General features: G+C 41.7%; 55 protein-coding genes, 1 tRNA gene and 1 pseudogene (1 of these 57 only partly in view). 34 read left to right on the top strand and 23 right to left on the bottom strand.

Annotated features, from left to right (window positions below; translation table 11 throughout):
- Positions 1-117 precede the first annotated feature (117 nt).
- Complete coding sequence (gene clpB, locus HWQ43_RS01705) at positions 118-2,736, top strand: ATP-dependent chaperone ClpB (RefSeq protein WP_292729349.1); 2,619 nt, start codon at positions 118-120, stop codon at positions 2,734-2,736.
- A 99-nt stretch (positions 2,737-2,835) separates the two neighbouring features.
- Here the strand turns inward: clpB and HWQ43_RS01700 are convergent, their stop codons facing one another.
- A complete protein-coding gene (locus HWQ43_RS01700) occupies positions 2,836-3,402 on the bottom strand; it encodes an SRPBCC family protein (RefSeq protein ID WP_292729346.1) in 567 nt (188 codons plus the stop codon).
- Positions 3,403-3,824: 422 nt separating this feature from the next.
- On the opposite strand from HWQ43_RS01700, the gene HWQ43_RS01695 reads away from it, so the two are divergent.
- The 6 genes from HWQ43_RS01695 to HWQ43_RS01670 all read left to right on the top strand — a co-directional run bounded on the left by HWQ43_RS01695 (position 3,825) and on the right by HWQ43_RS01670 (position 8,672).
- Positions 3,825-4,019, top strand: coding sequence for a hypothetical protein (locus HWQ43_RS01695; protein ID WP_292729343.1), 195 nt, complete (start codon positions 3,825-3,827; stop codon positions 4,017-4,019).
- A 139-nt stretch (positions 4,020-4,158) separates the two neighbouring features.
- Positions 4,159-4,323, top strand: a complete 165-nt coding sequence (gene rd, locus HWQ43_RS01690; protein ID WP_292729340.1) for a rubredoxin — start codon at positions 4,159-4,161, stop codon at positions 4,321-4,323.
- Between the two features lie 51 nt (positions 4,324-4,374).
- Entirely contained in the window at positions 4,375-5,616 is a 1,242-nt protein-coding gene (locus HWQ43_RS01685) for an NAD(P)/FAD-dependent oxidoreductase (RefSeq protein ID WP_292729653.1), read from the top strand.
- A 266-nt stretch (positions 5,617-5,882) separates the two neighbouring features.
- Positions 5,883-6,074: a hypothetical protein gene (locus HWQ43_RS01680; RefSeq protein ID WP_292729337.1), complete on the top strand. Its 192-nt coding sequence runs from the start codon at positions 5,883-5,885 to the stop codon at positions 6,072-6,074.
- Positions 6,075-6,207: 133 nt separating this feature from the next.
- Positions 6,208-7,260, top strand: coding sequence for a UDP-3-O-(3-hydroxymyristoyl)glucosamine N-acyltransferase (gene lpxD / locus HWQ43_RS01675; protein ID WP_292729334.1), 1,053 nt, complete (start codon positions 6,208-6,210; stop codon positions 7,258-7,260).
- Positions 7,261-7,940: 680 nt separating this feature from the next.
- A complete protein-coding gene (locus HWQ43_RS01670; RefSeq protein WP_292729331.1) occupies positions 7,941-8,672 on the top strand; it encodes an iron-containing redox enzyme family protein in 732 nt (243 codons plus the stop codon).
- 169 nt (positions 8,673-8,841) lie between these two features.
- Here the strand turns inward: HWQ43_RS01670 and HWQ43_RS01665 are convergent, their stop codons facing one another.
- Positions 8,842-9,747 (bottom strand): CoB--CoM heterodisulfide reductase iron-sulfur subunit B family protein, encoded by a 906-nt coding sequence (locus tag HWQ43_RS01665; RefSeq protein WP_292729328.1) that lies wholly within the window; start codon positions 9,745-9,747, stop codon positions 8,842-8,844.
- A 419-nt stretch (positions 9,748-10,166) separates the two neighbouring features.
- Between HWQ43_RS01665 and acpP the strand changes: the two genes are divergently transcribed.
- The 6 genes from acpP to HWQ43_RS01635 all read left to right on the top strand — a co-directional run bounded on the left by acpP (position 10,167) and on the right by HWQ43_RS01635 (position 16,601).
- Positions 10,167-10,421, top strand: a complete 255-nt coding sequence (gene acpP / locus HWQ43_RS01660; RefSeq protein WP_292729325.1) for an acyl carrier protein — start codon at positions 10,167-10,169, stop codon at positions 10,419-10,421.
- A gap of 235 nt (positions 10,422-10,656) precedes the next feature.
- Positions 10,657-11,907 carry a beta-ketoacyl-ACP synthase II gene (gene fabF / locus HWQ43_RS01655; protein WP_292729322.1) on the top strand — a complete coding sequence of 417 codons (1,251 nt, stop codon included), beginning with the start codon at positions 10,657-10,659 and terminating at the stop codon, positions 11,905-11,907.
- A gap of 355 nt (positions 11,908-12,262) precedes the next feature.
- The gene (tkt, locus tag HWQ43_RS01650; protein WP_292729320.1) at positions 12,263-14,290 is read left to right on the top strand and encodes a transketolase; all 2,028 of its coding nucleotides are present in this window, start codon (positions 12,263-12,265) and stop codon (positions 14,288-14,290) included.
- Between the two features lie 130 nt (positions 14,291-14,420).
- Positions 14,421-14,714 (top strand): hypothetical protein, encoded by a 294-nt coding sequence (locus HWQ43_RS01645; protein WP_292729318.1) that lies wholly within the window; start codon positions 14,421-14,423, stop codon positions 14,712-14,714.
- A gap of 5 nt (positions 14,715-14,719) precedes the next feature.
- The gene (locus HWQ43_RS01640; RefSeq protein WP_292729315.1) at positions 14,720-15,136 is read left to right on the top strand and encodes a type II toxin-antitoxin system VapC family toxin; all 417 of its coding nucleotides are present in this window, start codon (positions 14,720-14,722) and stop codon (positions 15,134-15,136) included.
- Between the two features lie 100 nt (positions 15,137-15,236).
- Entirely contained in the window at positions 15,237-16,601 is a 1,365-nt protein-coding gene (locus HWQ43_RS01635) for a hypothetical protein (protein WP_292729312.1), read from the top strand.
- 433 nt (positions 16,602-17,034) lie between these two features.
- Here HWQ43_RS01635 and HWQ43_RS01630 read toward each other — a convergent pair whose 3' ends face one another.
- Together HWQ43_RS01630 and HWQ43_RS01625 are read right to left on the bottom strand one after the other, a co-directional pair.
- On the bottom strand, positions 17,035-18,114 hold the full coding sequence (locus HWQ43_RS01630) for a hypothetical protein (protein WP_292729309.1): 1,080 nt from the start codon (positions 18,112-18,114) through the stop codon (positions 17,035-17,037).
- A 53-nt stretch (positions 18,115-18,167) separates the two neighbouring features.
- Positions 18,168-19,151 (bottom strand): hypothetical protein, encoded by a 984-nt coding sequence (locus tag HWQ43_RS01625; protein ID WP_292729286.1) that lies wholly within the window; start codon positions 19,149-19,151, stop codon positions 18,168-18,170.
- Between the two features lie 512 nt (positions 19,152-19,663).
- On the opposite strand from HWQ43_RS01625, the gene HWQ43_RS01620 reads away from it, so the two are divergent.
- The 5 genes from HWQ43_RS01620 to HWQ43_RS01600 all read left to right on the top strand — a co-directional run bounded on the left by HWQ43_RS01620 (position 19,664) and on the right by HWQ43_RS01600 (position 25,377).
- Entirely contained in the window at positions 19,664-20,416 is a 753-nt protein-coding gene (locus tag HWQ43_RS01620) for a response regulator transcription factor (protein WP_094349166.1), read from the top strand.
- A gap of 53 nt (positions 20,417-20,469) precedes the next feature.
- Positions 20,470-21,789: an ATP-binding protein gene (locus tag HWQ43_RS01615; RefSeq protein WP_292729281.1), complete on the top strand. Its 1,320-nt coding sequence runs from the start codon at positions 20,470-20,472 to the stop codon at positions 21,787-21,789.
- A gap of 28 nt (positions 21,790-21,817) precedes the next feature.
- On the top strand, positions 21,818-22,486 hold the full coding sequence (gene phoU, locus HWQ43_RS01610) for a phosphate signaling complex protein PhoU (protein ID WP_292729278.1): 669 nt from the start codon (positions 21,818-21,820) through the stop codon (positions 22,484-22,486).
- Between the two features lie 445 nt (positions 22,487-22,931).
- Positions 22,932-23,549, top strand: coding sequence for a Crp/Fnr family transcriptional regulator (locus HWQ43_RS01605; protein ID WP_292729275.1), 618 nt, complete (start codon positions 22,932-22,934; stop codon positions 23,547-23,549).
- Between the two features lie 148 nt (positions 23,550-23,697).
- Positions 23,698-25,377, top strand: coding sequence for an iron uptake porin (locus tag HWQ43_RS01600; RefSeq protein ID WP_292729273.1), 1,680 nt, complete (start codon positions 23,698-23,700; stop codon positions 25,375-25,377).
- An 82-nt stretch (positions 25,378-25,459) separates the two neighbouring features.
- Here the strand turns inward: HWQ43_RS01600 and HWQ43_RS01595 are convergent, their stop codons facing one another.
- The gene (locus tag HWQ43_RS01595; RefSeq protein WP_292729270.1) at positions 25,460-25,720 is read right to left on the bottom strand and encodes a hypothetical protein; all 261 of its coding nucleotides are present in this window, start codon (positions 25,718-25,720) and stop codon (positions 25,460-25,462) included.
- A gap of 235 nt (positions 25,721-25,955) precedes the next feature.
- Between HWQ43_RS01595 and HWQ43_RS01590 the strand changes: the two genes are divergently transcribed.
- A complete protein-coding gene (locus HWQ43_RS01590; protein ID WP_292729268.1) occupies positions 25,956-26,561 on the top strand; it encodes a DUF3318 domain-containing protein in 606 nt (201 codons plus the stop codon).
- Between the two features lie 233 nt (positions 26,562-26,794).
- Entirely contained in the window at positions 26,795-26,986 is a 192-nt protein-coding gene (locus tag HWQ43_RS01585; RefSeq protein WP_292729265.1) for a hypothetical protein, read from the top strand.
- A gap of 187 nt (positions 26,987-27,173) precedes the next feature.
- Here HWQ43_RS01585 and HWQ43_RS01580 read toward each other — a convergent pair whose 3' ends face one another.
- The 6 genes from HWQ43_RS01580 to HWQ43_RS01555 all read right to left on the bottom strand — a co-directional run bounded on the left by HWQ43_RS01580 (position 27,174) and on the right by HWQ43_RS01555 (position 31,402).
- Positions 27,174-27,578 carry a hypothetical protein gene (locus tag HWQ43_RS01580; RefSeq protein WP_292729263.1) on the bottom strand — a complete coding sequence of 135 codons (405 nt, stop codon included), beginning with the start codon at positions 27,576-27,578 and terminating at the stop codon, positions 27,174-27,176.
- 441 nt (positions 27,579-28,019) lie between these two features.
- The gene (gene hisA / locus HWQ43_RS01575) at positions 28,020-28,793 is read right to left on the bottom strand and encodes a 1-(5-phosphoribosyl)-5-[(5-phosphoribosylamino)methylideneamino]imidazole-4-carboxamide isomerase (RefSeq protein WP_292729261.1); all 774 of its coding nucleotides are present in this window, start codon (positions 28,791-28,793) and stop codon (positions 28,020-28,022) included.
- A gap of 47 nt (positions 28,794-28,840) precedes the next feature.
- Positions 28,841-29,140 (bottom strand): DUF3593 domain-containing protein, encoded by a 300-nt coding sequence (locus HWQ43_RS01570; protein WP_292729259.1) that lies wholly within the window; start codon positions 29,138-29,140, stop codon positions 28,841-28,843.
- Positions 29,137-29,472 (bottom strand): DUF2499 domain-containing protein, encoded by a 336-nt coding sequence (locus tag HWQ43_RS01565; protein WP_292729256.1) that lies wholly within the window; start codon positions 29,470-29,472, stop codon positions 29,137-29,139. The genes HWQ43_RS01570 and HWQ43_RS01565 overlap by 4 nt, the downstream gene beginning before the upstream one ends.
- A gap of 119 nt (positions 29,473-29,591) precedes the next feature.
- Positions 29,592-30,590, bottom strand: a complete 999-nt coding sequence (locus tag HWQ43_RS01560; protein ID WP_292729253.1) for a glycosyltransferase family 2 protein — start codon at positions 30,588-30,590, stop codon at positions 29,592-29,594.
- A 113-nt stretch (positions 30,591-30,703) separates the two neighbouring features.
- Positions 30,704-31,402, bottom strand: a complete 699-nt coding sequence (locus HWQ43_RS01555; RefSeq protein ID WP_292729250.1) for a TVP38/TMEM64 family protein — start codon at positions 31,400-31,402, stop codon at positions 30,704-30,706.
- Positions 31,403-31,825: 423 nt separating this feature from the next.
- Between HWQ43_RS01555 and csaB the strand changes: the two genes are divergently transcribed.
- Positions 31,826-32,872, top strand: a complete 1,047-nt coding sequence (csaB, locus tag HWQ43_RS01550; RefSeq protein WP_292729247.1) for a polysaccharide pyruvyl transferase CsaB — start codon at positions 31,826-31,828, stop codon at positions 32,870-32,872.
- A gap of 22 nt (positions 32,873-32,894) precedes the next feature.
- Positions 32,895-33,224 (top strand): retroviral-like aspartic protease family protein, encoded by a 330-nt coding sequence (locus HWQ43_RS01545; protein ID WP_292729244.1) that lies wholly within the window; start codon positions 32,895-32,897, stop codon positions 33,222-33,224.
- A 126-nt stretch (positions 33,225-33,350) separates the two neighbouring features.
- On the opposite strand, the gene pgeF is transcribed toward HWQ43_RS01545, so the two are convergent.
- Positions 33,351-34,136, bottom strand: coding sequence for a peptidoglycan editing factor PgeF (pgeF, locus tag HWQ43_RS01540; protein ID WP_292729241.1), 786 nt, complete (start codon positions 34,134-34,136; stop codon positions 33,351-33,353).
- Positions 34,137-34,213: 77 nt separating this feature from the next.
- On the opposite strand from pgeF, the gene HWQ43_RS01535 reads away from it, so the two are divergent.
- The gene (locus HWQ43_RS01535; protein ID WP_292729238.1) at positions 34,214-35,032 is read left to right on the top strand and encodes a biotin--[acetyl-CoA-carboxylase] ligase; all 819 of its coding nucleotides are present in this window, start codon (positions 34,214-34,216) and stop codon (positions 35,030-35,032) included.
- A gap of 90 nt (positions 35,033-35,122) precedes the next feature.
- Positions 35,123-36,691 (top strand): M23 family metallopeptidase, encoded by a 1,569-nt coding sequence (locus HWQ43_RS01530; protein WP_292729235.1) that lies wholly within the window; start codon positions 35,123-35,125, stop codon positions 36,689-36,691.
- Between the two features lie 69 nt (positions 36,692-36,760).
- On the opposite strand, the gene HWQ43_RS01525 is transcribed toward HWQ43_RS01530, so the two are convergent.
- Positions 36,761-37,441 (bottom strand): riboflavin synthase, encoded by a 681-nt coding sequence (locus tag HWQ43_RS01525; protein ID WP_292729231.1) that lies wholly within the window; start codon positions 37,439-37,441, stop codon positions 36,761-36,763.
- 340 nt (positions 37,442-37,781) lie between these two features.
- Here HWQ43_RS01525 and HWQ43_RS01520 point away from each other — a divergent pair, with 340 nt between their 5' ends.
- The 6 genes from HWQ43_RS01520 (at position 37,782) to HWQ43_RS01495 (ending at position 44,358) form a co-directional block, all read left to right on the top strand.
- Complete coding sequence (locus HWQ43_RS01520) at positions 37,782-38,279, top strand: bifunctional nuclease family protein (protein WP_094349146.1); 498 nt, start codon at positions 37,782-37,784, stop codon at positions 38,277-38,279.
- A gap of 195 nt (positions 38,280-38,474) precedes the next feature.
- Positions 38,475-39,605, top strand: coding sequence for an aldo/keto reductase (locus HWQ43_RS01515; RefSeq protein ID WP_292729228.1), 1,131 nt, complete (start codon positions 38,475-38,477; stop codon positions 39,603-39,605).
- Between the two features lie 236 nt (positions 39,606-39,841).
- The gene (locus HWQ43_RS01510; RefSeq protein ID WP_292729650.1) at positions 39,842-41,650 is read left to right on the top strand and encodes an ABC transporter ATP-binding protein; all 1,809 of its coding nucleotides are present in this window, start codon (positions 39,842-39,844) and stop codon (positions 41,648-41,650) included.
- 168 nt (positions 41,651-41,818) lie between these two features.
- Complete coding sequence (locus HWQ43_RS01505; RefSeq protein ID WP_292729226.1) at positions 41,819-42,436, top strand: Uma2 family endonuclease; 618 nt, start codon at positions 41,819-41,821, stop codon at positions 42,434-42,436.
- A 126-nt stretch (positions 42,437-42,562) separates the two neighbouring features.
- Positions 42,563-43,705: an ATP-binding protein gene (locus tag HWQ43_RS01500; RefSeq protein WP_292729224.1), complete on the top strand. Its 1,143-nt coding sequence runs from the start codon at positions 42,563-42,565 to the stop codon at positions 43,703-43,705.
- 2 nt (positions 43,706-43,707) lie between these two features.
- A complete protein-coding gene (locus HWQ43_RS01495; RefSeq protein WP_292729222.1) occupies positions 43,708-44,358 on the top strand; it encodes a DUF3226 domain-containing protein in 651 nt (216 codons plus the stop codon).
- Positions 44,359-44,424: 66 nt separating this feature from the next.
- Here HWQ43_RS01495 and HWQ43_RS01490 read toward each other — a convergent pair.
- Positions 44,425-44,655: pseudogene (locus HWQ43_RS01490) on the bottom strand (type II toxin-antitoxin system HicB family antitoxin).
- A 163-nt stretch (positions 44,656-44,818) separates the two neighbouring features.
- Entirely contained in the window at positions 44,819-45,700 is an 882-nt protein-coding gene (locus HWQ43_RS01485; RefSeq protein ID WP_292729219.1) for a LysR family transcriptional regulator, read from the bottom strand.
- A gap of 661 nt (positions 45,701-46,361) precedes the next feature.
- Between HWQ43_RS01485 and HWQ43_RS01480 the strand changes: the two genes are divergently transcribed.
- Together HWQ43_RS01480 and HWQ43_RS01475 are read left to right on the top strand one after the other, a co-directional pair.
- Positions 46,362-46,919 (top strand): hypothetical protein, encoded by a 558-nt coding sequence (locus HWQ43_RS01480; RefSeq protein WP_292729217.1) that lies wholly within the window; start codon positions 46,362-46,364, stop codon positions 46,917-46,919.
- 77 nt (positions 46,920-46,996) lie between these two features.
- Complete coding sequence (locus HWQ43_RS01475) at positions 46,997-47,641, top strand: DUF3318 domain-containing protein (RefSeq protein WP_292729213.1); 645 nt, start codon at positions 46,997-46,999, stop codon at positions 47,639-47,641.
- Between the two features lie 504 nt (positions 47,642-48,145).
- On the opposite strand, the gene HWQ43_RS01470 is transcribed toward HWQ43_RS01475, so the two are convergent.
- The gene (locus HWQ43_RS01470; protein ID WP_292729210.1) at positions 48,146-48,943 is read right to left on the bottom strand and encodes a 7-carboxy-7-deazaguanine synthase QueE; all 798 of its coding nucleotides are present in this window, start codon (positions 48,941-48,943) and stop codon (positions 48,146-48,148) included.
- Between the two features lie 198 nt (positions 48,944-49,141).
- Here HWQ43_RS01470 and HWQ43_RS01465 point away from each other — a divergent pair, with 198 nt between their 5' ends.
- Positions 49,142-50,191, top strand: a complete 1,050-nt coding sequence (locus HWQ43_RS01465; RefSeq protein WP_292729207.1) for a sugar transferase — start codon at positions 49,142-49,144, stop codon at positions 50,189-50,191.
- A 303-nt stretch (positions 50,192-50,494) separates the two neighbouring features.
- Here the strand turns inward: HWQ43_RS01465 and HWQ43_RS01460 are convergent, their stop codons facing one another.
- The 6 genes from HWQ43_RS01460 to HWQ43_RS01435 all read right to left on the bottom strand — a co-directional run bounded on the left by HWQ43_RS01460 (position 50,495) and on the right by HWQ43_RS01435 (position 56,056).
- Positions 50,495-51,946, bottom strand: coding sequence for a YcjF family protein (locus HWQ43_RS01460; protein WP_292729205.1), 1,452 nt, complete (start codon positions 51,944-51,946; stop codon positions 50,495-50,497).
- A gap of 103 nt (positions 51,947-52,049) precedes the next feature.
- Positions 52,050-52,126, bottom strand: a tRNA-Met gene (locus HWQ43_RS01455).
- Between the two features lie 46 nt (positions 52,127-52,172).
- Entirely contained in the window at positions 52,173-53,126 is a 954-nt protein-coding gene (locus HWQ43_RS01450) for an asparaginase (RefSeq protein WP_292729647.1), read from the bottom strand.
- A gap of 95 nt (positions 53,127-53,221) precedes the next feature.
- Complete coding sequence (locus tag HWQ43_RS01445; RefSeq protein ID WP_292729202.1) at positions 53,222-53,722, bottom strand: CGLD27 family protein; 501 nt, start codon at positions 53,720-53,722, stop codon at positions 53,222-53,224.
- On the bottom strand, positions 53,719-54,177 hold the full coding sequence (rsfS, locus tag HWQ43_RS01440; RefSeq protein WP_094349127.1) for a ribosome silencing factor: 459 nt from the start codon (positions 54,175-54,177) through the stop codon (positions 53,719-53,721). The genes HWQ43_RS01445 and rsfS overlap by 4 nt, the downstream gene beginning before the upstream one ends.
- A gap of 604 nt (positions 54,178-54,781) precedes the next feature.
- Positions 54,782-56,056 (bottom strand): glycosyltransferase family 4 protein, encoded by a 1,275-nt coding sequence (locus HWQ43_RS01435; protein ID WP_292729198.1) that lies wholly within the window; start codon positions 56,054-56,056, stop codon positions 54,782-54,784.
- Positions 56,057-56,435: 379 nt separating this feature from the next.
- Between HWQ43_RS01435 and HWQ43_RS01430 the strand changes: the two genes are divergently transcribed.
- Complete coding sequence (locus HWQ43_RS01430) at positions 56,436-57,629, top strand: DNA cytosine methyltransferase (RefSeq protein ID WP_292729195.1); 1,194 nt, start codon at positions 56,436-56,438, stop codon at positions 57,627-57,629.
- A gap of 11 nt (positions 57,630-57,640) precedes the next feature.
- Here the strand turns inward: HWQ43_RS01430 and HWQ43_RS01425 are convergent, their stop codons facing one another.
- Positions 57,641-57,671, bottom strand: partial view of a Cfr10I/Bse634I family restriction endonuclease gene (locus HWQ43_RS01425; protein WP_292729191.1) — the end only. 353 nt of this gene lie beyond the right edge of the window; the window shows 31 of its 384 coding nt (coding positions 354-384); the start codon falls outside the window, past its right edge — the gene reads right to left on this strand; it ends in the stop codon at positions 57,641-57,643.

Genomic DNA, 57,671 nt, shown 5'->3' with positions numbered 1-57,671 from the left:
ATCCTGTTCATACAATATCTATATATCTATTGAGATGAGAGCAGAAATTTTCTTTACTTGGTGTTCTGGTGGTAGCCTGCGACAAGCCACTACACCTTTACGTTCCTGAAAAAGCCTATGCAACCTACTAATCCTAACCAATTTACAGAAAAAGCCTGGGAAGCGATCGCCCACACCCCGGATATTGTTAAACAATATCAACAACAGCAAATTGAAAGCGAACACCTGATGAAAGCGCTGCTAGAACAAGATGGTCTAGCAACAGGGATTCTCACAAAAGCGGGTGTTAACCTCCAAAAACTGGGCGATTACACTGAACAATTTTTCCAACGTCAACCGAAAGTATCAGGTAATAGTACCTCAGTATACTTAGGACGCAGCTTAGATACACTTCTAGATCGAGCAGACGGATATCGCAAAGAGTTTCAAGATGAATATATTTCAATTGAACACTTATTGCTGGCTTACGCTAAAGATGACCGCTTTGGCAAAGCTTTATTCCAAGAGTTTCGTTTAGACGAAGGCAAACTCAAAAATATTATTAAACAAGTTCGTGGGAGCCAAAAAGTGACCGATCAAAATCCAGAAGGCAAATACGAAGCACTGGAAAAATACGGGCGTGACCTCACCGAAGCCGCGCGTAAAGGTCAACTCGATCCAGTAATTGGGCGAGATGATGAGATTCGTCGCACTGTGCAAATTCTGTCTCGCCGCACCAAAAATAATCCTGTGCTAATTGGTGAACCAGGTGTTGGTAAAACTGCGATCGCTGAAGGATTAGCACAGCGCATTATCGCAGGTGATGTACCTCAATCCCTCAAAGACCGTAAGCTAATTGCTTTAGATATGGGTGCTTTGATTGCAGGGGCAAAATTCCGGGGTGAATTTGAAGAACGCCTGAAAGCAGTATTAAAGGAAGTTACTGAATCTGGCGGCAATATTGTTTTATTTATTGATGAAATTCACACCGTTGTCGGCGCTGGTGCAACCCAAGGCGCGATGGATGCGGGTAACTTATTAAAACCGATGTTGGCGCGGGGAGAATTGCGTTGTATTGGGGCAACAACCCTGGATGAATACCGCAAATATATCGAAAAAGATGCTGCATTAGAAAGACGTTTCCAGCAGGTTTATGTCGATCAGCCTAGTGTAGAAGATAGTATTTCGATTTTACGCGGGTTGAGAGAACGTTATGAAAACCACCACGGGGTGAAGATTTCTGATAGTGCTTTAGTTGCAGCAGCCGTATTGTCGAGTCGATATATTAGCGATCGCTTCTTACCAGATAAGGCAATTGACTTGGTAGATGAAGCCGCCGCGAGATTGAAAATGGAGATTACCTCCAAACCAGAAGAACTCGACGAAATCGATCGCAAGATTCTGCAATTGGAAATGGAGAAGCTATCGCTGCAAAAGGAAAGCGATGCTGCTTCTCGCGAACGTCTAGGAAGACTGGAAAAAGAAATTGCCGATCTCAAAGAAGAACAAAAAACTCTGAATACTCAATGGCAGTCTGAAAAAGATATCATTGACAAAATTCAGTCTGTTAAAAAAGAGATTGAACGGGTTAACTTAGAGATTCAGCAAGCAGAACGCGACTACGATCTTAACCGCGCTGCGGAATTGAAATACGGTAATTTAACCAGTTTGCATCGTCAATTGGAAGGAGTAGAAGCTGAATTGGCCAGCACTCAAAGAAGTGGGAAATCACTATTACGCGAAGAAGTCACAGAAGCTGATATTGCCGAAATTATTTCTAAATGGACAGGAATTCCGATCAGTAAGTTGGTGGAATCGGAGAAAGAAAAACTGCTGCATTTAGAAGATGAACTGCATCGTCGCGTAGTTGGACAAGAAGAAGCAGTCACAGCAGTAGCTGATGCAATTCAGCGATCGCGGGCTGGATTAGCCGATCCTAATCGTCCCATCGCTAGCTTTATTTTCCTTGGGCCGACAGGTGTGGGTAAAACCGAGTTGGCGAAAGCGCTGGCGGCGTATATGTTCGATAGCGAAGATGCGCTGGTGCGAATCGATATGTCTGAGTACATGGAGAAACACGCCGTCTCTCGCTTAATTGGTGCGCCTCCAGGATACGTGGGTTACGAAGAAGGCGGACAACTTACAGAAGCGATTCGTCGCCGTCCTTACTCAGTGATTCTCTTCGACGAAATCGAGAAAGCACACCCTGATGTCTTCAATATCTTCTTGCAAATTCTTGATGATGGTCGCGTCACTGATGCCCAAGGTCATAAGGTGGACTTCAAAAACGCTATTATCATCATGACTAGCAACATCGGTTCGCAGTACATTCTTGATATCGCTGGGGACAACAGCCACTACGATGAAATGCGCCGTCGCGTCATGGAAGCAATGCGAAATAGCTTCCGTCCAGAGTTCCTGAACCGGATTGATGAAATCATCATTTTCCACGGTTTAGATAAGAAGGAATTGCGGCATATTGTGCTACTGCAAGTGGAAAGATTACGTCAAAGATTGAGCGATCGCAAAATATCTCTCAAACTATCGGATTCTGCACTTGACTTTTTAGCAGAAGTAGGATATGACCCAGTGTATGGGGCGCGTCCACTGAAGCGGGCGATTCAGCGAGAGTTAGAAACTCAAATTGCTAAATCCATCTTGCGCGGCGAATTCAACGACGGCAACACCATCTTTGTAGATGTGCAAAATGAAAGGTTGTCGTTTAGCCGTTTACCAGTTGAAGTTTTTACCGGATAATTACACCTGATAAATCACACACAAAAACCCGTTTTCTGACAGAGAGCGGGTTTTTGAATTATCTATAGGTAAAGTGAGTGAAAATCCAATCAGTAATGCCTAAACTTTTGATTGAGTCTTACACATAACTTGTCGCATTTTACGCATATTTGCAGGCAACTCTAAATTCATCGCTTGTTGAATAAAAATAGATGGAATCGGAATTAGAGGTGTCGCTTGCACAGTATAAGCAAGTATTGTGCCATTACCACAATCTTGTAATTCTAAATTGGCGTCAAAGTCCTCAAAAGTCCCATTTACCATGCGAAATTGGATTTGCTGCCCTAGCACTTCTACAACATTGAGGTAAATTTCCACTTGAGCCGTGAAAAAGAAGAAGGCTTTTTGTGCTGCTTGATACAGACGTTTAACTTCACCTTTATGTATTACCTCACTCTTGGTGATATCGGGAAAATATTGCACCCAGCGGGGATAATCAGTTAATTGCTGCCAAACGTGCGATCGCACCATCGGCAAATACATCCAGGCTGTCACCGCGCCACCCGATAGCTTGTGCGATCGCGTTTCTACTAAAATTTCACCCTGTACCAGTAACTTTTGCTTGTCTTGACTCCAAGCCATATCTGAACCTGCAATAATTGAATCTGATATATAAGACGCAGACATAATGATTAAGTTACTCCTCAACTCATCCACCTAAATAAAGTTGCAACTACAAGCCATAAAACTTGATTTAGATCCAACCCATTATTAAATTAGTTCCAGTTTAATACTTATCTTTTCCGGAAAGGATGATTTTTTGCTCATCATTTCAGTTACTTTACTGGAAAAACTGTGTTTCTTATCACAATTAACATAATTAATATTTCAGTGAGTTTTGTCAAAGTAATACTTGTAGATGAAAAACTGCGTTGTTAACAGCTAGAATGGCACAAACACGATTTAACATCAAGTACCTTACCCTAACGTTTGGATAGTATCTCTCGGTTTTTACGTGTTATTTCTGATGAAACTATAACTTCATCGTAACTTCATATTTTAATTATCAATATCAAGTGTAATGTCTGTTGAGTTGAGAGGAAAATTAGGTGAATCAATCTTCTTTAAATCGTAGATTAATCCAGATTTTTGGTACACTTCTCGGCATTAGCGTTGCCGTCTGGGTACTGAGAGGTATTGGTATTCTCACTTTTATCCCAGGTGGAATTATTTGGCTACTGCTACTTGGGGCGATCGCGATCGGAATTATCAGTTACGCCCAAAGGACATGGTGGCGTTTTTAGTCATTTGACTAATGACTTTGCGAAGCGGTTTGATTTTCATGCCGTAGTCTCGTTTAAGAATTGTAGCTTGCCTATTTTGACCACTGCCAAAAGTATTTAATAGGGAAGCAATGCCAAGAATTTACGAGGGTAAAGGAACATGGGAAAGTATAAATGTACTGTTTGCGGGTATATATATGACCCAGAACAAGGCGATCCAGATAGCGACATAGCACCGGGAACAGCCTTTGAAGATATACCAGAAGATTGGTCATGTCAAACTTGTGGTGCGACAAAAGCCGACTTTGAACCTGATGAAGAGTGAAAATAACAGCTAGCCTAGAAAGTAGGTGCTGTAAAAGAGACATTTTTGAAATTGTTACCGTTACAAATTGTAGTTATTGGGGGTGGGGCAGCAGGATTTTTTGGCGCGATCGCTTGTGCTAAAGCCAATCCTGATGCCCAAGTTACTTTACTCGAAGCCAGTCGTCAACCCCTAGCAAAAGTGCTAATTTCTGGTGGCGGACGCTGCAACGTCACTCACGCTTGTTTTGAACCGGAAGAGTTAGTGCAAAATTACCCCAGAGGTGCAAAAGCTTTGCGGGGTGCTTTGACTCGGTTTGGGCCTCAAGATACAGTAGCTTGGTTTGCTGCTGGTGGAGTCTATCTCAAAACGGAAGCTGATGGCCGGATGTTTCCTGTCACCAACACTTCAGAAACCATTGTGGAATGTCTAATTAAATCGGTAGCGAAAGCTGGGGTAAAACTCCGTATCGGTACACACGTAACTTCGGTGAGAACCGCAGCAGACGGGGGTTTTGATATTCTTCTGAAGTCGGGAGAGACAATTAAATGCGATCGCCTACTTTTAGCGACCGGCAGTAGCCTTGCAGGTTATAAAATTGTTCGAGAGTTAGGTCATCAAATTGAACCGCCAGTACCCTCGTTATTTACTTTTAATATTCTCGATCCTAAGCTGCGGGAATTAGCTGGAGTTAGCGTTAATCCTGCTCAATTGCGCTTATCTGCGGGCGGAAAATCCCAATTGCAACAAACTGGGCCATTGCTAATTACCCACTGGGGTTTGAGTGGCCCCGCTGTTTTGAAGCTTTCTGCTTGGGGTGCGAGAGTTCTGCACGAAAGCCGCTATCAAGCCACATTATTGATTAATTGGCTGCCTAATTTGCACCAAGAACAAGTGCGAGAAAAAGTTTTAGCCGTTAAAGATGAATGGGGAAAGAAAGCGATCGCATTGCATCGTGGAGTCGATCTACCCCATCGTCTCTGGCAATATATCATTGCCCGTGCAGGTATTACCACAGAAGACCGTTGGGCAGAAATATCTAGTAAAACCTTAAATCAACTGGTGCAAGAACTTAGTCAGGGACAATACTTAATCAACGGCAAAGGAGCCTTCAAAGAAGAATTTGTTACCTGTGGCGGTGTCAAGCTCAAAGAAGTCAACTTCAAGACAATGGAAAGTCGGTTAGTTCCTGGTCTTTATTTTGCCGGAGAAATCTTAGATATTGATGGCGTTACCGGTGGGTTTAACTTCCAAAGTGCTTGGACAACCGGGTATTTAGCAGGGGTAGCAATGGCGACTAGCCAGCCGATCTAAAATTGATGGATTTGGAGTGACACAAAGACGCGGAGATTTTTCTCCGTGTTAACCCGAACCCATTTACCAGTTCTTTAGGAACAAGCGATCGCTACTTAATGGGACTTAGACAAAAAGTAACTACAAAAAACCCTCAAATGTATATACAGAGAGATTTTGACATCGTTTTGCGTAATTTATTGATATATCTGGGTTTCAAGCATTTTTGAGTGTTTGGTGTATTTTCCTTGCCCTGCATGGGTTTGAGGCTTGTTTATGGCTCAAAAATGTTTAAGTCCCGCTATGGCTGCTTGATTTGCGGCAAACAAAACCGTTATTGCCAGCTTTTTCAACTTCATCACTATGGTGAAACGATCGCCACGGAAGATAATCAACGCCTTAAGACGCTATTGAGAGAAGATTCAGTGAAAGTAGACTCATCTTTACAACCAGAGACATCAACAGAACAATGTCGATGAAGTAATCCAAACTGAAGCGAAGCTAGGAAGGGTCTGATTGTTTCATCACTACGCGTCTACAAAATTATTGTATTGGAGCATAAAGAGGGAAAATTATCTTGCGATTGTAGATCAATTTTGAACACACCCAACAATGAAATTCAGCGAAATTCTCCGTCAATTTGGTGACGCGGCCACCAATCATAGCCTGACTAGCAACCCAGACCAAGATCCAGAAATTACAGGGGTAGCAGCCATTGATGAAGCTACCATCGGTACCATCGGTTACGTAGAAAGTGCAAAATTTAAATCTTTTGTCGGCAATACCAATGCTAGTGCTTTAATTTTGCCCCAGGACGAAAAATTACAGGCGCTTGCACAAGAGAGGGGTATTGTCTGGCTAGCGACCCCAGATCCGCGATTATTGTTTGCCAAAGCGATCGCACTTTTTTATCAACCATATCGCCCTACCCCAGAAATTCATCCCACTGCTGTGATTCACTCTACCGCAAAAGTTGGTAGTGATGTTTATATTGGTCCCCATGCAGTGATTCAACAAGGGGTAGAAATTGGTAATGGTGCAATCATTCATCCTAATGTAGTGATTTATCCAGATGCTAAAATAGGCGATCGCACCACCTTACACGCCAACTGTACTATCCACGAACGCACCCGCATCGGTGCAGATTGCGTCATTCACAGTGGTGCTGTCATTGGTGCAGAAGGCTTTGGTTTTGTTCCCACCCGGACTGGTTGGTTCAAAATGGAACAATCAGGCTATACAGTCTTAGAAGATGGCGTGGAAGTTGGCTGTAACACTGGCATTGACCGCCCAGCAGTCGGAGAAACACGAGTAGGTCGAAATACAGTAATTGATAGCTTAGTGCAAATAGGTCATGGTTGCCAAATCGGTTCTGGTTGTGCGATCGCAGGTCAGGTTGGCATGGCGGGAGGGGTTAAACTGGGAAATCGCGTTATTTTAGCTGGACAAACAGGAATAGTCAATCAAGTGAAGATGGGAGATGGGTCGATGACATCTGCTCAAACTGGGATTCACAGCGATGTTGCACCAGGAGAAATTGTCTGCGGAACTCCAGCCCTTCCTTACAAACTATATCTCAAGGTATGTGCTGTTTATGGTCGCCTACCAGATATGTATCAATCGCTAAAACAATTGCAACGTCAATTCAAAAATAGCAATGATTAAGCTGAAAGTTATCTAAATTACATAACCAAATTCAAAATAACTCTTGTGGGGCGTGAATCTTGCACGTCCCATTCTGTATTCATGTTTAAGCGTATTTTCTTTTTATTTCTATTGATAGATGACAGAAAAGCTATTTAATGATAAATAAGCAACTTTAGAAAGTTGTAGAAAAAAGTAAAGATTTAGTTAATGATTCTTTTTTCTTTGCGTATAAAAAAATAAAGGGCTAAAATCTTTATTAGGACAAAGCACGAACTTGTACGGAATTTTTTAACCAAAGAGAGTAACAAATTAGTTAAAACAACTGTGCATACAGTTCAGTTAACCAAAGACAAAAAATTTTGGAAAGCATTCTAGTTAAAGTTTAGACTCAATGGTTGAAGATAATGTCAATTTTCAAGCTTATCCGAACCGAAATAAGCATTTGCAAATAACTTGTAAAGTATGGTTACAAAGGGTATGTAAACGACCTGAGTAATTTTCCATTATTTGCATCTAATCAGTCAATAAAGTAACTGAAGTGAATTCACTTCGTTAATAAGCATTTGCAAACATACTCTGAAGCATAGGTACAAAGGGTATGTATTTTTTGCTATGCAACCTGCGTGAATAATTGTCCAGACATTCACGCCCAATTAGACAATTAAGCACTAATAAAAATCCACTTATCCCCTAGAATAATGACTGCAATTCTTTCTTTGGATACTAAGATTTCCAACCAATTACAACAAGTTTTGTTAGAACTCACAACAGCACAGGATTTGTCTATACATCCCTTTGTTCAACGCTTTGCTAATGGAGAATTTTCACAAGATGCAATCCGCCAGTTTGCTATAAAAATGCTCCCTGGTTCAAACAGATTCAATATGGCTTTTCTGAAAGTTGCATCCAAAATGGATAGTTACCATGCTAGAACGATTATGCTAGAAAATGCATTTACAGAGCATGGAGAACTCAACTCAGACCTTGCTCATGTAGCATTATTTATGCGTTTTATGAAAGGTATTGATTGCCCTCAGATTGATATCAATGCCGACGATGGAGCGTTTGTCATTCCAGCATTACGCTTTAAGAAATTTGAAATTTGTGATGATGAACCTATAGTACGCTCTTTAGGAAGATTTGCAGCAATTGAGCAAGTTTTACCTGGAATTTTCATCAAATATATCGAAGGACTTCGTAAGATATTTGAAGGGATTGATGACCATACCATCGAATATTTTCATCTCCACTGCCACTTAGATCCAGAACATACAGATGAATTGATTCAAGTAGCCCAAATTTATACCAAGTCTGAGAAAGATGTTGAACTCTTCCGTGAAGGAGTTGAAGATATGGTTAAATCAATTGGCGATATGTTTTCTTGGATGGATGAAAATATCGAAAAAGAAGCGTTAACTTTACGAAGCTAATATCAAAGGAATTCTCAAAATTAGAGTTTAATTAAAGTTATCCAAAATTACCAGTCTTATATATTGTAAGTTGGTTAATTTTGGAAATTTTTTTATCAAAACAATTATTACTGTCCAAAGTCCAATCAATTAACCAGACAAGGGACTTAAGCCCCTTGTACTCCATAAACTAAAATCCTAATTTTTCCAACACTGACTTTGTGGAAACAACGTGACGGTCTAAACCCAATTCTTTTGGACTAACCCCAAGTGCCAAAGCAATCAACTGGGGTAAATGTAACACTGGTAAACCTAGCTTTTGTTCAATCACTTTTTCTACCTCTGGCTGACGGGAATCTAAATTTAAGTGGCACAGAGGACAAGGTGTAACTATACAGTCAGCCCCAGATGCTAAAGCGTCCTGAATATGCATCCCCGCCATCTTAAAAGATTGGGTAGTGGCATAACTAGAAAGCGGCCAACCACAACATTGTGTCCGCCCTCGATAATAAATTGGTGTTGCGCCCACCGCCCGAAACATATTTTCCATCGCTTCCGGTTGGAAAGGGTCATCATAAGGCATAGATTTTTGGGCGCGGAGGAGATAACAGCCATAAAAAGCCGCACATTTTAATCCAGTTAACTTTCGGGTGACACGTTTGGTAATTTCCTCTAAACCGTAATCTGTTACTAAAGCGTAAAGAAGATGTTTAACGTCAGTACTGCCGCGATAAGGCGAACAGCCTTCTTTATGTAGCAAGCCATTAACCTGTTCAATATAAACAGGGTTAGAAGTCTTACATTCTTTCAGGTGTTCGTTGACGTGACCGATAACACCTTGACAAGTGCTGCAATGGGTAAGTAAGGGTAGATTTAATTCTTCTGCTAGGGCAATATTTCTGGCGTTGACTGTATCTTCTAGCAGTTGCGAATCTTCTTTAAATGTGCCGGAACCGCAGCAAGCAGCTTTTTTAAGTTCAACTAGTTCAATACCCAGTGCTTGGGTAAGCGCTTGAGTTGACTGGTAAAGTTCCCGACAGGCTCCTTGAGCAACACAACCGGGGAAGTAAGCGTATTTCAGTGTCTGAGGTAGCATAGAAGTATGTTTGGGTTAGAGCGATCGCTCTAAACAATAACTGTTTTATCATTCCCTTGTTAGCACCATTCTGATGTTTGACGTTTAGCGACCCTTTAACCTAAACAGTTAGGGGTTGCGGCATCTAGATATTCTTAACTGCTAGCAAGGCTGTAAATACTGATCGAGACATTGTAAAAAATTTTAGCAATAATTGGAAAACCGAAGCATTTACACGGTATCGGCGATGGCGTAGCACGCTCCACTGCTCAAGTGTTTTCAGAAAACTTACCCTATTTATTTTAAAAATGGCAGATGTTTTCTAGCAGAAAAACCCTTGGAAGTATGCGGGCGATCGCGCTTGACGATAAGATGTATATGCTCAAAACAATGTCTCCTCTAAAGAGCAGATCGTAGCAAGTGGTTAAGGACTTTTATTTATGAGCCAAGCGGAACTTTTTGAAAAGGTCAAGAAAATCGTTGTCGAACAACTGAGTGTTGATCCCCCAGATAAAGTCACACCACAAGCCAAGTTTATGGAAGACCTGGGAGCAGATTCTCTCGATACCGTTGAGTTGGTGATGGCTTTGGAAGAAGAATTTGATATCGAAATTCCCGATGAAGCTGCGGAGCAGATTACATCCGTTCAAGACGCAGTAGATTATATCAATAACAAAGTTACCGCCTCAGCTTAACTGAGGATTGGAATTGGGGATTGGGATTGGGGAGATTTTTCTCTAATATCTAGCCACTCTTCGCCTGACGCTGCTAATGTCACTAATGCTGACGTTAACGACAGTCACTTGAAGTCAGCAAATCCGATGCCAGTCGCTCGTAAAGGAAATCTTTAAGACCGCGCTGGCTCACCAGTACCTAGTCGCTAACCTCAAATTTTTTGCCTGCTGCTTTTTCGCCATTTTTAACTGAATCATGACAGATCATACACGTAAACGCGTTGTTGTAACTGGTGTTGGCGCGATTACACCTATAGGTAACACAGCAACAGAATATTGGAATGGATTATTGAGTGGACGTAATGGCATTGACTACATCACATTATTTGATGCGTCTCGCCATGATTGCCGGATTGCTGGTGAGGTGAAAAACTTCGATCCACATGATTACTTGGAGCGCAAAGAGGCCAAGCGCATGGATCGATTTTCCCAATTTGGGGTTGCGGCAGCAAAACAGGCTCTAGCTAACTCGGAGTTAGCGATCAATGACCTGAATGCAGAACAGGTAGGTGTGATGATCGGTTCTGGCGTTGGTGGGATTAAGGTATTAGAAGACCAGCAAACTATCTACCTCAACCGTGGCCCCGATCGCTGTAGTCCATTCATGATCCCAATGATGATCGCCAATATGGCCGCAGGATTAACGGCAATTCATACGGGTGCTAAAGGTCCAAACTCTTGTCCTGTAACTGCCTGTGCCGCTGGCTCTAACGCTGTAGGCGATGCTTTTCGCTTAATTCAAGGGGGATATGCCCAAGCGATGATTTGCGGGGGAACAGAATCAGCTGTCACACCATTGTCGATAGCTGGGTTCGCCGCCTGCAAAGCACTCTCTTTTAGCAATGATGACCCGGCTCATGCTTGCCGTCCCTTTGACCGCGATCGCAACGGATTTGTCTTGGGTGAAGGTGCGGGAATTTTAATTCTCGAAGAACTGCAACACGCCCTAAGTCGCGGCGCTCACATTTATGCCGAAATGATCGGCTATGGCATGACCTGTGATGCCTACCATATCACCTCCCCCGTACCCGGTGGACTCGGAGCCGCTAGAGCGATAGAACTAGCTCTTAAAGATGCTGGCATAACTCCCGAACAAATTAGCTATATTAATGCCCACGGCACTAGTACCCCAGCTAATGATTCAACTGAAACCTCAGCAATCAAAAAAGCCTTGGGAGAACATGCTTATAAGGTGGCAATTAGCTCCACCAAATCAATGACAGGTCATTTATTGGGCGGTTCTGGAGGTATTGAAGCAGTCGCAACAGTACTAGCGATCGCAAATGACCAAATTCCACCAACAATCAATCTGGAAAATCCCGATCCAGAATGTGACCTAGATTACGTGCCTAACTCTAGCCGCGCTCAAAAAGTCGACGTGGCAATATCCAATTCTTTTGGGTTTGGCGGTCATAATGTCACACTGGCCTTTAAGAAATACGTTTAAAAGAAGTCAGGAGGCAGGAGGGAGGAGGCAGAAGGCAGGAGGCAGGAGTCAGGAGTAAGAATTTAGAATTCAGTAGTTTAATCCAACTCTGCTCGTTTGCCCCATGCCCCATGCCTTATGCCCCATGCCCCATGCCCCATGCCCAATGCCCAAAGTATCAGAAATATCATTCCGATATAACTTAAGCGTTCAGCATGACCCAATTATCTGCTTGATTTATCACCAGAAACTCAGGAGATCCCGCTTGTCCATCGACAAGCGGGAGTGGGATGATGAGGATACTGTGGGGAATCTAAAATAACCCCAGCAAAAGAAGCTACGAAGAGTGCTAACCCGTCGTTAAAAACAAGAGATTATGACTGTTGCAACCCAATCCGCCAAAGAATTGTCCGTCGAAGAACTGGCTATTAACTCGATCCGCTTCTTGGCTATTGATGCCGTAGAAAAGGCAAAATCGGGACACCCAGGACTACCAATGGGCGCGGCTCCGATGGCTTTTGTCCTCTGGGATCGCTTTTTGAAGTTTAATCCCAAGAATCCCAAATGGTTTAACCGCGATCGCTTTGTCTTGTCAGCCGGTCATGGCTCGATGTTGCAGTACGCCCTGCTGTACCTGACAGGCTACGATAGCGTCACCATTGAAGATATCAAACAATTCCGTCAATGGGAATCCAAAACCCCTGGACACCCCGAAAACTTCATGACCCCAGGCGTGGAAGTTACCACTGGCCCCTTGGGTCAAGGAATTGCCAATGGAGTTGGTTTAGCGATCGCCGAAGCGCACCTTGCCGCAAAATTTAACAAACCCGATACCAAGATTGTTGACCATTACACCTACGTAATTGTAGGTGACGGTTGCAACATGGAAGGAATTTCTGGTGAAGCTTGTTCTTTTGCAGGACACTTGGGATTAGGCAAACTCATCGCTCTGTATGACGACAACCACATTTCCATCGACGGTTCCACAGATGTGGCATTCACCGAAGATGTTTCCAAGCGGTTTGAAGCTTACGGTTGGCACGTCCAACACGTCGAAGATGGCAATACCGATTTAGAAGCGATCGCCAAAGCAATTGAAGCAGCCAAAGCTGTTACCGATAAGCCTTCTTTCATCAAAGTAACAACCATTATTGGTTACGGTTCCCCCAATAAAGCAAACACTGCTGGCGTTCACGGCGCTGCCCTTGGTGGAGATGAAATAGCATTGACTCGGAAAAATTTGGGTTGGGAATACGAGCCTTTCGTAATACCCGAAGAAGCCCTCAACCACACACGCAAAGCAGTTGAGCGCGGTGCAGGCTACGAAACCGAATGGAACAAAACCTTTGCGGACTACAAAGCTAAGTATGCCCAAGAAGCGGCTGAATTTGAACGTTACCTAAGCGGCAAGCTACCCGACGGTTGGGATAAGGTACTACCCACCTACACCCCCGAAGACAAAGGACTACCCACCCGTAAACACTCAGAAACCTGCCTCAACAAACTAGCGGCGGTATTACCTGAATTGATTGGTGGTTCGGCTGACTTAACCCACTCCAACCTGACCGAAATCAAGGGCAAGAGCGACTTCCAAAAAGGGCACTACGAAAACCCCAACATCCACTTTGGTGTGCGGGAACATGCTATGGGCGCAATCTGTAATGGTATAGCGCTGCACACTTCGGGATTAATTCCCTACGGTGCTACCTTCTTAATCTTCACAGATTATATGCGTGCTGCCATCCGCTTATCCGCCCTTTCCCAAGCTGGCGTGATTTGGGTGATGACTCACGATTCCATTGGACAAGGTGAAGATGGCCCGACACACCAACCCATTGAAACTCTAGCTTCCTTGCGAGCTATTCCTAATTTATTAGTGTTTCGTCCCGCAGACGGTAACGAAACCTCTGGCGCTTATAAAATAGCGATTGAAAAAGCGAAGCAAAACGCTCCATCTCTATTGGCGTTCACCCGTCAAAACGTTCCCAACTTGGCTGGTACATCGGTTGAGGGCGTAGCAAAGGGTGGATACACCGTGGTAGATAGCGAAGGTACACCTGATATCATCCTGATTGGTACTGGTTCAGAATTGAGCCTCGCCGTTGGCGCAGCCGAAAAACTTAAGGCTGAAGGCAAGAAAGTTCGTGTTGTTTCGCTACCTTCATGGGAACTATTTGAAGCACAGGATGCGGCTTATAAAGAGTCCATTCTGCCAAAAGCTGTTACCAAGCGTTTGTCTGTAGAAGCTGCCGCTAGTTTCGGTTGGCACAAATACGTGGGTACTGAAGGCGATACTGTTAGTATCGATCGCTTTGGTGCTTCGGCTCCAGGTGGTGTTTGTTTAGAGAAGTTTGGTTTTAGCGTTGATAATGTATTAGCTAAGGCTAAACAATTGTTGGGTTAATAGCAACAGAATATTCTCAAAATAGTGTGAGGTGGGCTGAAAGGCCCGCCTTTTTTTTACATAGAGGAGCGTTGAGGGAGATTGTTTATAATTACGGGATACGGGAATTATTTGATTAATGGAGGGAATTATGGCAGAAGTTGCTAATTATCATCAAGAACTGAGTAACCGCATATCACCAATCGTTGAAAAGCTCATTAAAGGTAATAGCTTATATCAAGTTAAGTTAAACCAACAGGAAATGATAGAAATGTTGGTAGAACTCTTTGGGCAGTTGTCACAAAAAGAAATAAGAGTTATTACCGAGCATGAATTGACACGCAGAATTGATAAGATTCTTGTGTTAGAGGCTGTTTCTGGTACGTTCAATGATTTGACCCCAGAGCAAATCAAAATGTACGATGAAGCAGTAAAACGAAAATAGATTAAGTGACTTATTTATTAGATACAAATATTGTTAGTTACATTTTGAGGAGAAATGCAACTGTTGGCAGAAAACTACGGGATGCTAATCGTTCGGGACAAGAAGTGTTTATCAGTTGCATAACTTATTATGAAGTTAAAAGAGGGCTTTTATATGCAAATGCTATGAGGCAGCTAGCAGAATTTAATCAATTTTCTCAAAAATATGAAGTTTTATTCTTGGATGATATAGAAATTCTTGAGAGAGCCTGCGAAATCCATGTGGATTTACAACGTAGGGGTTTGACGATACAAGAACAAGATATATTGATAGCGGCTACAGCAATTACACGCGGTTTAATTCTCGTTTCCAATGATTCTGATTTGCTGAGAGTGAGAGTGCAGGGAATTAATTTAGAAAATTGGGCAAGAACAGAACCTTGAGTTTGAAGCGATATCACCCTGGCAATAACTGGCTTAACTGACTTAGTATATTTAAGGATGCAACAGTAAAAATTTATTCAATATACTAACCAGACTCTCAATGGAATCTTTGGAATCGCTTTTTAAACAATATCCTCCTGCACTTATACCAATTTACTTGACTGGAGAACCTAATCAACCTATCCAACTTTATCAAGGTTCCTTAAAAATTACTCAAGAAGGAACTGTATATGAAGGATATGGTACTGTTTCCTTTGAATGGCTGCCATCTCCCGATCTTAAGTTCCTGTTTTCAAAATCTAATAATGAATCCCTTTTTCAATTGGAGCTTGGTAAAGGTAATCTAAACCTTTTAGAAATCCAAGCTTATGCTGAAGTTTGGATTTCTAGTATTCTTCCTATCTACTTTGAGCATCAAGATGGAGATATTTCAGGTAACTTAAATAAACCTGTAATATTCAGTTCAGAACATAATTTATCATATATAATCTTTCACCTAACCAACTTTCATCAATTTAGCGGAATGGCTATATCAACATCAAGAGGAATGTGGCGAGGTAGACTTATATTAGAAGCTGAGAGTTGGTATATTTCTATTGACCGCTTGGAAAATTTCGGAAATATTATGAAGTCTCTCAAATCAAAAGGAGGCTACGCCATAACTCATGTGGGGACACTCGAACGTTCCGATAAAAAGCCTTTTACCACAGAGGAAGCTGATGATGTATTGGAAGATTTGCATTGGTTTCTCTCTTTTTCTAGAGGCTTCAGAACCTCTCCTATTCTATTAGTCGGTTATGACAACAGCGGGGAAAAGGTTTGGGAAAAATGTACTTCTTATACAACATCACCCTGGCGAAGTGTGCATTCGTGGTTTGCAGATTCGCAAGAATCTTGCAGTCTCAGTAAACTTTTTCCAGGTTTCCTTAATCGCTGGCGAAGTACTATTTGGAATCAGCCGATAAGGTTTGCAATCCATTGGTATTTGGAAAGTATTGCTCAAGCCGGAGCAATACAAGGTTCCATTGTTTTGATGCAAGCTGCTTTTGAAATCCTTGCTTGGACTCTTCTAGTGGAAGAAAAAGCTATCATCAGTCAACAAGAATTTAAAAAACTTCCAGCAGCTGAACAACTAAGACGCCTCCTTTCACAGTGTGGTGTCCCACTGAAAGTCCCTGACAGCTTAACTGACTTGCTCAAAGCCTCAAAAGAAAAAGAATTAAATTGGGTTGATGGCGCACAGGCTTTAACAGAGATACGTAATGCAATCGTTCATCCTAATCCAAAAAAGCGTCAAAAATATCTTAACCAACGCTTTCCAGAACAAATAGATGCTTATAAACTTGGATTATGGTATCTAGAACTCATTCTGTTACATCTTTTTGAGTACAAAGGCAAATACTTCAACCGTATAGCAAATAAGGAATTTTATCGGGAAAATATCGAAGTTGTTCCTTGGGTTTAAAAATAAACTTTAATGATTGCAAGAACCTCACCCCCGCAACCAACTATAAAAAATGCCATTACCAACTCTTGTCGAGACGTAGCACTGCTACGTCTCTTTTGCACCAGATGCCTTTATCCCCTTAAAAGTGAAGGTTCCTACAGGGGTAACATTATTTACTAACTTTTTTAGTTAAACTTAAATTCTCTGTGATATACCTATGTAATCTAAAATACCAGTAATACAAATATTAAAACTTAGTATTATGTCTAGTCAAGAACAAAATTCTAACAAAGCATTAAAGCAAACGCAGGCTAGCGCAACAAAGAAGAAGAAAGTACAACCTCCCCCAGACCTCAAAAAACCAAAGAAAACCGAATAAAAAGCATTAGAGTTACTTGTAGAGACTTAAATTCAATTAAGTCTCTGCAATTTTTATGAAAAATAAATCAGCTTATTTATTTTTCGCTTGAGTCTTTGCCTGTTCTAAAGCTATTTCTTTGATTGCCTGATATGAATTAACATTTGAAGTACCTTCAATAGCTTTAACTGCCAAATCCTGAACTTGTTTGAGAGCGGATTCAAGTTGTTTAGAAAGATTTTGAATTCGCGTCTCTTGATTAGTTATAGTTTGTTCTAGAGATTGCAGTCTTTGTTCATAAAAACGCTTTTGCCCTTCCACTTCCTTATAATATAAATCTGATTTGACTTTAGCTTGGTAGTGGGCGATACCTTTACCTTCTTCTGTAGCTTTTTTTATGGCTGCTTCTTTATCTTTCGGAAAAGCCTCTACCTTGGCTTTTAACTCTTCAAATTGTTTCTCTCTCTCAGAAATTGCTTTCTCCCGTTCAGCCCACTGCTTTTCTGTTTCTTGTAGTAATTCTTCTAATTGCTTATATAGCGCTTTCTGCTCTTGCTCGTATTCGTCATTTTGCAGTTGCCGCTGGAGTTCTAAATTATACTTATACTCTCCTGCATCGCGTTGCCGAGTTTTATTCAAGTTTTCATTCCGTTCTTTTATCGCCCGTTGCTGTTCCTCTTGTTCTTTTCCCCAAGCATTTCTTTGCTCTAGTATTTCTTGGAATAACACTTCAGAACGTTGGCTATATTCTTCCTGATAAGCTTTAGTATTATCTTCATAGGCTTGGATGAGAGTATCCAAGATATCATCAGAAACTTCTAAATTATGCAGTTGTGTTAATTGTTGAATTTCTTCTTCTAAAGTTCGCCTAATTTCTTCCAATTTAGAGGCTTTTGTGGTTAGCTGTTCCGATAATTCATTAGCAGCACTGCCAAAACCTAATTGAATCTTTGCCAAGCTTTCAATTGTATTGTTCATCTTCTGTTGGACACTAGAAAGCTGATTCATAGCTGTTGTTTGTTCTAATTTAGGCTGTTCTTTAGTTCCAGACTGGTTTTCTTGGGCAACTTTATCGAGTTCTGATTTCAGTGCTGCTTTTTCTTTTGCCAACTCCTCATACGCCTGAAGAATTTCTACTTTAGTATTCTTATCAGTCGGTTTTTTCCCCACCACAACAAACCTCCTCTTCAGGAATTCAAAATTATTAAGATGCTACGAACTCACAACTATTTAGGGTTAGAACTACCGAAAGCCCTCATAGCTAAATCTTGTGCTTGTTTTAATGCAGTTTGCAATTGAGCAGAAATCCCTTCTATTTGCTCAGATTGTTTCTTAATTGTTTCTTCTAGAGATTGAATTTTTTGTTCATAGCTCTGTTTGTTAGATTCCCATTCTCTTTCAAATAAATCAGCCTCGATTTTAGCTTTTTGGCTTGTTTCTTTAATTGCTTCTTCTCTAGCCTTCTTAACGGCTTCTTCAAGTTCGCTGGGAAATGTAGTTACTTTTTGTTCATAATCTGCAAAGAGTGGTTGGCGTTCAGCGAAGATTTTTTCTCGTTCTGCCCAATCTTTCCCTTTCTTTTGAGAATTTTCTTGTATTTCCCTTTGTTGTTGGCGCTTTATCCCTTCGTAGCTGTCTGTATTGAGTTTACGAGTAGTTTCTAACTTATACTGAAATTCTTCTTGTTCTTGCTGGCGATCTTTGGCTAATAAATCATTGTATACTTTGAGTTTTTCTTCATACTCTGCTTGCTCTTTTTGCCATTCTTTCCGCCTGATTGTAATTTCTTTCTCTAGTGCTTCCTTTTTGCTAATAGTATCTTGTTCGAGAATTTTTAATTTTTCTTGGTGTTCTTGACTTAAAACGTCTAGAGTATCCGCTACAACTCTAATTTGTTGCAGTTCTTGTAGACGTTGGGTTTCAATTTCTATAGCTCGGTTCAATTCATCTAACTTGGAATTTTCCTGAGCTAGTTTTTCAGATAATCCGTTGAGAATACTGCCAAACTCCAATTGTAAATCAGCTAAACCTTTGACAATACTATCAACTGTATATACAGAAGCTGCTTGCAGAATTTCTTGACTTTTTGCCTTTTCTGCTTCCTCTTGTTTGGTTGCTATTTTAGATTCAAGTTTTTTTCTTTGGATAATAATTTGTTGAAATGCTTGCATTAGTTGTTGTTTGCTGTCTTTGACTCCAACTGTAGTCATCTTCCAACTCCCTTCAATAGGCAAATGATTTATTGGGTAGCAAGCCATACCAATGACTACCCTATGCAGACATCAGAGTAGCCTTTGAATCAACATTTTTAACGCAGTGTAAATACTGAAATGATCCACATCTGACACTTAGTGGGTACGAATTTTCCACATATATGTCCTTCTGTTTTTCAGTTATAGTTTTCCCTTTGAGGCTTAATAGTATTTTTGTACTAAGATAAATATACCTAACCTAATCTCCCCTGTCAAGATAATCCTTTATGCAATAATGCCTTTCCATCTTGTGAAGACAGAATTGAAAATTCAAAGTCCTTAATTAAAAAACTATTAGAAGCTTGCAGCCACAGTGATTTATGATTTAGAAGACTGCTGTGGTGTATGTTACTTTTTGTAAAGAAAATCTAAAAGAATTAAGCCTAGTAGAAGCGCGGTTGCAGTAAGGCGAGATAATAGACTCATCATCCTAATTGATACAAGCACAGTCGTAGACTTTTGTGATATCAATGTATACCAGTGAATCGACCAAATATTCTGCCAGAACGGATATTGGACAAACCAGCCGTATTCTAGTAGTAGAAGATGAAGAATTAATCCAGGAAATGCTAGCTGTAGCTCTGGAAGAAGAAGGTTACGGGGTGATAACTGCTCCCGATGGGCGGTCTGCTATAGAGTATCTCAAAAGTTTTGAAACCAATTCAGGGGAACTTCCCTTCGATCTGGTCATTCTTGATTTGATGCTACCGCAAATCAATGGGCTAGATATTTGCCGTTTGCTGCGTCATCAAGGCAACCCAGTACCGATTTTAATGCTCAGTGCTAAGGGTAGTGAAACTGACCGTGTTTTGGGGTTGGAAGTGGGTGCAGATGACTACCTGACCAAACCCTTTAGTATGCGTGAGTTAGTGGCTCGTTGTCGCGCTTTACTCCGCCGCCAACGCCTAAGTAATTTACCACCAATACCAGTATTAAAATTTAAGGATGTCTCCTTAAATCCCCAAGAATGTCGCGTGCTAGTTCGCGGTCAAGAAGTGAGTCTTTCTCCCAAAGAGTTCCGCTTGCTGGAACTGTTTATGAGTTACGCCCGCCGGGTATGGTCACGGGAACAATTGCTCGATCAGGTTTGGGGTCCGGATTTTGTCGGCGATAGTAAAACTGTAGATGTTCACATTCGGTGGTTGCGCGAAAAATTAGAGCAAGACCCCAGTCATCCCGAATATATTGTGACTGTAAGAGGTTTTGGCTATAGGTTTGGATAATTAGTTGGGATAGTTGTTAGTTTTTAGTAGTCACCAAAAAACTAACAACTCAAATGCTTTTATTGGGATTTTTTCTGGGTTTAGCGGTAGGCATTGGGTTTTGGATTTGGCAACAGGTTCAACTTAACCGCTACCTGGGGCGCTTACTTCGACCGTTAACCTTGCCTTCTGACAAGATAGGACTGCTGCTGATTCCTGGGTTGCGGCAAGAAATAGCGATGGTGAAGCAGCAGCGACAAGATTTGCAGCAGTCGTTGCAAACTTACCAAGACCTACTAGATTTTGCCCCAGTAGGATATTTGCAGGTGGATGAGGAAAATCAACTGCTGTGGTGTAATCGGCAGGCGCAGGAAATTTTGTATCTGCAAAGGTGGCAACCAGACCAGGTGCGTTTGTTATTGGAGTTGGTCAGGTCTTATGAACTCGACCATTTAATTGAGCAAACTCGCGATCGCCAAAAACCACAGAGGCGAGAATGGGTATTTCATCCATCTTGTGATGATGCGGCAGAGATGGGAACAATCAAATCTCTGGCTTTGCGGGCTTCTAGCTTGCCTTTACCCAATGGACAAGTAGGAGTATTTTTAGAAAATCGTCAACCCCTATTAGATATAAATCAAATACGCGATCGCTCTTTTTCCGATCTAGCACACGAACTCAGAACGCCGCTAACTTCGATTCGCTTAGTTGTAGAAACTTTACAAAATCGCTTGGAACCACCTTTAAATCGCTGGGTTAACCGCCTCATGCAAGAAGTTGACCGACTGATCAACTTAGTGCAAAGCTGGTTAGAACTTACCCAAATGGAAGCAAACCCAAATATGCAATTGCAAGCTAAAGCTGTAGAATTGCGATCGCTAATTACATCTGTTTGGGAAACACTAGAACCCTTAGCACAGCGCCAACATCTGTCTTTTTCTTATTCTGGACCAGAAAATCTGTGGATTAAGGCAGATAAAGCCAGGATTTACCAGGTTTTTCTCAACTTGCTAGACAACAGCATTAAGTACAGTCCTCCTTGCACAAGTATTCATGTTGAAGCGAAAATCTTATCCACAAAGGATAATGAACCTGTTTCTTCAATCCTGGAAATAAATCTTATTGATTCTGGAGTCGGCTTTTCTGAGGCAGATTTACCCCACGTTTTTGAGCGATTTTATCGAGGAGATAAAGCCCGAACTCATTCCCCCCAAGATAGTAACTCCATAGGAGCGATCGTTGGCAATGGATTAGGATTAGCGATCGTTGAGCAAATTTTAATTGCCCACGGTGGTTCAATCAAAGCGATGAACCATCCAGAAACTGGTGGTGCGTGGATGCAACTCCAATTTCCTGAAGTTATGGCAAACTCCCTAAGCCAAGACTATAGTTAGTAATATCTTCACCTTTGAGACAACAAGTGTGAAAGCCGTCGATTATACTCCCAATCCTCAAAGACCACAACTCGCACGCGCCATTAGGCGCTTAGAACGGGACGTATTACGCATGGGTGCCTTGGTAGAACAATCATTTCGCCTCAGCCACCAAGCGTTATTTGCTCGTAACTTAACAGCAGCTGAGGAACTCCCTCGATTAGATAAAAAGATCGATCGCTTTTATAGACAAATCGAATCAGAATGTACGGCGATTATGACGCTACAAGCGCCTACAGCTCCCGATTTGCGCTGCTTGAGTGCCTTTATGCAGCTGGTGCGAGATTTAGAGCGCATTGGCGATTATGCTGAGGATTTAGCTGAAATTGCGATTAAAATTTTTCCTTACGCGCCTCATACGTCAATGCCCGACATTGAAGCTATGTCCCTTCACGCGCAGGCGATGCTAGCAACTAGCTTAAAGGCTTTGGGAGATTTCGATGAAGCTAGTGGACGCCGTTTAAAACATCTGGATGATACTGTAGACGATGCCTACGATCACGTTTATCAGACTTTAGCCCAACAACGAAATGTACCTGGTGTAGTCGAGCCAATTATACTGCTGGCACTGGCAATTCGTTGTCTGGAACGTATGGCAGATCATGCTACGAATATTGGTCAGAGAGTATCATATATTGTCACAGGTCAACGCTCCTAATTGATATGCTGCCCAGATCCCCGACTTCTACCCTTCGGAAAGCCACCCTACTGGTATCTGCAAGAAGCCGGGGATCTAAATCCAGCGATTTAGTAAAGCCATTACACCCTACTCTCTTAATAATTGTTTGCGCCTACATACTTACTTAGTCTTCAGAAAATACCAAATAATTAAAAATAACTTAACTAAATATTTTACTAAAAGTTTACCTATTCTTAAACTTACACAATTAAAGTAACGGATAAACAACAAAAAATTTTGGCTCTATCTCACTGATAGATATCTTAAGCAAAAGTTGTTACCATCAGAAGATTTTGAGTTAGTCTCTATCTCTAATTGTGAAGAATAGACTTTCCGATATACAGATAAATTTTGATGCAAATTATTAGAGTTTCTTAATCATTGTAAATAGCGAGATTCCTTGATAATTGCGTAATTACGGTTAATGATGTATTCCCCAAGTCCTACTTCAAACTCTTCTGCCGTGTCAAATAGCTGTGCTTTCAGCAGACAATTACCCCAGCAGATATTTACCCGTCGGGAGGTAATTCCACCTCAAAATGATGTACTTTGGCGCATTGAATACGGTGCAGTTCGTACCTTAACATGGAGTGAAGATGGAACATTCATCACTCTCGGTTATTGGGGACTAGGGGATTTGATCGGCTATCCTTTGTCTAGAGTCAAGCCCTACCAGATTGAATGTCTCACGGGCGTGGAAGTAAGCATTGTGCCACCTCATTTGTGGCATCAGGATATTAATGCTTTGTTGTCTCATATTCAACAAGCAGAGGATCTACTAAGCATTGTGCATCAAAAACCAATTTCGCTACGCTTATGGCAGTTTTTAGTATGGTTAAGTGAAAAATTTGGCCGTGACGTAGATAAGGGAAAGCTAATTGATTTAAATGTTACCCATCAAGATATTGCTGAAGTCTTAAATACTACGCGAGTAACAGTTACTCGGCTCTTACAGCAGCTAGAGGAAGAAGGAACACTTTTACGTCACAAACGCTGCATTATTTTGCGCCTACCAAATAAATTAATTAAAAACTATATATAGTTCAGCAGCATGTTAACTGAATTGCTTGTAATAATCACAGGATAAAGGTATAATAGTCGCTGTGATTGTGTGTAAAATCCACGAAAGAGAAGTGTTTAAAGCATTTTGTCATGACTGGATTATTGTAGGTGTGAGTGAAAATAAAAACATGACAAAACGATTCTGGAATCTTTTTAAGGTTAGTCCGGTTGTATTAGCTGCTACATTTTTGGTTGCCAATAGTGCCTTAGCTGCTGAAGTCAACGAACAGGTAACAAATGTTGGACAGTTATCTGAAGCTCAAGAGTCTAACGACATGAGTCAGGTAACATCAGTTTCTCAGTTTTCGGATGTGCAGCCTACAGATTGGGCGTTCCAAGCTTTACAATCTCTAGTTGAGCGCTACGGCTGTATTGCAGGTTATCCTAACAGTACCTATCGTGGGAACCGTGCTTTAACCCGTTACGAATTTGCCGCAGGTTTGAATGCCTGTTTAGATCGAGTTAACGAACTGATTGCTACAGCTACCGCTGATTTGGTCAGCAAACAAGATTTAGCTACTTTGCAGCGCTTACAAGAAGAATATTCTGCTGAACTAGCAACTCTGCGTGGTCGTGTTGATGGACTAGAAGCCCGCACTTCTGAGTTGGAAGCTAATCAGTTCTCCACTACCACCAAGTTGGTTGGAGAAGCAATTTTCGCTGTGTCTGATGTTTTTGGTGACACTAGAGCAGTTCCTGGTGGTACTCCTACTCAAGACTTGAATTCTAACACCACTTTTTCTGACCGGGTGCGTTTGAACTTGTACAGCAGTTTTACTGGTACAGACCAGTTACAAATCCGTTTGAATGCTAACAATACCATTTCTAATGTTGGTAGCGTTGTTGGTGGTGTTGCAACCGGCACTGGTACTAACATGAGCCGCTTGGGTTTTGATGGAGATAACGGCAACTCGGTTGTGATTGATAAAATCAACTATGCTTTCAACTTTTCTGACGCGGCGCGTGTCAAAGTTGACGCTAGTGGTGGTGAATTATACGAAAACGTAAACACCTTTAACCCTGATTTTGCAAGCTCTGGTAGAGGTGCGCTCTCTCGCTATGGACGTTTTAGCCCCATTTACCGTCAAGGTCAAAATTCTGCTGCTTTGACTGTTACTGTCAATCCTAATAAAGCTATCAGCTTGACTGGTGCTTATTTAGCACCTTCAAGTGGTGCTGCTAATATCTTTGGTGCTAATAATCCCGGTCTTAATAATGGGCTGTTCGATGGTGATAACACCATCTTCGGTCAATTAACTTTCAAACCCAACAAAGCCTTCAATATTGGTCTAACCTACGCCCGTAGTTACTTCGCTGGCAATGCAGCTAACAGTCTCTTCCAAGGTACAGGTAGCGCTTTTGCCAATAATCCCTTTGGGGCTGGTACTCGCACTGAATCCAATAACTACGGTATAGAAGCTACCTTCCAACTCGGCTCTACATTGGCTATTAGTGGTTGGGGGGGTTATACAACAGCTGATGCTCTTACTGGTGCTAATGCGGGTGCAGACGCAGATGTTTGGTACTGGGCTGGATCGCTTGCTTTGAAAGACTTTGGTGGAGAAGGCAATGTCTTAGGTGTGATCTTTGGTCAACCACCCAAAGTTACTGGTGGTAGCATCAAAACAGCCGCCGGTAATACTACCTTCGACGACAGTACTTCTTATCACTTAGAGGGTCTTTACAAATACAAGGTTTCCGATAATATTCAGGTAACACCTGGCTTGTTGGTAATCTTCAATCCAGAGCACAACGACGCTAACGACACTGAATATGTAGGTACTCTACGTACTACTTTCACCTTCTAAAATTGGTGATGCAATATAAAGCTCAGAATTAGATAAACAAAACCCCACTTTTAAGTGGGGTTTTGTTTAGAAAGAAAATTAGTTATGTAGGATTGTAATCTGGCTGATTGGATATATCTTTTGGGGGGCGATCGCTACTCCAAGCCCACCACACAGAACCACAGTGACAGTAATAAAACTCTTGCCATTTGCGACGACGGTCTTCTGTAAGTACAGGCGATCGCCGATTTAGCCAAACTTTTTCAGCTTCTAGGCTACTTGAGTGACATTTAGGACAGCAAAAATCATAAGCGTGTATTGCCTTATTCGTCCATTCAGGTGGGAGGGGAGAAAAAGCGTCCATGTAGTTACAAATATAGTCTTAATGGCAAGCCAAAATTTTCAGGTTTGGAATTTGGCGGCAAACGAATCACTATAAAATCCCGCCGTACTATCAAACTGCTTAATTAATATTCTTATGACTCGATCTGAATCTATTTTCAAGACTGCGAGAGCATCTCATAAATCAAAGGTTAGCACGAAAACTTTATTTTTTACACACCTAGTTACTATGCACATTATGGCTAATAATTAAATTTATGGAGCCAAATGTTGAAATTCGCCGTTTGTTAGATGTGATGCCTGCTTCTGGTCGGATGACGACAAAAATCGTTAGTAAGCCAGAGCAAGCAAAAGTGATTGACGCTTCCTTTCCTCAACCCTGGAACCAAGCGCGACCAATATATATTAATTTTGATTTGTGGCGTCGCTTGCCAAAGCCGCAACGAGATTTGCTGCTGTTGCAGATGGTTAGCTGGTTGACGGGGGTGAAGTGGTTTAAACCCGACATTTATCAAGGTGTCGTGTTGGCTGGGCTGTTAGGCGGAATCTTGGAAGCAGCACAGTCAGATGTAGTGGGCGTTGCTGTAGCTGGGGGATTAAGTGCGATCGCGGCTTTTCGGATCTGGCGCACTAATAAATCTCAAGAGTCAGAGTTAAATGCGGATGCAGCTGCAATTAGAATAGCACAGCGGCGTGGTTATTCAGAAGTTGAAGCAGCACAGCACCTATTATCAGCAATTGAAGCGGTAGCCAAAATTGAAGGACGTTCCAGTTTCAATTTTACTGAGTTGATTCGTTGCCAAAACTTACGAGCGATCGCAGGTTTATCACCAGTGGGTATACCAGAAAGTTATGATAAGTAGAATAAATGTCTCTGCTGCCCATTTGTAGCAACATTTGAAGTGAAAAGTCTTTATATGAGTTTTTGAGAGCGATCAATCAAAAACCTCAATGAGGCTATTTTACACTGGAATAAGAGAATAGATATCAAAACTGGGGAGTTTTGTCATACCTTCTCGGTGTTGCTTATGAGGTGATTACCTCGTGTGGTAAAACTTAACTTAAATTCTGTCAGTTACTAACGGAGTTGATGGGAATGAGTACCTTAATTTTTATTGGCTTAATAGGGGTTTACGGAGGCGGCGTTTGGAAGTTTTGGAAGGGGTTTGAACGGACTAATTTTAATCCAACTTTGACCAATCGGATTGGTTTATCTTTGCTATGGCCAGCTTTGTTTATTACAAATCAGTCTTATCGTCGAAACTTTAGAAAGGCGTTGAAGGGCTAGGGATTACTATTAAACCTAACGTCATCCGATCCTGACGGTGGTATATATCTCAAAGAAATCTAACCTATAACCTCGCTCCCCTACTAGGGAAGCGAGGTTAGGTTTGCTCCTTTTACGAAGGAGAGCAATTAGGGAGGGGTAAGTTTGTTAACCGTTGGAAAATATTTTAGGTCGATGAATTTACAAATTATTTACCATTGGTTAATAGATGGATTGCTCCACCAACAGCTGCACCATCAATAGCATTGCCAAGGGTATCTCTTTTATCGCCAGTAATTACGCCTGTTACTGCGCTAGCCCCTGCACCGACTCCGACATCTTGAGCAGCGTTCCGGTGACGGCGATTGCGAGTATTTCTCAGACCATTTGCACCATTGACGGCTGCACCAGTGACACCACCCTTAACAGCATTCCCTAATACACTGCCATTTCCCCTAACAGCTCCGGTTACAACGTTGGTAACAGCCCCAATACCTGCATCTCTTAATACTTGGTCATCAGCAGCAGCGGGTTTGGCGGGAACTAAGGTTACACCAGTTAAACTTGCAGCCATGAGGCTGGGTAAAAGTGCGCGTTTTAGGATTTTATTCATTGTGTTACCTTCTCAAAACATCAAACAATTGTTTAAAAACCAAAGTTACTAGAGTCTGATAAAATCTGAATTTTTTATCTGAACTACAGCAACTATTTATTGTTTGAGAACATATTCATTATTGCATTTGCAAAGTCATAATTGTATCTACTGAAAGCATGAATATAAATTCAGTCCAGAGAAGGCCTTGCTAATTTTTTAAATCATACAAGGGATTACATCTTGACAAAACCAATTAAATGTAAGGTGTAGATTTTTCACAATTAACAAGGGATTTGTAATCAGAAATAACGTAGTATTTACCTTATCTATCTAAAGATAGTTGTCAAAATAATTAAACTAATATCAATTCAATTAATGATTGCAATACATTCTTGGGTAAAGACGCGATGAATCGCGTCTCTACAAGATGGTCTATTTGTCGAACTTGCCAAGAAAATGTCAAGCAAAGGTAGAAAAACCGAGATTGGGTGGAATATCCTGAATTCGTCCAGGCCCGATCGCTCGTAATGCTTCTTTGAGTAAAATATCCCCAGTATACAAGGCACGTCCCACAATTACGCCAGTCACGCCTTGAGGTTCTAACGCCAACAAACTCAACAAGTCGGTGACAGAACTTACCCCGCCAGAAGCAATTATCGGGATGGAAATTGCTGCTGCAAGTTCTCGCAAAGCTTCTAAATTTGGGCCTGTAAGTGTACCATCCCGCTGGATATCTGTGTAAATTATGGCGGCTGCGCCCAATTCTTGCATTTGTACAGCCAGTTGAGTTGCTAAAACTTCCGAGGTTTCTAACCAGCCGCGAGTTGCGACTCGACCGTTACGGGCATCAATACCGATAATAATCTGTTCGGGAAATTCTTGACAAAGTTCTTGCACTAACTGGGGTTGTTCTACGGCAATAGTTCCGAGAATTGCCCACTGTATGCCTAGATTAAATACTTGTTGTACACTGGTGCGATCGCGCAATCCTCCACCAATTTCAATGGGTACTGACACTGCTTGAGCGATCGCTTCAATTGCTCCCAAGTTTACTACTTTACCTGCTTTGGCCCCGTCTAAATCAACTATATGCAATCTGGTAGCACCTTGATCTACCCACTGTTTGGCAACATCAGCAGGATTTTCGCTAAAAACTTGCGAGCGATCGTAGTCTCCCTGATACAGTCGCACACAGTGCCCTTCTAGTAAATCAATCGCTGGAATTACGTCCATTTAACTCTTCCTCATTGCAATCAAAACGCTATCTATAGCTGAATTTACTATTTTTCATTTTTCATTTTTAATTGCCTTACAGCTTGCCCAAAACCTAGCACAAGCAAGATGTTAGAAAGCGTCAAAAATAGTTCTGCACTACCGTGCAACCAATCCACATTGGCTAAAGACTCGCCATAATGCAATACAGCATAAATCCCCGCCGGGATGGTAATGGCAACAAAGACGAGAGTGCCGTAAAATCCATACAGCGCCAAACGCGGCATTTGCGGACTGCGGCTGATAAACCACAAGAAACCCAAATAGGGAAACAGTGAAAGTGCAAACAGGGTTTCTTTAGAAATCATTGCTCTGATTTAATAGGTTTTGATTCAACAGTGTTAACAGATTTGGTAGAACGCCAAATCAAAAACGCCGCTGCCCAAAGCGTAAAATTACCAACTAAAGTCATGGTAGCTTGAAGCGTTACCATCCATTCCAAAGATTCGGCGTTGTCGAAATAATGCCAGGTACAGGCACACATAGCGCTGACTAAAGCTGGTAACATCGCAAGGGATAATCCCCACCAGCTACGGTTATTAGTCAGTTCGCCGTAAGTCCAGATTAACCAAATGGCGGCAATCCACTCAATAACGCTAGAAACATGAATAATCCAGGTGGGAATCGAAAGGGTGTGCATAAGAAAGCTAGGAGTTGGGAATTAGGGATTTGGAGTGGAGAGTAGCACTGTCAAGGTTATATGTAGCTTGAATTTTATATTTGTTTAAACAAACCTTTATTATGCAATGCCAAAGATTCTTATTTGTAAGCGTCTTCTAAATTATCTAGTTTGTCAGAATTGCTCGTTGAGTTGGAAGATTTGCGATCAAAACCACCTACCTCTGCCAAAGTATAGAGGGGTCTGGCTTTAACTTCTTCGTAGATGCGTCCTATATATTCGCCTAAGATGCCAACACTGACTAACTGCACAGATCCGAGAAAGAAAATTGCCATCAAAATAATCGTAAACCCGGTTAAAGGCGAATGGGGGACAAAAAGACGCCAATACAAGACTAATAAAGCCATAAAGATGGCCGCCGTCGCTGCTAGTAAGCCTAAGTAGGTTGATAACCGCAGTGGCACTATTGAAAAGGACACTAGACCATTGATAGCAAGGGCTAAGGATTTGCTAAAAGTGTATTTAACTTCTCCAGCAAAGCGGGGATTGCGCTCGAACTGAATTGCTGTTTGCTGAAAGCCAACCCAAGAACGTAAACCACGAATATAGCGGGTACGTTCTGGCATAGAATTGAGAATATCTACAATCTGCCGATCCATTAGACAAAAATCACCAGTATCTGTAGGAATCTCTACATCTGCAAGCTTCTTAAGGATTCGATAAAAAGAGTAGGCAGTAAAACGCTTAAACCATCCTTCTTTAAGGCGTTGAGTGCGTTGAGCGTAAACGACTTGATAGCCCTGTCGCCATTTTTCAACCATGTCGGGGATTAGTTCTGGTGGATCTTGTAAGTCAGCATCAAGAATGACAATAACTTGACCCCGGACAAAATTAAGACCAGCAGTTACTGCAATTTGATGACCAAAGTTACGAGCAAAGCTCAGATAGCAAATGCGGGAGTCTTTTTGATGGAGGTCTCGTAGTAATTGTAGGGAGCGATCGCGGCTACCATCATTGATTAAAATTAATTCGACAAGCCCATCCATCCGATTCATTACTGCACTCAGTCTGCGGTATAGTTCTGGAATAATTTCTTCTTCGTTATAAATGGGAACAATGAATGAATACTTTGGTAACATCTAAAAATATTGTTTAATTTTTTAACAGCTGACAGACTGCTTGTAATTATAAAGATTTGCTTCTCACCATACCTAATAAGACTCAAGTCAGATTGTTATAGTTTATTTATTCTTTAGGTTGAGTCATCTGAAGAGTCTGATTGTTTAAGCTTTTCTACAGCTTTTTTGGGAAAAGTTCGACGATGGCGATACCAAGTAGACCCGGCTACAAGCGTTCCAGTTAAGCCTAATGCAAGGACTAGCGGCAAAAAATCTCCTGTATTCACTGCCTTCAGACCAGAACTACCTAGTAATACAAAAGGTAAGACACTAGGAACAGTACCAAGTGTTGTACCTAGAACATAATCTTTAAAGCTAATCGAAGTCAGTCCCGCGACAAAGTTGACCAAGCCATAGGGCATGATTGGTACTAATCGGATGGCAAACATATAAAAAAGCCCTCCACGACGCACCTCAGCATCCATAGCTTGCCAGCGTCCTGCTAGTCGTTTTGCAACTGCTTTGCGTCCAATAGTCCGAGTAAAAATGAAGGCAATTATTGCTGCAATCACTGCTCCAATACTAGTCCAGACAGTACCCAGCCAAGGGCCAAAAATAGCACCTCCAGTCAAATTTAGTACCGTTGAGGGCAAAACTAACATGGTTGCCACAACGTACAAAGCAATATAGATAATAGGTGCCCAGATACCAGAAGATTTTAGCAAAGCTTGAATTTGTGCTGGTTCAATGCCGCCAAGAAGATATACGGCTATACCAGTTGCAATTATGCAACTCAGTGTGAGTAGCAAAATACCAGTTTTCAAGTTCCACATTAGAACTCTACTCCTACTTTTTGTGTAACAAAACCCATGTTTTTCAAATTTAAATCCTTGTAGAGACACGAAATTTCGCGTTTCTACAAGGATTTTTCGTTAGATGTCTTTTCACTAGATGTCTATTCTATTAGCTAGTTTTAGCGATCGGTGATCGTAACCTTTATCCAAGTATCGAAGTATCCAAGCACAGACCAAGAAACCGCAAGATAGCAAGACTTCTGTCGATAAAACCGGAAATCAACACTTCGGAGTTGAAAAAATGTAATTAATTATAGCGGCTGCTATCCTGGTTAGGACAAGTCTGCTATGGATAGCTGTGACGTTTGACCACTGCTATAGAACTTGGGAATGAGTTTACCATCTATATGGGAGACAGAGATTCATTTAACAATAGCTATTAATCAAAATCTAAAATCCAAAATGGTCAACATACGGGCATTATTGTCTGGGTATTACGGTAAAGGTAATGGTGGTGACGAAGCTTTATTGGCAACGCTTTTGCAAATGTTACCATCTCACGTAACGCCTGTGGTGCTTTCTGGTAATCCAAATGAAACGCGCGATCGCTACAATGTAGAAACCTATGATCGCATGGCTCCCTTAGCTGTACTGCAAGCTTTACGCTCAAGTGATGCCTTAATTTGGGGCGGAGGCAGTCTCATTCAAGATGTCACAAGTACCATCAGCCCATTTTATTATGGTGGACTGATGGCATTAGCGCAAAAAATGGGTTTAAAAACCGTCGCTTGGGCGCAGGGTATTGGCCCGTTAGTGCGTCCGCAAACTCGTTGGTTGGCACGGCAAACTTTTAGTAATTGTACCAAAATTAGTGTCCGCGATCGCGCCAGTGCGGCTTTATTATCTGATTGGCAAATTCCTTGTATTATAGCTCCTGACCCAGTTTGGGCGTTGGAATCTAAACCAGTACCGGGACTTTGGGATTTACCTGCGCCGAGAGTTGCGGTAACGTTGCGATCGCATCCCCAACTTACGGAAATACGTCTAGCAAATTTAACTCGCGCTTTAGTTGACTTTCAAAAAGCTACACAGGCTTTCATTTTATTACTGCCATTTCAAAAAAGTGAAGATTTAAGTATTGCCGAAGCTATTCAACCACACCTTAAAGATGTCAGCCAGATTTTGTGTTTGGAAGATCCGCAACTTTTAAAAGGTGTGTTTCGCGGCGTTGAAATGGCGATTGGAATGCGTTTGCACAGTTTAATTATGGCTGCTGCTGAAGGTTGTCGCTGCTTTGCTCTCAGTTATGACCCCAAAGTAAATCGTCTCATGGAAGACTTGGAAATGCCTGGGTGGGATTTAGCAAGTTTACCCGATGACCCCAATTTGATTGGTCTGACTTGGATGGAGCATTACGCCAATGGCGATCCTTTATCATCAGAGAAAATTCAATCTTTGGTGGATGGCGCTTTAATACACTGTGAACTGTTGAGTGAAGCTTTAAATTAAAGAATTTCCCAAAATTATACAGATGATGGTAAATCTCAATAGTGCCAATTCTGCCAGCAATCAACCGATGGGTTCAGTTCGCATCAAAGTTAAGCTCACTAATGCCATTCATGAAGCGCTTGTCAGTCGAGGAATGCTTAATCCAAATATGCTGCGGGTGTATGAAACAGAAGCATTAGTGGACACAGGGGCAGTACGTACTGTGCTACCCATGTCTATTGTCCAGCAACTTGGTTTGAGAATTCGAGGACAGCAGATTGCTCAATACGCCAATGGTAGTGAAGAATCTATAGGAGTAACTGAACCCGTAATTATTGAATTGCAGGACGGGAAACTACCGAAGCCACATTAGTTACAGGGAATATAGTCCTGCTTGGACAGACGGTTCTAGAAACGCTGGATTTACTGGTGGACTGTAGAAATCAACAACTTATCCCGAATCCTGAACATCCTAACTATCCTGTGATGAGAATATAAACTATTTACTCGTTTTACCGCTAACAATCCCTGACCACTGTACTTTTTTCTCTTTCTCCCGGCGATAAGAAAAGAAATGCTCTGGAGTTTGGAAAGTACAATAAGGTGCGATCGCAATCTGTTCTGCACTAATTCCCATATTTTCCAGTTGTAAGGTATTCACTCGCCGGACATCTAACCTTACCTTTCCTGGATTGGGGTCTTGCAGTAAGGGTGAATTTGGTAATTCATACAATGCTTGAACAATTTTTTGTTCGTCTTCATGTGGTATAATGCTAGCCCCAATTTCGGCAGCCACTTCGATTGAGACTTGATATACCTCACCAGCGATCGCTGGGCCCATTGCAATTCTCAAATCATCGAGTTTACTGCCTTGAGATTGTAATCTAGCGATCGCCAAGGGAACAATCTTTTTAGCAGTCCCCCGCCAACCCGCGTGTAATGCTGCTACCCGTCCAGTTTGCACATCCCCAATTAGCACGGGTGTACAATCTGCACTAGCGACCCAAACAGCTTGTCTTGGCTGTTCGCTCATTAAACCATCTGCCGATGCTAAATCCTCCTCAGCAGTGCTTAAGAAGGTTTCAACTTCTTGAGGGGTGAGAACAGTATTGCCATGAACCTGCTTTAAGCGATAGACTGATGCCTCTGGTTGCAATACTTCTGTGATAACTTGTGGCGATCGCGGCCAAAACTGTTGGGTAAAGAAGCCGTGGTGCCAACTTTCCAGAATACTACAAGTTAGATAGGGGAGTCCTTCCCAATTGCGCCAGTGCCAAGTGTGCATCTTCAATCAAACCTAAACAGAAATCACTCATCAGCCAATCAATGCTAACTTGAACAACGGAATTTGGGTTAACTGCTGTGGGATTTAATCTGCAAAACTTGGAAGCAGCCTTGCAAGAAGGGCGTGAGCATACATATTTACCATTTTCTCTTCACTTTTTTGAAAGCGTCTCCTCAACCAACCAAACCCTCTGGAACCTACTCAACCAAGGGGCTATTTCGGGAACAGTAGTAATCGCAACTCAGCAATCTGCTGGGCGGGGGCAATGGGGACGCCAGTGGATTTCTCCGGCTGGGGGATTATATGTTTCCGTGGCGATTTCTTTCGACCATAAAATAGAGGCTACTGACAGCTACCAGCTAACTTTCGCTACTGCTTGGGGAATCGCGTCGCAATTGCGCCAATGCGGTATAGATGTTGGGATAAAATGGCCCAATGATTTAGTTTTAAATGGTCGCAAACTAGGCGGCATTTTGACAGAAACTAAAGTAAACAAAAGACAAATCACTCAAGCAGTAATTGGTGTAGGTATTAACTGGATAAACCCAGTACCCGAAACTGGAATCAATCTGGAATCATGGCAAGCTTGCCATGATATTAGACCAATTTCTTGTCTGGAAATTCTCACCTCTAAAGTCTTGCTGGGAATAGAATCCGGTATGGAGTGCCTTTGCCAAGAAGGAATAAGCATACTCTTGTCTCGCTATTTAGATTTGCTTACAAACATAGGCGATCGTGTGTACGTCAATAATCTTTTAGGTACAGTAGTGGGAGTGACTCCTCAAGGAAATTTACGAGTTGATTTAGAAACACATGATACAAAGGGACTAATTACACCGGAAATTTATATTGAACCCGGTACAATCAGTTTGGGGTACCATAAATCTTCCGTTTAAATTTGAGGTTTGTTCAAAATTTCGCTCTTTGGGCAAGACAAACCACTAGCATCATCTCTTTAGGCTAATTACACACAACTGAGAGAACAAATGACGCAGCGCAATAATTCTGCCCATCATCGTTTGCATTTATGGCAACAAGGTCTAACAAAAAAACGTTTTGCCTCAACACTACCAGCTCAGAGCCTCTGTTGGCTGAGTAGCGTTAGCCTCCTTAGCGGTGGCTTCGTGTTTGCCCAAACGGAAACACAAATAGACAACATCGTTCCCACTGTTGAAAGTTCTCAACCAACAGCAGTTACAAATCCAGTTAAAGCCTCGACTTTTAAAAAACAGGCTGTTGCGCCGGAAACCTCTCAAGCGCAACCGGAATTTTCCCAACGGCGAGCCAGACTCAGACAGAGACTAGGCAAGCCAGAGGTTGCTCAATCAAAAGAGCCAGTTAGGCAGTCTACACCCAAAATCGAAGCTGCTGAACCTGTGGTGATTATCAGACAGTCAAAGCCCAAAGTAGAGGCCTCACAGGTTACTCCTGTAAGGGTGAGACAGGAAAAACCCAATACCCCTGCCCGCTATGCACCTGAAAAACTACCAGTAGTTGCTCAACCATCAAATAACTCTAACAGCCCTGTCAGTGCAACGGCGGAGAAAACCAAGGATTATAATAACGCCTATATCGATCCTAATAGTTATGACAGTGGTGCAACAGGTACTTATCAAGCACCAAACTCTGTAATTCTTACAGAACGCTCCAGCGGTTGTCGAGCCACCTTGCCTTCAGGGCAAAGCGTATTAGGCGGCGTTTGCGCCAAAGTACCCCAGAGGAGTGTAGCTGATTCTAATGGTAAACCAGCACCTAATTGGCTCAGAAGAAGTCAAAACGCCCAATTAGCAGTAGTTCCACCCGTGCGGCAAATTGCAACTACTGGCAATACCAGTAGATGGCGTGCTGCTCAAAGTGGTTCTAGCGGTGTCACCAAGACCGCATATCGCCCGAATCGGTTTATCCCGACTCCCGCTGAATTCAGCCCCACAAGAGTTAGTGCAACTCCCATTGCACCGAGTGGTGGGACTTTACCGCCACCAATGGCAGATGGTAACATTGCACCCCGCCCTAGCAACGTAGCTTACGACTTCTCACTGGCATCAGTATTGCCACAAATCCCCTACATGGGGAGAGTTGCCTATAGTGGTACGGGAATGATGTATCCCTTGTCTATTCCCGCTCCCATTACTTCTTTGTTTGGTTGGCGAGTTCATCCAATCACAGGTAATCAACGCTTCCATGCAGGTACAGACTTGGGTGCGCCTACAGGAACACCTGTTTTGGCAGCTGCTGCTGGTCAAGTGGAAACTGCTAACTGGGTGGGTGGTTATGGTTTAACCGTGATCCTGAATCACAAATCCGCTGAACAAACTCTCTACGGTCACATGTCAGAAATCCTTGTTCAACCCGGTCAGTGGGTACAACCTGGAACTGTCATCGGGCGAGTTGGCAGCACCGGCAACTCCACAGGTCCTCACTTGCACTTTGAAGTCCGCCACTTGACACAAGATGGGTGGGTTGCTTCTGACCCAGGTGTGGAATTACAAAGTGCCCTCAGTCAGTTAGTGCGAGGTTTGCAAACCGCTCAGGTAAGCCAGGAACCAGGCAGTTAGAAGAAAGTTAGGAGTGAAGAGTTATGAATTTAAAACTCCAAACTCCAAACTCCAAACTCCTTTAGTTACTTACAAATACCCGTGTTCTGCTAGGAATGCGGGTGTAATGCCATCTATACTATTGTCATCAGTGCCTGTGGTGTGGGGGTTGCCAGAATAAAGGAATTTTTCCACGTATTTGCCGAGAATATCCCCTTCTAGATTCACTAGACTTCCAGCAACCAAATAGCGAAGATTTGTCTCGCTGTATGTCAGGGGAATTACCGCTACTTTGAATTGGGAGAGTTCTGGCTCATAATCGGCGACTGTGAGACTGATGCCATTGACGGCAATGCTACCTTTGGGGACAATGTACCGTGCGATCGCAACGGAAGCAATAAAGGTCATTTCCCAAGAAGTAGCCGTTTGTTGTGCCACTAGCAATCGGCCGATGCCGTCTACATGACCCATCACAAAATGACCGCCAACTTTGCTGCCTACCTTGAGCGACGCTTCTAAATTGACATATCTCTGTTGGGTTTGCTCACCTCCCAAGGTTGTCCGGCGTAGAGTTTCCGGTGAAGCCGTGGCAATAAACCCGTCTTTTAAAACTTGTTCCACTGTCAGGCAAACACCATCTACAGCAACACTGTCGCCATAAGCCAAATCTTGCATAATTACTTCACCCGAATGGCTTACACAAGTAATTTGCCAAGAATCGCCCCCCAAGGGTTCCATCGTACCTAATGCCTGGATTAATCCTGTAAACACGGCTTTTTTGTCAAACTAACTCTATTTATTGCCTAATTTTGCCTGAAATCAATTGGTAATTGTCACAGAAATCTCGAACATCCAAGTATATTTTCTGACTTTTTTTCGCATAGGAATATTAACACATTAGCATCCTTCACAGGGCATACTTGGGTAAGAAGGTTATTGTTTAAGAAGACCAATTTGACTTACTCTGGTTTTCACCACAAGTTCGGAGTTTAATAGAAGCAATTATAGAGAACGAATGCTTATGTTTATTACTGTCACCAAACCGCCTAAAAAGGGGTGCTATTTATTACACGGCATCCAAGGCTCACAAAGCATTGTAGAGGCCTAGCCAATGATTGAAATGAAAGTCGCTGGCATAGCATTAGATGCCATAACTCGCAGCCCGATCGTCCTTTTGAAAGATTCTTCAGATCGGCGGGCTTTGCCAATTTACATTGGTCAGGAACAGGCTAGGGCAATTATGGGCGCGCTGGAGAATCAGAAGCCTCCCAGACCCTTAACTCACGACCTGATTGTGAATATTCTAGAGACTTGGAATATGACTCTAGAAAAAGTCATTATTCATTCCCTGCAAAAGGATACATTTTATGCAGCTTTAATTGTCCAGCAAGGCGAGGTCAAAAAGGAAATTGACGCGCGTCCTAGCGATGCGATCGCTATTGCCCTCCGTACAAATACTCCCATTTGGGTAATGGAAGAAGTCATTGCCGATGCTTCTATCCCTGTCGATCGCGATGCAGATGAAGCCGAACAGCAAGCCTTCCGTGAATTTATTTCTAATCTCCGTCCTGAAGATTTGATCAAGCGCTTTGGTAATGGCGACAGCTAGGAAAGTGCTGTTAGCGGTAGCGGGGCGTTTAGCCCGTTCTGAGTGCTGTTAGCGGATAGCTAGGGTTGAGCCAGTGCTGAGAAAGAATAGAGAATCTAGAGAATAAAATAATTTCTTTATTCTTTCTCTGTTCATTCTTGTAGAGACACTATTAATCGTATTTCTACTCAGGACTCACTACTCAGGACTCAATTTATGAAATACCGACGCTTTGGAAAAACGAATCTGCGCCTCTCGGTTTTTTCCTTGGGAACAATGCGTTACTTAGCTTCTTTTGAAAATGCTCACCAGACTATCGAACAAGCCTTAGCGCTAGGAATTAATCATCTAGAAACCGCCAGAGGTTACGGCAAAAGCGAGGAGTATTTTGGTAGGGCGCTAAAAGCTGGGTTGTCAGTACCCCGAACGAAGCTTTATGTCACTACCAAAATCTCAGCCACAGCAGATGCTGACACCATGCGTCGGTACATTGACGAATCCTTAGAACGATTACAACTAGATTATTTAGATTGCTTAGGTGTTCATGGTTTGAATACGTGGCAACATTTGGAGTGGGTGCAAACCAAAAATGGCTGTATGCAAGCCGTAGAAGAAGCTGTTGCTGATGGTCGAGTCCGACACGTTGGTTTTTCCACTCACGGACCATTAGAGCTAATTCTGGCAGCAATAAATACAGATTTATTTGAATTTGTCAATCTGCATTATTACTATTTTTTTCAACGGCACGCACCAGCGATTCAACTTGCTGCTGAAAAGGATATGGGCATTTTCATTATTTCCCCTGCTGATAAGGGAGGACGCCTCTACACGCCACCTCAAACTTTAAAAGACCTGTGCTATCCGTATTCACCCTTAGAATTAAATTATCGATTTTTACTTGCCGATCGCCGTATTACTACTTTGAGTATAGGTCCAGCTAACCCAGATGAATTAAGAGAACCTTTACAAGTTGCTGACCATGATGAAGAGTTAACATCAGCAGAAATTTCCACTTTCCATCGGTTAGAAAATCACCAAAAACTTGCTTTGGAAACTGATAATTGTAGCCAGTGTTATGCTTGTTTGCCCTGTCCAGAAAATATCAATATTCCAGAGGTATTACGGTTACGTAATCTTGCAGTGGCATACGATATGAAAGACTATGGACAATATCGTTACGGAATGTTTGAAAATGCCGGTCACTGGTTCCCTGGAATGAAAGGCAACCGTTGTACAGAATGTGGTGACTGTTTGCCTCGCTGTCCAGAAAAGTTAGATATTCCAGCTTTGTTAGAAGATACTCACCAAAAATTAAGTGGGAAAGCTGGTCGGAGATTGTGGGGATAAAAATGTAAACATGAGTCAGAATTCAGAATGGGCTAAACACCCCGCTACCGCTAACAGGAGTCAGAATATCCGTTAACTTCAGCATGGTATTCACCACCCAGTCGCATACTCGTCATTCTAGGTACTGAGTTCTGAGTTCTTTGTTGTTAAAATTATATAAAGATTAAAAGAGTTAGGAAGATCCGCGGAAGCTGGGGTATCTCGCCAAAAAAGATGAAAATTAAAAAAAAAGAAATATCCTACGCCAATCACTGACGGTTTTCCGCTACAGTGGACGGGCTGTAAGCTTAGTATGGACTACTAGCCGATCGCTTACTATTTTTCTGGCTAGTTTAACTTTAGTGGCTGGTCTTTTACCGGCGGCGATATCCTACATCAGTAAATTAATTGTTGATGCAGTGGTATTTGCCTCTCAAGCTAACTCACAAAGCAATGGCTTTGTCAATATTTATCCATCGCTATTTTATGTAGGATTAGAAGCGATCGCTGTAATTTTACTAGCAGGTAGTCAGCGAGGAATCACTATTTGTCAGTCATTATTGCGGGCGCTAATGGGTCAGCGAGTAAATGTACTCATCTTAGAAAAAGCGCTGACACTCGATCTTAGACAGTTTGAAGACTCAGAATTTTATGACAAATTAACTAATGCCCGACGAGAAGCATCGGTTCGTCCCCTTTCGTTAGTAAACCGCACCTTTGGATTGGTGCAAAATGCCCTTTCCCTAATCACCTATGGGATTTTGCTAGTAAATTTCTCAGCTTGGGCAGTGGTGGTACTGATTTTGGCAGCTATGCCTGTATTTATTGCAGAAACTAAGTTTGCTGGAGAAGGCTTTCGCTTATTTAGTTGGCGGGCGGCAGAAACTCGACAACAGCACTACTTAGAAAATCTATTAGCAAGAGAAGATTTTGTCACAGAAGTTAAACTCTACCAGTTGGGAGAGATGCTGCTAGGACGTTACCGCAGCCTATTTGAACAACTCTATGGTGAAGACCGTGATTTAACTCTGCGGCGAGGATTGTGGGGCTATCTCCTGGGTTTAGTGAGTACTGGTGCTTTTTACCTAGCTTATGCTTGGATTGTTCTGGAAACAGTGCAAGGTAAGATTTCCTTGGGAGATATGACAATGTATCTCACCGTTTTTCGCCAAGGACAATCAACTTTCTCCAATGCCCTCACTTCTATTGGAGGGATGTATGAGGACAACCTATATCTATCAAATCTCTACGATTTTCTGGAAGAAGAAGTACCAAAATCTTGGGGTAAGGCAACCATTGGGTTAAATTCTCAAGATGGTATCCGTTTTGAGAATGTCTCATTTACTTATCCGGGAAGTTCCAAGCCAGCCTTGAGAAACATTTCGCTGCATCTCAAACCCAGAGAAAAACTGGCAATTGTGGGTGAAAACGGTTCCGGTAAGACTACTTTAATCAAACTACTGACCCGACTCTACACGCCAGATTCTGGGCGAATTTTCTTAGATGGCTTGGATTTGCAGGAATGGGATGTGGATGTGTTGCGGCGTCGCGTTGGTGTGATTTTTCAGAACTTTGTCCGCTACCAGTTCACTGTGGGGGAGAATATTGGCGTGGGCGATGTAGAACATCTTGAAAACAAAACACAGTGGAAAACTGCTGCTGAAAAAGGCATGGCCCAATCTTTTATTGACCAATTACCTCAAAGCTTTCAGACTCAACTTGGTCGTTGGTTTAAGGGAGGACAAGAACTTTCTGGGGGACAGTGGCAGAAGATTGCTCTATCTCGTGCTTTTATGCGATCGCAAGCAGATATCTTGGTGTTAGATGAACCAACATCAGCAATAGATGCCCAAGCTGAGTTTGAGATTTTCAATCATTTTCGCGCTATTACTCAAAATCAGATGGTACTTTTGATTTCCCATCGCTTCTCGACGGTAAGAATGGCTGACAAAATCCTAGTTATAGAAAACGGCGAAGTTATAGAACAAGGAACTCACGAAGATTTGTTACAGCTAGGAGGACGTTATGCCAAGTTGTTTCTCTTACAAGCCGCTGGTTATCAATAGGAAAAGAAGCTAGTAAACTTTGTTTTACATAGCTATGCTTAGGTTGGGCTGCGCCTACGCTCACTTTGTAGAAAGCACATAACACCTCTATCTAACCACGTTAAACTGTTTGGTAAACATGGGTCACTAGATGCTCCGTATCGTTAAACATTGCTACCTGATAAAATTATGCAAATCACAAAACAGCGATACTATACCCCAGAGGAATATTTAGAGCTAGAAGAAGCTGCTGACTACAAAAGTGAATACATTGATGGGCAAATAATTTCTATGGCAGGTGGAACAGCAAATCACAACCGTATAGCTGGTAATTTCTATGCTGTGTTAAACTTCGCGTTCAGACAAGAAGAATACGAAGTGTTTAATAGCGATATGCGTTTGTGGATACACCAAAAGCGTATCTACACGTATCCAGATGTGACAGTAATAGCCGGTGAACCAGAATTTTTCAATAACCGTACAGATATTATTACAAATCCCCAAGTTATTGTTGAGGTTTTGTCTAAATCTACTAAAAATTACGATCGCGAAGATAAATTTCAGGTTTACCGAACTATTTCCACTTTCCAGGAATACCTATTAATTGACCAAACTCGGATTCATGTAGATCAATTTTCCAAAACTGGGAAAAAGCAATGGACGCTTCGTGAATATGATGAAGAAGATGAAGCGATCGCACTTGTAACCGTACCATTTGAAATTTCCCTACAGGATTTATATAACAAAGTGAAGTTTGAGCCTGTTGAGTTTGAAGGGGAAAGTGCTGATGTTGAGGGATTGGGATAAAGTGCGAGCGCCTAATTTATCTCAATTTACAAAGGCGATCGCCCCTTTTTGCTAAAGTGAGAAGTGCTAAGACTGCTTATGCTAATACCAGTCATTAACTCTTTGTTATCTCCGGCTAGCAAAATTATGTTGAAGACGATAAAAATAGATAATTTCCGTAGTTTCCAGTCCTTCGAGCTTCAGCAACTTGGTAGAGTCAACCTACTTGTTGGTAAAAACAATATTGGTAAAACATCAATACTTGAAGCTATTCAACTTTTATGCTCACGCAATAATCTTGATCCACTACGTCAGACAATGACTAACCGGAGTGAATATTTTTTTGATGATGAGCGTAGTGAACGTAGATTAAGGTTAGGTCAAGCTCAAGACCTTGATGTTCGTCACCTTTTTTATGGTCACGAGATTGAATTGGGGAGCAAATTTTCAATAACAGGTACTAGTGGCAATATTCAAGAGGAGCTTATTGTATCAATAGAAGTACGCAACATTTCTTCAAAAGAGCCACTTGGTTCATCGCCTGAATTTCTATATGATGAAGTCCCAGATGCATTAAGGGAACTAGATTTCAGTATTAAGTGGAATTATGGGCGAGAAGAAAAGCTTTGGAGACTACCGCTATCAGCTAATGGTGGGATTTTTGTAGAAGATTATACTCGTCAATTGCGTAGAGATCCTAAAAATTCATCACCAAAAATACAATTTGTCACATCATCTTCTCTAGGAACCGAGAAGATGATTGAACTATTTGATCAGATAGTACTAACGCCTGAAGAAAAACTTGTAGAGCAGGCACTTCATAGAATAGACTCTAAAATTCAACGGATTGCTCCAGTTAGTTCTCGAAAGTCTAGGTATTCCTTAGATTCGCGGGGCGGTTTTTTTGTACTTATTTCTGATAGTAATCAGCGTGTACCAATCGGCAGTATGGGTGATGGTATTTGGCGTATCTTAGGATTAGCACTAGCTACAGTGTGTGCTAAAGATGGATACTTATTTGTTGATGAGATTGATACCGGACTCCATTTTACGGCGATGTCTGATATGTGGGAACTGATTTGGGATACAGCTAAAAGATTAAATGTGCAAGTTTTTGCAACTACACACAATAGTGATTGTTGGACAAGTTTAGCCACTATTGCAGAGCAGGAAAATGCTACTGAGGATGGTATTAGAATTCACAGAATTGAAAAAGGTAAAGAAACAAGTGTAGTCTTTACTGAACCTCAAATCGTCATTGCTGCTGAAAGAGAAATTGAGGTACGTTAGTAATGGTAAAAGGTTATGTAGCCAAGAAACTGTTAGTAGAAGGACAGGACGATTTGCGAGTTATACCAGAATTAATAGAAAAAAATGGAATTCGTTGGGGTGATAAAAAAAAGGAAGCGATTGTATTAATAGAAGATTGTGGTGGTTACGAAAATATTGATGCAAACCTTATATCTACTGAATTACGAGCATCAGGACTCACTCATTTAGGCGTGATAATAGACGCAGATGAAGATTTATCTGTACGCTGGATAAGTATAAGAAATGCTTGTTTGCCAAGTATACCTGATATTCCTGAAGAAATATCAGAGACAGGACTTATCCATGTTACAAACAATGGCATTAAGTTTGGTATCTGGATTATGCCAGATAACCAAACAAGAGGTATGTTAGAGACTTTTTTCGCTTATATGATTAAAGATGAAGCCGAAACTATTTGGCAATATGCTCAGGAAGTAGCACAAGAAGCAAAAAACAAAGGAGCATCATTCAAAGATTCTTATTTTGATAAAGCTAAAATTTACAGTTGGCTAGCATGGCAAGAAGAACCAGGAAGACAACTGCATCAAGCTATAAAGTATAAAATTCTGAATCCTCAACATCCAAAGGCGCAGACATTTTTAATATGGTTTAAAACTTTATACGATTTATAATATTGAGATGTATTTGATATTCAAGAATAGCGATCGCCCTACTTATGCAGAGTATCTTAAAAAGATTTAAGCAACTTTTAACGGTTTATGAGGAAAAGTAATTGGCTCTGGCAAAGTTTTTCCTTGCTCTTTATACCATTGAATCAGAGATTCAATGACCTCTTGCCCATGTTTAGCAGCTTCTTCATAAGTCTTCCCATGAGTGTGGAATTGCTGCCAAGGGAATTACGGTAAGTGTACTAAGTAGCAATTATCCTCATCTGACCATTGAATTACCATACTATAGCGATCGTTCATTATTCTTCCTCTATTTTTCCTAGTTGCTTCAAATATTAATTTTTTTACTTAAGAATACTATTGACAACGTAGCAAAACCTGTTTTAACGAAATAAGTTGATTGGCAAAAATAAAGCTAACTCGTATTTACATAGCCTCTTCATGAAAAAATGGTCGTCATTCCTCAACAGATACTCCTGACAACTTGTAGAAATTCCCTTAGTACAGGTGTCATATCTTCTTCCCGCCACACTATGGCCGTTTCTACTAATGGTGTTTTTTCCTCTAGAATACGATAAACTACACCAGTTCTCTGAAGATTTTGCAATGAAGACGGTGCGATCGCAAGCCCCATTCCGGCTGAAACTAATCCGATAATCGTCTGCATCTGAATCGCTTCTTGAGTCACTTTTGGGCTGAAGTTTCCTTGCTGACAGAGACTTACGATTTGGTCGTAAAGTCCGGGACCCAAATGGCGAGGGAACATAATAAAGTTTTCGTTTACTAACGATCGCACTGAAATCTTTTCTTGTTCAGCTAAGGGATGAGTTTCCAACATAGCCACAATTAAAGCTTCTTGCTGAATACATTCTTGATTGAGTGTGTTGTCTTCTAAAGGTGGATGGGCAAAACCTATATGGATGTGCCGATTCTGTAGCGCTTGCTCCTGCTGAGTTGTGGTTAATTCCTGCAATACCAACTCTACTTCTGGAAACTTCTCTCTAAATTGCCGCAAAATTACAGGAAGCAAATCATAAGTTGCCAAGCTGGTAAACCCAATTCGCAGTAATCCCTTTTCACCTCTTCCCATTTTTTGGGTTAGCTCAATTGCTTTTTGGAGTTGAGCTAAAAGTTGATAAGCTTCTTGCAAAAAAACTTGCCCTGCTTCTGTTAGTTGCACCTGTCGTTTGGTTTTGCGGTGAAATAGTTCTACTCCCAATTGCACCTCTAGTTGGTGAATTTGCTGGCTTAAGGGCGGTTGAGCGATGTGCAGTCGCTCGGCGGCTCTACTGAAGTGCAGTTCTTCAGCGACAGCAATAAAGTAGCGCAGATGTCGCAGTTCCATCTTTTTGATATTTTATAAGTTTCAATTCTCTATAAATATATAAACGCAGAGAGGCGCAAAGTAACGCAGAGGTTTTAGAAAATTTATAACAAAAGCTAGAGGTGCGATCGCTAGGATTTATGCTGATTTACGCAGAAATTTCATTGCTACTCGACAATCAAGAATGTATTTTTCACTACAATTGTTTCGTGAAAATAATTTGTTGATTTTAATATAAAAATGTATCAGTCTATATGCTATATTTATTAGCTTTTAAAAGCAGTATTAGAAGCCTTTAGGTATATTTTCAAAAGCCTCAGATGCTATGTAAAAATTATTTAAACTTGGCTTCAGCTTTCAATAGTAATAAATTGATTCACACTCTAAAATAATATTAAAATTTAAGCGATTTAGTGCTATATCCTTCACTGGCTAAAATTGGAAAAATAGTAATTGTTGCTTCTTTAATAATGAGCAATAGTCATTCAAAAAATATCATTCATAGCGCCGAATGCTCGTCTATTTTTCTTATCTTCAATGCCCTATGCCCCATAATTCATGCCCAATAACCTAATTGCATACTTCTATGGGATTAGAAGTATCCACACCAACCCAAACAACTACCCCTAGCAGGTTAAACTAGGTCTGGTAACAACTGCTCCACGTTCCTTATGAGGCTTTTATGGGAGCTAACCTCAAACAGATTGCCAACTATTTAGACAACCTTGGTTGGGACTACCGTTTTGATGATGAGGAAGACCGAATTATAACAGGTGTGGAGGCTGATAACCTAGAAGATTTCCTAATAGTTGTCCAACTGGATGAAGAAGGAAAATTTTTTCGGGTATTTGCCCCTCAAGTTCTGGGAGGAATCCAAGAGCATCCTCACAAGGCAGCTATACTCCAAACAATGCTTGCCATTTCCTGGGAAACCAAAATGTTGCAATGGGAGTATGACCCATCCGATGGTGAAATTCGTGCCATTATTGAGTTTCCTTTAGAAGACTCGATTCTCACAGAAAAACAATTTCACCGTTGTCTGAGTGGATTAATTCAGATTGTGGATGGCATAGCAATACCTCGCCTAAAAGAAGTGATGGCAACAGGTGTCGATCCGGGGAATATAGAACTTGGGGAAAGACTATTACTCAGTATCCAAGAAGAAGCCCCAGGATTGTTAGATTTACTAGAAAAAGCAATGGAAGCGCGAAAAAAGCGAGGAAGTTTTCCTAGTGAGTGAGACGGATCATCACTTAAATAGCTATACTCCAAAGTGATACCCTCACTATATACTGAAATTTTCTGGGGCTGGATATTATGACATCCTATGCAACCTCCTCTGCCAAAGCGGAAATGAGCGAACTCCGGCGGTTGAAAGCCTTACTACCACCAGAACTGCAAAGCTGGGTCACGGTTGAAGGCACAACTGAGGTCAATCCACCCCTGGTTCGCTGCGAAGAAATTGGTAAAGACCAGGTAGAAATTCAAATTGATTTGGTGAAATGGGATGCCCTCGCAATGGATCAGCGTAATCTGCTGTTCTGGCATGAGGTTGCTCGCGTTCAAAATGACACAATTCCTAAAGATGGTTGGGAAATGGCAGCACTAGCCATTGGTTTAGGTGGTGCTGTAGGGGAATTGTGGGTACAAGATGGATTGCTGCTGGTGTTAGCTTTGTCGCTTTGTGGCGTGTCAGGCTGGCGACTGTACCAAAAGAATAATGGGGAAAAGCAACTAAGAGAATTGCTCAATGCTGATGAGAAAGCGATCGCTTTAGCAACTCGTTTTGGTTATAGCCTCCCCAATGCCTACAAGAGTCTCGGTAGCGCCTTGAAAACCCTGATTGATAATACTCCTAGTAAGCGCCAACGATCGAGATACGAAGCAAGACTCTCTGCCCTCAAACGCAGTGCCAATAAGGCAAAAGCTAAATCCAAAGCTCCAGATGAGGGCGCACTATAGCAACCAAAAATTAGGTTGGGTGGGTATTGCCTACCCCCGAAATACCTAAATCAATTTGAGTTTGACGAACCTCTGCCTGCCTTGAACTTTAGTTCAAGTTTCTCTCCGAGTCAGGGAGGCAAGATTTTACGTAATAAAGCCTCATTAGTGGTCTTTTGATTTGGCTCATTAGACTGCCTAGTAAGGGGAGGGGCAAAGCTGTTTCATTCCCCAAAGAGCTTTAAAAATCAAGGGTTCTAGCAATTAAAAATTGATTATTTTCTTCTCATTCTGCCGATAAAATGAACTATTTTACTGGTATTTAAGTGCTTAAATGTTCATCTCATCGTCACCCTTACTTACAATTTTCTCCCTCACCATCTTGACAAATTCTGTTTGAAATGGAATGAATCAGCCCTGCTGCTAGTAAAGGGGCTACTGCCTCCCTAATTAGCGGCAACAGCCCAATCACCATTTCATAAAATCTTACTTTTTTCTTGACTACATCTTTATCAAACTAAAATTTTACAACTGGTTCAGCATTTTATGCGTCTGGGGGATCACGCGCACGTGCTTGACAAACCCCTTCATCAAAGCTTGCCATGTCAAAACTTGATCGCTGGAAGGCGCAAGTACAGGTACTGGAGAAAATTGTTCTGATACTGCCAAAGGCGTAACAGGTTGTAAAAATACTGAGATATCTGGACTAACCTCTGCCACCAACGAAGCTGAACGTTCCAACTCGGCAGGATCTGTGTTTTGAGACACAATTATCTTGACAAAAACATTTAAATATGAGTCATAACATAACTGGAGAAATTTACTATGTTCTTGCCAATGACTTTCGCCACTAACACTGGGCAGTTTTAAATCCATACCTACAGAGTCTAAGTATGGGATAATCATTGCTAGTTGTTCTGGGCGATGTCCGCCGGTTTCTAAGTATATAGGTAGACCAGTTATGGCTCGCACTTGGGGTAGAAACTGCGTTAGAAATGAGGCATGAAGAAGTGGTTCGCCGCCAGTTAAGCTAATGCTATCGTGTAGACAAGGCAGATTTTGCTGTTCCACCCATTCGATTAATATGGGTAATGGGACGGGGTTAGAGTGGATTTCAAAGTCGCGCAATCCAGGCGATCGCTCTATCCGACAAGTTGTAGGTGCACTCCACGTGTGGGCACTATCGCAAAAGTGACAGCGCAAATCACACAAAGCAAAACGAATAAATATCTGACGTGTCCCTACATTCAATCCTTCCCCTTGAATGGCAGAAAAGACCTCAATCAGGCGTGCGGTAGGTGTAACCGTATTTTTAGCAATCATTTGATGAGAGCAACGCGATCGCGCTGCGTCGGCACAACAGCAAGGATGTTTTTTGGCTTCTTGTTCTATTGTGAATCGTCGCTAGCGATCTCCAATCTCAGCCCCAATAAATAGCAGTTAGTCCTGATTACCACTAATTCCGATATTAGGTTAAGTAATTTTGTAGGACAAACTAATGTTTGGCATATTACATTATACATGGCAACGAAAGTGCAGAGCTTCATGACTAGCCAACCGACAGAGGTCGATTTTCCAGTTAATTCCCTAAACGACATTGCTATAGTGCAGGTGCCGACGCGGTTGAGCGTGCTGGAGGCTTTAGGCTTTAAGCAAACCTGCCAAGGCTTAATTGGGCCCAATTCATATCCCAAGCAAATCATCATTGACTTTCACCAAACTACTTTTATCGATAGTAGTGGTTTAGGTGCCCTGGTAAGTAATTTTAAATATGCTCAGGCTCAGGGTATTACATTAACACTGCGGAATGTAACGCCTCAAGTCATGGCAGTTCTAAAACTCACAGGCTTGGATCAGGTTTTTCCTCTAGAGCTTGTGGAGGATGGGTCGTTAATAGAACAAGATGACGTAGTAGATAATCGGAAGACAACTTCCCGTAAAGTAGAGCAGTTACCCACTACTCACCCTTCTATGGCATCTTGGATGAAACGGTTCTTAGATATTGTTGGGTCAGTGATTGGTTTATTAATTACAGGAATTTTGTTTATTCCGATTGCGATCGCTATTCAAATTAATGATCCCGGTCCCATCTTCTTTAGTCAAATTCGTTGTGGTTGGATGGGTAAGCGGTTTAAGATTTGGAAATTCCGCTCTATGTGTGTGGATGCGGAAGCGAAGAAATCCCAAGTTAAAAACCAAGTGCAAGGTGCTTTTTTCAAAAATGAGAATGACCCCAGAATTACTAAGATAGGGCGCTTGTTACGGCGAACTAGTCTTGATGAATTACCCCAATTTTGGAACGTCCTCAAAGGAGAGATGAGTTTAGTAGGCACCCGACCACCTACACCCGATGAAGTCGAACGCTATGAAGTACCAGAGTGGCAACGTTTAGATGTAAAACCCGGTATGACTGGCGAATGGCAAGTAAATGGACGTTCTACAGTCCGTAGTTTTGAAGATGTAATTCGTCTGGATTTGCAGTATCAAAAAAATTGGAGTTTAGTGTACGATTTAAAGCTAATTTTCAAAACTATAGCTATTCTGTTTAATAGAAACAGTGGTGCTGTTTAGCTAATTATCCTTATTCACAATTTTTTGAGAACTCGCAACTCTCACGATATTCTTAAATACACCCAAGCCTATTATGGGCTTGGGTAAATTTTAGGTTGACTTACAGCACCACGCAAGTTCAGCCAATTTTGGTTTTGAGATTTTAGACTGATCCCACGGATCAATCCTCTTTTTTCAAACAAAGATGTTTATGTATTTTTATCCTCTATTAAAATCAGGGTTTGAAAAAAATTTTGGATTTTGAATCATTCAATCCAAAATCCAAAATTCAAAATCTAAAATTTAGTAATCCTGTGTATGAGATTATCCCATCGCCTTCTGAACACTAACTGCTTCAACCTGCTGCACCTCTGGCAACAAACGCTTCATGCCTTGCTTAACAAACCCCTGCAAAAAACCAATCTGCTGATTTTGCTGAAATACCTTTTGCAATGTTTGCCGCAAATTCTCCAAATTCAAACCAGTTCCAGAATCTATGGCTATTTCCTGCTGTTGGAAATACTCAACTAGACTTAACCCTGCAACTCTAGTCAGATAAGCTGCACTTACTCCCTGCACTACGCCACCAGCCACAAAGGTAACGGCATTACTTTTCAGAACAGTACTAATAGCCTTTGTAGAAAGTTCAACTAAACCCAATTTCAGCATCAAACTTCCCATTGTTCCAGCTACGGTTTGTGCTTGTTCTAGGGAAAATTTTTGCTGATAGATATTACCCAAATCCATTACCATTTGAGCATTAATTGCCGCAGTTGCTAGAATATCAAAGGCTGGTACAGGGTTAGCAAAGGCAGCGGCAGCAGCTATCCATTGATATTGTTCAATAATTGGGGTGGCGCGATCACGTCTGGTTCCATTCAGCCAGTTTTTAGCCTCAGCTTTCAACAACCCGGCTTTTCTCATGGTTGTTAGCCAAACTAGCCGTTGTCCCGGTTGTACCAATTCACCCAACTGTTGCGTCAACTGCTGGATATCTGCTGCTGGTTGTTCCATCCACTCTTGCACAGCACCATCAGCCTCATGCTTTCGGACTTTGATGGGAATTGGAGAGGCCGCAGTTGCAACTACATTTCCCTGCATCCGCTGTTTTAATGACAGCAAAATGCTGGCGCTTTCATCGGCTAAATACCGATCTTGTTTGTTAAAAACCAGCATATTAGGCTGATTTGCTGCTTTTAGCTGCTGTAAGGTTTGAAATTCTGAGTCTGTCAAATCACCATTTGTCAGAAATAGAACGAAATCAGATTTTGCTACTTCTGCCAAAATAGCCGCATCTGAGTTTTCACCCACTTCTCTAAATAAAGGTGGTGTCTCTTGTAGAGATACGAAATTTTGTGTCTCTAGATTTTGTAGCACTTGAATTAAAGTGCTTTTACCCACGGATTTACCGCCAGTTACAGCAACTTTAATTTCTTGCCTGTCTAACTCCAACAACAATTGGGCAACTTGTTCTCTGAGTGTCTCTAATGCTGTGTGGTTTTCTGCTTCTTGTGCCAGCTGGTTAATTACAGTTTCAGTTTTAGCGATCGCACTTTCCACAGTCGCTCGATCCACCACCATACCATCTAGCTGCTCTAAACTGTTTTTAGGGCGCTTTTGCTGGAATAACCACAAACCACCACCTACAGCTAAGGCACTCAACAAACCGAACTCACCCACCTGCACTATAGAATCGTGCCAACTGTCCAACATCCACAGGGAAAAGGAAAGTCCCAATCCTCCCACTAAAATTGGTCGCTGCAACTTCACAACCATGATTCTCCGCGCTTTTTGGATGGCTATTTCTTCCAGAATAGATCAAAATAAAACAAAACCCTGCAATCTTTACTGATTGTAGGGTTTTGTTTTATATTTTATGTGGTGGCGGGAAGTGGATTTGAACCACTGACCTTCGGGTTATGAGCCCGACGAGCTACCAGGCTGCTCTATCCCGCGTTGCTCTCGACTTATTTATAATAACCTATAGTCGAGAGTTTGGCAACTACAAAAACGATAATTCTCCAATTACTTCTAAACGCTTGTATTTTCCCAAGGTGACAAACTTTTCTGAGAGGCTTTCGGCGGCGCTGGGACTAATCCAACCCATTTGCTGGAGTAAGTGAATAGCCACGGCGTATTTTGCACGTTTTGCCCCATCCATGACTTTGATTGCCAATCCCAAGCCTTCACCGAGTCTACCAATGCACTGCACTCCTTCAGCACCAGTTTTGCTGACTAGTTCTCCTGGAGTTAAGCGCATTAGTTCCGTATCAAATTCTCCATCTCCTGCGACCATTGCGGGGTGATGAGTCATAGCACGGACAATCCGCTCCATATCCAAGTTGGTACTAGAGGCTAACAGTGCATATAAAGATGCCATGTGACCGAGTTGCATCAGATAAGTTGGTGCGCCACAGTCATCATGAGCGCTGATAAATTCTGCTGCTGGCATTCGCAGCAACTCTGCTACTTTGCCCAAAATCAATTGCTGTATTGGATGCTTGCGATCCAAGTAGTTATTCAATGGCCAATGGCGTTGCTGACAAACAGCTAACATTCCCGCATGTTTTCCAGAGCAATTGTATTCCAGAGGACTCCGTTTGCCTTCAGGAATTGGACACTGGAGTATAGTTGGATCTAGATCGGCCCGCCAAAGGATATTAAATACTTGTCGGACTTGATCGATTCTTCCTTTGTGGGAACTTGTGATAATTGCTAAGTCGCGATCGCTAAGTTGATAGCGTTCCAGTGTACCTGTGGTGGTGACTGCGAGTGCCTGAAATGGTTTGAGCGCTGAACGGATAAATGCAGCAGTTTCAGAATTTCCGGCAACGGTTAGAACCCGTCCTCGTTCGTCGCAGACAACAGCTTGAACTATATGCCTGGATTCAATAATACCTTCCCGCAGCAACCGGACTTCCAGTGCTGCGGCTTGAGTTCGTTTTCCCATTGTCATGGGTTTATATTTATTACCTTTTTTAATTAAATTAGTCATTAGTCATTGATCATTAGTCCTTAGCTAATGACTAATGACCAATGACTAATAACTTTTTAAAACAAATGCCAAACTATAGTACCAGTAACGTACATTCCCGCCAAGCCAGCGAAGGTAAATTGTAACCGCCGCAGAATGGGTTTAATTTCGTATGCAACAATTAAGCGATCGCGGTTGAGAACTTCCTCTGGTTTAGTCCAAGTTTGACCATCGTACCAGCCGGACTCTTCATAAAATACTGTGGGACTACAAAGGCGATCGCACACGTAGAACCAGCCTAAGTACAATCTTACCAGTATCAGCACTAACCCGACACTCGCTCCGGCTGAACCACAAAGAATAAAATGTGCAATATACTTGTGAGGTGGAAAACTTGCCGCAGCTATCGGTCCTGCGAAGAGCCAAGATAAACCCCAAATCCAAACGAGTTTCGTGATATACTCGCGCCAATCTAAAGTAGTATCACGAAACAGCCAGGAAGTTTTTAACTCTTCGTATTCATTGAGTGGTTGTTGGTCTGTAGGAACTGGGCAATTAGAAACCGAAGACCTAATCATGTTGGCTTACCCTCACCTTCATCAGATTCTGGAAGGGAAATACGTTCTGCATGAATCCAGAACGCTTCTAAATTATAAAACTCCCGTTCCTTGGGCATCATGATATGAACGATCACATCACCGTAGTCTTGTAGTACCCAACTCCCCTCAACTTTTCCTTCTGTCCTTAAGGGACGGCGTTGCAACTCAGTTTCGACTTTTCCTTCAATTGCTTGAGCGATCGCCCTGACCTGTGCCCTAGAATAGCCAGTCATCATCACAAAGTAATCAGCCAGGTAAGATACCTCTGCTACTTTGAGCAATAAAATCTCACCTGCTTTGCGGTCTGAGGCTGCAACAGCGATCGTTGCAGCTAATTTTTCGCTCGCCTCTTCGGTTTGGCCGTGGCTTATTACCGCACTCTTCGTCAGTGGGACAGATTGCAATGGGAAATTTCCTTGGAAATAATCAGTCATTAAACCTCAGGTGCTTTCTTCCTTTTGAAACAATTGTTGACATTTACTTACAAACAACAAACAATTGATCTGACAAATGTGTCAATAGGTTTTTTTGAATACTAACAAAAAAACAGGTGTCTATGGGCCGAGTTTGATAATTGGCTGTTTAGATTTCGATATCCCCAACAGTTGATTGCTGATGGTTATTGTGCAGCGATAAATCAACCAATAGCTTTTCAGCAAGAATTGACAGCGAAAATAATCACAGATTCATCAAACAGCATAGTAATGTAAAGCTAGTAATTCGCAGGTCACTATACATCTACGCTTTATACTGTCTGCTAAAAATTAGGATACAACACAGCATACTGATGACTGGTCTAGCAAAAGTGCGATTTTTATACGTACAAACACTAGTATTGTTAAGTACTTTATAATTAATTGTCCACGGTTGGAATGAAGTGAAGCCGTGAAATTTTTAGTTCAACAATGCACCTGAAAACCTTCTTGTCTATCGCTATATTTTTAATAGTAAAATTAGCTACCCTCAAAATCTCTTACTACTTAGATATGAGGGCATAATTGTAATTTTTACAGATGCAACATAACTTTTCTGCAAAGATTAAACTTCTTGTTTCGTAACTATGCCTCTAGACTGAATTGCTCTGCGTTCTGCTGTCAATGAGTAACATAATGACTCATACTGATTTAAAGCTTGCTCAAAAGCATATTGTTCAACGGCATATTGGCGACTTTTGTAACCCAGAGTTTTGACTTTTTCGAGATTTTGGTACAAATCTAAAATTGCCATTGCTAAAGCTTGGGGATCTTCTGGAGGAACGATAACTCCGCCGCCACTTTGCCTGATGGCTCTTGCTGCTGTACCATTGTCGGGGACAGAGGCAACTAAGGCCCCTCCACTAGCAAGTAGCACTTGAATTTTTGATGGCATATTGAAAGATACAACATTTTTCTTTTGCACCACTAAGCCAACATCCGCAGCTGCCAACATTTGTGGCAAATCTTTGCGGGGTTGAAATGGCAGTAGCAAGACATTATCTGCGCCGCAGTTTAGACATTCCTGTTGCAATCGCTGTAAACCTTTTGCCTCTCCAACGATGACAAAGACAATATCTGGGATATGGCGCAATACAGAAGCAGCTTTGACGACGCTTTCTAAACCTTGAGTTAAAGCAATGTTACCAGAATAAAGGACTACAAATTTGCCATTCAGATTATGTGCTGCGCGGAAAGGGTTATTTTCTTTAGGCAAAGGGCGGATAAAATTTACATCAACCCAGTTGGGAATTTGCACAATTTTGTGAGCTTCTACGCCCTTAGCTCGCAAATTCTCCACAAACCCATCGGCGATGACGCTAATTTTACTGGCGCTGCGGTAGGCAAATTTTTCCAATAATGTAAACAACTGGATGAGTAATTTATTTTTCAGCAGACCGACGTGGACGGCTGCTTCTGGTAATATATCTTGTAGATTTAAGATTACAGGACAAGCACGTAACCATCCTAAAAGCGCAACTGGTACACAACTTGGCAATGATGGCGATGTTGAGAGAATTACGTCTGGACGCCAACCGATGAGGGCGGGTAGAAAACTAGTGACGACGAAACTAGCATCTAGTAACACCCTATCTAATAGGTTTGGTTGTGGACGAATCCAAACGTAACTGCGTTGAATTTGAACGCCATTTTTGTATTCGTTGACATACCACTTGCCCCGATATTCCTGGTAAATTTGCCGCTCAGGGTAGTTAGGCATGGCAGTAACTACGCGCACTTCATGCCCACGTTTCACTAGTCCCTCTGCTAATTCAGTCATCAGAGGGGCAATACCAATTGGCTCTGGATAGTAGTTGTAGGAGTAAATTAAAATCCGCATAAAAATTTAGTCTGAAGTACGCCGGTTTTTTATTTAATGACAAATATTTGTCTGCAATATCATTTGGGCTTGGAAACCCCTATATTTAATTGTGACTCCAGACTCTTTTTCTGTCAGGGATTTTCCTTAAAGATTGAGTAAACTTTGAGATGAAATACTTAGAGAAACTGTGAAATTTTTTTACTATTTAAGCAGTCTTTAAATTGTTCATTTTTGATTGGTACTTACGTAGAAAACCTAAGTAAGTATATTAGGTTTTGTCAACCCTTAAGCCTAAATTTAGATAGTTAGTACTAATTCTTCCTAGAAGTTACGGACATAACCTATTTTCCTAGAATCTGAATATTAATAAATACTTTTTGAGCTTACTAGTCATTCCATGAGCGATCGCCCTTGTATTTTCTCTTTTTTTGCTGGTTCCGGTTTGCTAGATTTAGGTTTTGAAACCAGCGGTTTTAATATTGTTTATGTAAATGAAATCTTCGCCCCATTCATCGCCGCCTATCGCCATTCACGGGAAGTTTTGAAAATGCGATCGCCTGAATATGGATATCATCACGGTGAAGCAGCAGATGTCACAAATCTTATTGTCGGAAAAGAAGCACAACACCTTCAAGAATTAGTCAAAGACTGCCGCAAATCTCACAATATAATTGGTTTCATCGGTGGGCCTCCTTGTCCTGATTTTTCTATTGGTGGAAAAAATAGAGGACGTTTAGGAGATAATGGCAAGCTTTCCGCTTCTTACGTTGAATTAATTTGCCGCAATCTTCCTGATTTCTTTTTATTTGAGAACGTTAAGGGGTTATGGAAAACGACAAAACACCGTTTATTTTTTGAATCGCTCAAGCAACAATTACAAGAAGCTGGCTATATATTGACAGAGCGGTTAATCAATGCTATCGAGTACGGTGTACCCCAGGATAGAGAAAGAATTATTCTAATAGGTTTCAAAAATAATTTTCTTAAGGATATAGGGATAAAATTCTGTACTGAAAAGTTACTAACTGAGATATGTTTTCCTTGGAAAAATTATATTTTATATCCTCAAGAAAATGTTTTCGCTTACCCTTGGCGTAAGTGTGATCCATTCCAAGAAAATTCCATCATTCCTTGTCCTGATGGCATCCCTCAAGAATTAACAGTTGAATACTGGTTTAGAAAAAATAATGTGCTTCAGCACCCCAATGCTGAAAACTGTTTTCAACCAAGAGCAGGTATCACAAAATTTGCTGCTATTGATGAAGGAGATGATTCTAAAAAATCTTTCAAGCGTCTGCACAGATGGCGTTACTCTCCGACAGCTTGCTATGGAAATAATGAAGTACATTTGCATCCTTATCAAATCCGGCGAATATCTGTGGCGGAAGCTTTAGCCATACAATCCTTACCTGAAAATTTTGTACTTCCAGAGAATATGTCGCTCACTAATATGTTTAAAACTATTGGAAATGGTGTTCCATATTTGGCATCGAAGGCGCTAGCTAAAACTATTTTTGACTTCTTAATAACTAAAGAATACCATTCTGAAAATGAAATTCAACAATTGGAGTTACCATTGATTTTTAGTTAAAGCTATAGAACTCAGTAATGTTCAATAGCCGCTGCAACTAAC

Origin of the sequence: Nostoc sp. JL31, from assembly GCF_017114965.1 — a bacterium.
GTDB lineage: Bacteria > Cyanobacteriota > Cyanobacteriia > Cyanobacteriales > Nostocaceae > Nostoc > Nostoc punctiforme_A.
Note: the sequence above shows the minus strand (reverse complement) of the source record. Positions and strands in the feature narration are given on the sequence as shown.

Bases quoted from the DNA above. Each gene is read 5' to 3' on its own strand.
- clpB (WP_292729349.1), top strand. From the start codon at position 118: ATGCAACCTACTAATCCTAACCAATTTACAGAAAAAGCCTGGGAAGCG.
- HWQ43_RS01700 (WP_292729346.1), bottom strand. From the start codon at position 3,402: ATGTCTGCGTCTTATATATCAGATTCAATTATTGCAGGTTCAGATATG.
- rd (WP_292729340.1), top strand. From the start codon at position 4,159: ATGGGAAAGTATAAATGTACTGTTTGCGGGTATATATATGACCCAGAA.
- HWQ43_RS01680 (WP_292729337.1), top strand. From the start codon at position 5,883: ATGTTTAAGTCCCGCTATGGCTGCTTGATTTGCGGCAAACAAAACCGT.
- lpxD (WP_292729334.1), top strand. From the start codon at position 6,208: ATGAAATTCAGCGAAATTCTCCGTCAATTTGGTGACGCGGCCACCAAT.
- HWQ43_RS01670 (WP_292729331.1), top strand. From the start codon at position 7,941: ATGACTGCAATTCTTTCTTTGGATACTAAGATTTCCAACCAATTACAA.
- HWQ43_RS01665 (WP_292729328.1), bottom strand. From the start codon at position 9,747: ATGCTACCTCAGACACTGAAATACGCTTACTTCCCCGGTTGTGTTGCT.
- acpP (WP_292729325.1), top strand. From the start codon at position 10,167: ATGAGCCAAGCGGAACTTTTTGAAAAGGTCAAGAAAATCGTTGTCGAA.
- fabF (WP_292729322.1), top strand. From the start codon at position 10,657: ATGACAGATCATACACGTAAACGCGTTGTTGTAACTGGTGTTGGCGCG.
- tkt (WP_292729320.1), top strand. From the start codon at position 12,263: ATGACTGTTGCAACCCAATCCGCCAAAGAATTGTCCGTCGAAGAACTG.
- HWQ43_RS01645 (WP_292729318.1), top strand. From the start codon at position 14,421: ATGGCAGAAGTTGCTAATTATCATCAAGAACTGAGTAACCGCATATCA.
- HWQ43_RS01635 (WP_292729312.1), top strand. From the start codon at position 15,237: ATGGAATCTTTGGAATCGCTTTTTAAACAATATCCTCCTGCACTTATA.
- HWQ43_RS01625 (WP_292729286.1), bottom strand. From the start codon at position 19,151: ATGACTACAGTTGGAGTCAAAGACAGCAAACAACAACTAATGCAAGCA.
- HWQ43_RS01620 (WP_094349166.1), top strand. From the start codon at position 19,664: ATGTATACCAGTGAATCGACCAAATATTCTGCCAGAACGGATATTGGA.
- HWQ43_RS01615 (WP_292729281.1), top strand. From the start codon at position 20,470: ATGCTTTTATTGGGATTTTTTCTGGGTTTAGCGGTAGGCATTGGGTTT.
- HWQ43_RS01605 (WP_292729275.1), top strand. From the start codon at position 22,932: ATGATGTATTCCCCAAGTCCTACTTCAAACTCTTCTGCCGTGTCAAAT.
- HWQ43_RS01600 (WP_292729273.1), top strand. From the start codon at position 23,698: ATGACAAAACGATTCTGGAATCTTTTTAAGGTTAGTCCGGTTGTATTA.
- HWQ43_RS01595 (WP_292729270.1), bottom strand. From the start codon at position 25,720: ATGGACGCTTTTTCTCCCCTCCCACCTGAATGGACGAATAAGGCAATA.
- HWQ43_RS01590 (WP_292729268.1), top strand. From the start codon at position 25,956: ATGGAGCCAAATGTTGAAATTCGCCGTTTGTTAGATGTGATGCCTGCT.
- HWQ43_RS01585 (WP_292729265.1), top strand. From the start codon at position 26,795: ATGAGTACCTTAATTTTTATTGGCTTAATAGGGGTTTACGGAGGCGGC.
- HWQ43_RS01580 (WP_292729263.1), bottom strand. From the start codon at position 27,578: ATGAATAAAATCCTAAAACGCGCACTTTTACCCAGCCTCATGGCTGCA.
- hisA (WP_292729261.1), bottom strand. From the start codon at position 28,793: ATGGACGTAATTCCAGCGATTGATTTACTAGAAGGGCACTGTGTGCGA.
- HWQ43_RS01570 (WP_292729259.1), bottom strand. From the start codon at position 29,140: ATGATTTCTAAAGAAACCCTGTTTGCACTTTCACTGTTTCCCTATTTG.
- HWQ43_RS01565 (WP_292729256.1), bottom strand. From the start codon at position 29,472: ATGCACACCCTTTCGATTCCCACCTGGATTATTCATGTTTCTAGCGTT.
- HWQ43_RS01560 (WP_292729253.1), bottom strand. From the start codon at position 30,590: ATGTTACCAAAGTATTCATTCATTGTTCCCATTTATAACGAAGAAGAA.
- HWQ43_RS01555 (WP_292729250.1), bottom strand. From the start codon at position 31,402: ATGTGGAACTTGAAAACTGGTATTTTGCTACTCACACTGAGTTGCATA.
- csaB (WP_292729247.1), top strand. From the start codon at position 31,826: ATGGTCAACATACGGGCATTATTGTCTGGGTATTACGGTAAAGGTAAT.
- HWQ43_RS01545 (WP_292729244.1), top strand. From the start codon at position 32,895: ATGATGGTAAATCTCAATAGTGCCAATTCTGCCAGCAATCAACCGATG.
- pgeF (WP_292729241.1), bottom strand. From the start codon at position 34,136: ATGCACACTTGGCACTGGCGCAATTGGGAAGGACTCCCCTATCTAACT.
- HWQ43_RS01530 (WP_292729235.1), top strand. From the start codon at position 35,123: ATGACGCAGCGCAATAATTCTGCCCATCATCGTTTGCATTTATGGCAA.
- HWQ43_RS01520 (WP_094349146.1), top strand. From the start codon at position 37,782: ATGATTGAAATGAAAGTCGCTGGCATAGCATTAGATGCCATAACTCGC.
- HWQ43_RS01515 (WP_292729228.1), top strand. From the start codon at position 38,475: ATGAAATACCGACGCTTTGGAAAAACGAATCTGCGCCTCTCGGTTTTT.
- HWQ43_RS01505 (WP_292729226.1), top strand. From the start codon at position 41,819: ATGCAAATCACAAAACAGCGATACTATACCCCAGAGGAATATTTAGAG.
- HWQ43_RS01500 (WP_292729224.1), top strand. From the start codon at position 42,563: ATGTTGAAGACGATAAAAATAGATAATTTCCGTAGTTTCCAGTCCTTC.
- HWQ43_RS01495 (WP_292729222.1), top strand. From the start codon at position 43,708: ATGGTAAAAGGTTATGTAGCCAAGAAACTGTTAGTAGAAGGACAGGAC.
- HWQ43_RS01485 (WP_292729219.1), bottom strand. From the start codon at position 45,700: ATGGAACTGCGACATCTGCGCTACTTTATTGCTGTCGCTGAAGAACTG.
- HWQ43_RS01480 (WP_292729217.1), top strand. From the start codon at position 46,362: ATGGGAGCTAACCTCAAACAGATTGCCAACTATTTAGACAACCTTGGT.
- HWQ43_RS01475 (WP_292729213.1), top strand. From the start codon at position 46,997: ATGACATCCTATGCAACCTCCTCTGCCAAAGCGGAAATGAGCGAACTC.
- HWQ43_RS01470 (WP_292729210.1), bottom strand. From the start codon at position 48,943: ATGATTGCTAAAAATACGGTTACACCTACCGCACGCCTGATTGAGGTC.
- HWQ43_RS01465 (WP_292729207.1), top strand. From the start codon at position 49,142: ATGGCAACGAAAGTGCAGAGCTTCATGACTAGCCAACCGACAGAGGTC.
- HWQ43_RS01460 (WP_292729205.1), bottom strand. From the start codon at position 51,946: ATGGTTGTGAAGTTGCAGCGACCAATTTTAGTGGGAGGATTGGGACTT.
- HWQ43_RS01450 (WP_292729647.1), bottom strand. From the start codon at position 53,126: ATGACAATGGGAAAACGAACTCAAGCCGCAGCACTGGAAGTCCGGTTG.
- HWQ43_RS01445 (WP_292729202.1), bottom strand. From the start codon at position 53,722: ATGATTAGGTCTTCGGTTTCTAATTGCCCAGTTCCTACAGACCAACAA.
- rsfS (WP_094349127.1), bottom strand. From the start codon at position 54,177: ATGACTGATTATTTCCAAGGAAATTTCCCATTGCAATCTGTCCCACTG.
- HWQ43_RS01435 (WP_292729198.1), bottom strand. From the start codon at position 56,056: ATGCGGATTTTAATTTACTCCTACAACTACTATCCAGAGCCAATTGGT.
- HWQ43_RS01430 (WP_292729195.1), top strand. From the start codon at position 56,436: ATGAGCGATCGCCCTTGTATTTTCTCTTTTTTTGCTGGTTCCGGTTTG.